Source organism: Clostridium gelidum (genome assembly GCF_019977655.1).
Taxonomy (GTDB): Bacteria; Bacillota; Clostridia; order Clostridiales; family Clostridiaceae; genus Clostridium; species Clostridium gelidum.
In genome coordinates this window covers 735,687-793,357 of record NZ_AP024849.1, presented here as the reverse complement: position 1 = coordinate 793,357, position 57,671 = coordinate 735,687, and the positions used below count along the sequence as shown (strand labels likewise).

The window sequence follows — 57,671 nt, the reverse complement described above, 5'->3', positions numbered from 1 at the left end:
AATCAGCTTGTTAAAGCTCGCGGGCTATACCGCCGGTAGGGATTCACGCCCTGCCCTGAAGATATATTATATTTTCTTTATTATATAACTTTATTATATAATTTGCAATATATTATTTTTCTAAATCAACCACAATGTCATCAAATAGAATTTCTCCATGTTCAGGATGATCTGCATCTACTGTATGCTTAATTTCAGTTTCGTTTCCATTCTCATCCATAGAAACTCCGCCTCCAGTATTAGATAAGTGCATTTTAGGAGTTACTATAAGCTTAGTAGCCTTTTCATCTAATTTCCCAAAAGTTTTACTCCAATACATTGTATTATCTTTATCATTTCCATGACCTCCATTACCTTCTCCTTTATAAATATTACCCAAGTCATCTTTAATCTCTATTTCTAGATCCATATTGAACCATTTTTTCTTCAACTCATCAGTTACAACCTGTGAATAATTAACTATACATGACATAGAGGTTTTTGTAATACTATCAATATTAGCTTTAGCCCCATCCTTTTCAGTTCCTTTATTTATGATTTGTTTGTCACTCGATATAGCTTTTAGATTAAAATCAAAGTCCCACTTCCCGCTTATTTTCACATCAGAATGATTTTCTTCTGTATCCATTATTTCTCTTATAATTAATTTACAGGACACTTCATCTTTTTCTTCATCTATTGTTCTATTTTCTTGACCAATATAAGTATTCTCTGCTACTTTTTTTGTTTCAGAACTACCAGTCATTCCTCCTCTATATCCTTTTATATTAAAATCCCCTCCTCCACATGTCATTGGATCTTCACCTAAATCTCTATCTGTTTTTATCTCATAGGTATAAGATATTGTTTTTCCATCAAATATTGCATCTTTTATAGTAATTGCAGTTCCATTACTTTCTTTAGTTACATTAATTTCATTTGCATTTTCCTTGTATTTATCATACAAACCAGTTCTACCATTATCTAAAAGTCTAAATATATCTCCAACTATGGGAATTTCTGCTGCATAAGCTGGATTTGTTATTCCAACTGCTCCTATACTTCCAATTACTACACAACATAAAGCTGCTGCAACCAAACTTTTTTTCTTCCATCCATTATTCTTCTTTATTGATTTTTTTAAAGATTTTTTCACATTTGCTTTTTCAAATTCCGAAACATCCATTGTCCCAATCTCACTTTCATCTATATCTACATCATTTAGCAATTCATAAATATCTTTCATATTACACTACCTCCAATTTCACTCTAGCTATTTCTTTACTAAGTTTTTTCTTTCCTCTGTAAATCCTGTTATCAATAGCTGCTCTACTAAGTGCAAATTTTTTAGCTATGTCATCAGACTTGACTCCTAAGAAAAATTTCATAGTAAATATATCTCTATCTAAAGGTTCAAGGGTGTTTATTAATTCTATTAATTCATTTCTATCTTCTGTATTAATAATTTCTTCTTCAACTAATTTATTTGTACTTATCTCTTTATCTTCCAAGGTAACGTCTGAATTCTTAATTTCTTTTCTGTAATAATCAATAGCTTTAAATTTAGCCACTTTATATATCCATTTCTTAAAATCCAGCTCTTCCCCATTAAATTTATTGCTGTTATTCCACACTGAAAGAAATACATCATTTACGCACTCATCAATAATCCCATCCCTTCCAAGTGGTGAAAGTACTTTATATACAGCTGATTTAACTATTCCCAAATAATTATCTACTACAAATTCTAATGCATCTTCTTTCCCTTTTTTTAGCCTACTAATATAATTTTTTTCGGTACACCTCATAAAATTTCTCCAATCTAATATTCTGTAAAAGCTCTTACACTTTATATAACGCAAATAAAAATATTTTCTCTCATATTGTTTTGCTTATGGATATTTAGGCATAATTAAAAAAATAACAAGCCCATATGCCTTATCTTTCATATTTTGAAATTTTTTCCTCATCCCATTTTCCCAAATAAGTTATAAAATAGCAAACTTAATAGCTTTTCTAATATGGTCATGGTGAAAAAGCTTTAGGTTTGCTTTTAGAACTATATGATTTACTTATAAAATTAATGTATAATTGTGGTAATAAGTAAAATATATTGAAGTTAAGTAATTTTATTTATGAAAGATCAAAATATAATTGTTAAGGAGTAAGTTATAATGAATGATAATTTTGATTATGAGAAAGAAAATCAGCCTATAGTGTGTAATGAAAATAGAATTGAAAAGTTTTTAGAAAATCAAAGAAGAGAAAAACAGGAGTTAAAATGCGAAAAAATATATAATTATATAAAGACATTTTTATGGTTATTCTCAATGTTTATAACTTATTCATATATAATAATTTTAAAAAAGTATTATAACTTCGAGGCTTACCCCAAACCTCCTTATTTTAGTGGACCTCCTATTGGAAATTCAACACTTTTTGAAACATATAAAAAATATTTTGAACCATATTTCGGAATTTTACAATATGCTACTTTCTCTATGATTAGAGTAATTCCTTCAAAAATAATATGCATTATATTCTCATCATTTGTTGGCTTAATTTTAATATTTCCAGCTAAAATAGTTTTAACTGAATGGCTTCAATCTTTTTATTATGTACCTAGTTTATATTGGCTATTTATAGTGTATTGTATATCCATATTATTATATTTCTTATTTGGAGTTTTCACTTTACTTTATGAAAATATGTATAAATACATGGTGAAAGTATCTTTTAGTAATTGGCTATTCCCTTGCATGCAAAGCCAATTAGATAATGACGGCAATAGGACAATAACTAAAAAAACTTATATTTTAGTTTTAGGATCCTTTTTGGTTTTATTTCTTTTAATCAATTTTTCATAAACTCACAGGAATATTCAAGTAATTTACTATTTTTTTCACATGAATTTATGAAAAGTAAATATATTGCAACTACTTTTTTACTTATATCCGCTCAGCCCGCATTTTTCAAGCAAATTCTAAAATTCTGAAATTCTAAAGTTTTAAAATTCTTTAGAATTTCAGAATTTTAGAATTTTTAATATATATTGCAAAATCATTATTAAAACTTATACAATACAGCATTAGGCACTTAAAAATAAATAACAAGTCCAAAGCTTACATAATGTATCTTACTTACAATTCAAAATACTCCTCCATCAATATATCAAGATTATTTTGTATTTCTAGTTTTTCATTATATAAAGCATTTAGCTTTTCATAATCAGTTGAAAACTTACTGATTTCCTGTTCTATAACCTTTAGCTGTTCCTCAAATTCTTCTATTTGTTTTTCTAATTTTGATTTCTTAAACTCATTGTTATTACCTTTTGTAGTTTTAGATGTTTTTTCTTTTTGTGTCTTTACTATTTTTTCTTTAGTTGCAGCTTCTATAATTAATGTTGCACTTTTTATCTGAACTGACTTTTCTTTATAATATTCATAATTACCACCATAAGAAGTCAATGATCCTTCTGCTAATTCTACAACTCTGCTTGCTATATTATTTATAAAATATCTATCATGAGATACAAACATAATTGTACCTTTGAATTCCTTTAAGAAGTCTTCTAATTCTTCTCTTGAATCAATATCTAAATGATTTGTTGGTTCGTCTAGAATCAATAAGTTCACTTCACTATACATTAACATAGCTAACTTTAATCTGCTTCTTTCACCACCCGAAAGAGTTCCAACCTTTTTAAATACCTGTTCACCAAAGAACATATATCTTGCAAGGTATTCTCTTGCCTTTCCATCGGTTATTACTATGTCTTCCCTAAAAGATTCTAGTATAGTTTTGCTCTCATCTTCAAAAACAATATTTTGTGGCAAATATCCAAGTTTTATAGAACTACCTAAATTTGCAGTTCCACTATCTGCCTCACTAAGTCCAAGTAAAATTTTAATCAATGTTGATTTCCCACATCCATTTGCTCCGAGAAGAGCTACACTTTCTTTATTTCTTATTAATAATTCAGCTTTATTTAAAAGAATCTTTTGGCCATAACTTTTACATAAATCCTTAATTATAACTACATTATCTCCAGACCTATTAGAAGTAGCTGAATTTATATTAATACTTTCCCTTTCTTCTACAGGTTTATCTATTCTCTTAACCTTATCTAAAAGTTTCTGCATACTTGCTGCTCTTCTAAAAAACTTGCCATTATCTCCTCTCATTCCCCAATCTCTAAGCTGAGCAATAGACTTTTCCATCTCTTTAATTTTTTTCTGCTGATCTAAAAAGACATCCATTTGAAGTTTAAGTTGTCTTTCTTTCTCATCTACAAAAGCTGTATAGTTTCCATAATAACTTTTTGATACCATATCCTCTATTTCTACTATCTTTGTAACTACATTGTCTAAAAAATATCTATCATGAGATACTATTATTACTATCCCTTTGTACTCTTTAAGATACGCTTCAAGCCATTCCATTGATTCTAAATCTAAATGATTAGAAGGTTCATCTAATAACAATATATCTGGATTTTGAAGTAATATCTTCCCAAGAATTATTGTGGTCTTTTCTCCACCACTTAACTCAGCGAATAATTTTCCCTTGAAAACATCATTAATCTTAAGCCCACTACAAACTTTACTTAATTTCTCCTCTTTTTCATAACCACCTAAACTCTCATAAAGGACTTGTACCTTTGAATACTTATTTAATACCCTATCCATATTAGCTTCATCAGCATTTGAAAGTTGCTTTTCTAATAGTTCTAATTCCTTATAGACATTATCAATATTTTCAAAGGCTAAATTTAATACATCAATGACCCTAAAGTCATCTGGATAAATTGGCATCTGTTCAAGATATCCTAAGGTTGCTCCTTTTTTAAAGGACAAATTACCACTTTCATAACCTTCACTACCTATAATTATTTTTAAGAGTGTACTTTTTCCACAACCATTACTTCCTACAATCCCAACTTTTTCACCTGTTTGAACCTCAAAAGTAATATCCTCTAAAACCTTAGTTGCACCATAATATTTTTGTAATTTATTTAAAGCCAATTCTATCATTTTTAATTCCTCCAACATTTTCTTTATTTTGATGTTTTCTAAGTTTTAACATTATAAACATCATTACTGGAACATATAACAATGCTATAATTCCAAAGGTTATTGAAAAGCCTATTTTTTCTGCAAGTAGTCCAAACAAAGGAAATACAAATATCATAAATGCACTAAAACATAAACTGTCAAAAGACAATATTGTTGCCCTATACTCTGATGGTATCCTTTTATTTATATAATCACTGAATATTATAAATCCTACTCCTCCTGAAATTGATATTACAAGAAAGAATACTATAGATAAATTCTTAATTAACGCTAATCCCATAAGTGAAAATAAATTTACTAAGGCTATGCCTATTAATGTTCCTTTCAATTTCAATAATTTTTCAATTCTATATGCATATTTTGAACTTATTGCATCAACAAGGCTACTTAATGTACATATTATGGCAATTGCAGTCTTTGAATAGCCCATATCCGAAAAATACTTTTGGCTGTAGAAATACACAGTCGTTTGGACACTTGCTACCAAAGCAGAGAATAGTATTAAATACAGCACCATTCTCCTTGCTTTAAGTACTTTTATACTTGTTACTAATTGATTTACTATTAAGTTTCCTTGTTGCTTTTCTTCTTCTTTATCTTTAGCTTTTTCTTTATGAATCGGTGGTTCACTAAAACTATAAGCTGCTATTAAAGCTCCTATTTGTAGAATAGTTCCGAGTATATATGCATATAAAAATTTTATATCTGCTAATATTCCTCCTAGCAAAACAGCTAACCCTTGCGCAATAGACATGACGAAGGCTAGGTTTCCCCATATTTTTTTATACTTTTCCTCTTCTCCTAATTCTTTTAAGCTATCATAAACTAATGCTTCAGCTGCTCCAGAATTTAAATTCATAGATGCAGCACTTAAACAAAAAGCAATTGCAAAGCCTAAAAAGCTATCTGATATTATCATAAGAATACAAGAAATTACACTTACAATTCTCCCTATAATTACACTAAACTTTTTTCCATACACATCTGCAATAACGCCTGTAGGTAATTCAAAAAGCACCCCTGTTATGTGATAAACCGATTCTAATAGTCCTATTTCAACTAAGGACATACCTCTAAAAGCTAGGTATAAAACCCATATTGCTGAAGTGATATTTAATTGTAATAGAAAATTATATACGTAACTGACTGATATATTTCGTTTTAATTTATTATTGATACTCATATTTTATTGCCTCCATATAATTTTGTATTTGTAATTTTTACAAACAAAAATAAGCCCCTTGCTAATCTTCTTTAATTTAAAATTAAAAAAATACAACAATAAAAGGCTTATGGAAGAGAGCATATCCTTAAGTTTTAATCTTATGACAAAAAACTTATTAGACCTATTCAAAAAATAACAAGCATACTGACTAGTTATTTTTTGAATATGCCAAAATTTAAATAAGTACACAATAAAAGGACTCAAAGCACAAAACCTTGAGTCCTAAAAAATCTTAACATATTAGTAACCTGAATTCATATACTTTGAATTCAACTAACAAAAAAAGATGTAGAATCATGGATTTATACTATAATCAGTACTTATTCTAAAAATGGACGCACTTCTCCCGTTAAAAGCTGACATTCCATTTTTTGCGTATGAACTACTAGATTCTAAAATCTTCTTACAAGTAACTCTAACTGTACCAACTATATTAGCCATAATCTATCCTCCTTTTCAAATAATTGTCTTAATTATATCTCAAGTATTGGTAATTATCAATATATTTTCTCTTATAATTAAAGATATCCTTTTCACTTCAAATTTCGTTAATATATCAAAATATTTGACAGTAGTCTGTACAAGTTTACACTGTATATATATAATTGATTAATAAATAAATAAATCATTGTAGATTTTTAAAAGGAGACAATTTAAAATGAAAGCTAATAAAGGAATAGGTACAAGATTATATCTGCTGATAGCATTGGTTATAGTATTCACACTTAGTATAATCAGCTTTTCAGGGATTACATTTAGAAATTCTAACGAAAAATATAAAGATAGGCTACAAGTAACTGCTGAATATATAAATTTAGTTGATGAAGCAAGACAAGCCCAAGTGGATTTCAAGAAACAAGTACAAGAGTGGAAAAATACCCTTTTAAGAGGTCGTGACACTGAATCCTTTAAAAAATATTATTCTCAATTCTCACAAGAAAATAACAATGTTCAAACACAGTTATCAAAACTCAAAGAAGATATGACAAAACTAGGTATTGATACTTCTTCAGTTGATTCATTGTTAAATGCTCACAAAGATCTTTATAATAAATATGGCAAAGCAATCCAAAGCTATGATCAAAACAATATAGAAAGTTATCGTATAGTAGATGGATTAGTAAACGGTATTGATAGAAAACCTACTGATGATATGGATGCGTTGGTAAAACAAATACAAGCTATAGCTACATCAGGAACTGAAAATATGATAAAGCAATCTGATATTGACGCTAATAATTTCACTAGGAATTTGATTTGCATTGCAGTTATTGGTATCATCTTAATTATTTTGTTCACTATCTTAATTATATTTACATATAAAGGAATTACAAGATTTATAGAACAATTTAAAACATTATTGGAGCAAGCAGAAAGTGGAGATCTTACGGTAAGTGGCAAAATATATAAAAAGGATGAGCTCGATGAGCTTACTGAAAAGTTCAATAAATTTATTTCTAAAGTTAGAAACTTGATTTCTGAGGCTAAAGAAGCAAGTAAAGCAGTAGCATCTTCTTCTAATGAAATAACAAAAACTTCTGATCAAATAGGTAGAAGCGCTGAAGAAATTTCATGTACTATTACTAATATAGCAGAAGGTGCTTCAGAGCAGGCTGAATTGGCTGACAAGAGTAATAATTCTGTTAAAGATGTTGTACAAGGTTTAAATCGTATAACAGAAAATACATTCCATATTAATGAACTTTCAAATAAAACAATTGGAACTGTAACTAATGGAACTAAAAATCTTAAGCAACAAATTGACAGAATGTCTAACACCAAGAATTCAGCTCAAAATGTTAGTGATGTAATTTCTCATCTATCAATAAAATCCAATGAAATTGGAAAAGTTGTAGAATTTATAAATGAGATTACAGACCAAATAAACCTCTTAGCCCTAAATGCATCAATAGAGGCAGCCAGAGCTGGTGATGCTGGCAGAGGCTTTACCGTAGTGGCTAAAGAAGTTGAAAATTTAGCAGTACTATCAAAAGACTCAACACAAAAGATAAGCAATCTTATATCGGATGTACAAGCTGATATTGAAAAAGCTGTCGTTGAAGTGACTACTACAAATGTTTCAATAGATGAACAAGCAACCTCACTTAAACTTACAGATGATTCATTTAACCTTATACAAAAATCTGTTTTTGAAGTAACAAATAAAATAAAAGAGGTTGTTATTGAAACAGAAGTAATTAATAAAAATGCAATAGCTGTAGAAAAATCCATAAAGAATATTGCAAACATAATAGAACAAAATGCTGCAAATACAGAAGAAGCTGCTTCCGCTACTGAGGAGCAAACAGCTTCTATTCAAGAAGTATCCTCATCAATGGTTATTCTTGCAGAGCTATCAAGCCATCTACAAAATTCAATATCTAAATTTAAAGTATAATTAAGGCACAATCAAATAAATAACAAGTACATCTGCCAGTCTATTTTCCATTATGCTGTGTCAGCAAAATGCCATAATAGGCCCGCTATGATAGCAATTTACTTCCTTGCCTAATGAAAAATATTCATGGCAGTTTTGAACTTGTTATTTATTTTCATGTGCCTAAAACTAATGACTGATTTTTATAGTGACTTTAAAAAATCAGTCATTAGTTTTTTTATGTGACTGCTTTTATTCCTACATAAAACTTTACACAACCATTTGACACATGTTCTTAATCTAATGTTATTTATTTTCATTTTTAATATATTGCTCAATATTATTTACTTTTCTCTTTAACTCATCTATTTCTCTTGAGGAATTTACTATCTTTCTAAAAAATCTGAGCATTTCTAAAAATACTATGAATGCTATTGCTACTATAATACCAACGGATATCCCTTGCACTATTATTCCCCCTTAGAATTTTCAAAATTCATGTTCTAATTTATTCTACATAATTGACCTTACTATTAATTTTTTGGAAACTCTTAAAACAGTTTCCGAAAAAATTTAGCTATTACCTCCGTTACTAACCCTACAATCTCCATAATTCTTCCAAAAAGCATTCCGATTATAATTATTATGATTACTCCTATTACACCTGCTATAGTTTCCATTTAATATCCTTCTTTACCTGTTATATTATTAACTCTCAACTTATTGCTCTTAAATTTAATTCCTCTACACTACATAACTATATTATATACATAACAAGAAAAACTTACCATATCACTTTTTATATGGTAAGTCATTTCTACTAATTATTTATCCAATTTTAGTAAAGTCCTCATTTACTTATGATACGGCTCACCGTCCATTATCCTAAACCTTATTTATTACTTAATTATTTCAAATGTCAGCGAAATTGTCTATTAATGATAGTAAAACTAGCAAAGGAGTGAAATTTTCCATAATAACCATCTTCCCCTTAATAAAAATTTTACACCTTTTAAGAAGATTGTTCATTAAATTATTACTTTTAGCATGCCTATGGTTAAAGTTAATATTACTGAAACTGTTATAATAATTATTATTCCTATTATATCCGTATTGCTACCAAATGGCTTCCATTGATTTTTTTTACGGCTCACGGAAATGAACCATGAAAGAACTAAAAAGGGCAATATATAAGATACAAGACTTAATAACTCCTTCCCTGTTTGTTTAATTATATTTTGTTGATACGTAATTACAACACTTGATATTATCCAAAAGACTATGCCAACTATTATCTTATGACCTATAAATTCCACCTTTTCAGAAACTGTATTATTCCATTTTTTATTCATTTCTTGCCTTCCTGTCACTAATTTATAAATTTAATATGAACGTAATAATTTTCACTTGTGACACACTTAAAAAAATATGTGCACTTATCTAATATATTAAATGTAATTTTGTTTTTCTATTATTATACAATTATGATATACATATTTTTTATCCTGACAATCGTACATTTGCTTCAGATCACGTATAGAAAGTTCTTCATAATTAAATATATTAGGTTTAATACTTTGCTTATCATCAAGCCATATTAACCAAAGTTCTAATTGATGTCCTTTACTAATATTTTCTTTTAGGTATTCTAATAATTGTTTTACTCTTAATTCCGAATACTCAAAATGTATTGAATAAATGAATGGTTTATGAGTATACCATTTCACATTTTTCTCAAAGTTAGTACCTTTTTTAATAACCAGTTCATCTACATCACTTTCTTTTTCAAAGAATATTATCTTATCATCTGGGTTCATTTTCTCCCAAGGCATAAATTTATGTGCTTCTACTCCTAATTTAATGGCTTCTTGCACAGTAATAATTCTTTCCTTTGAATTTTTTACTTCTGGTATTTCATAATCGGTTGCTATAAACGAATAAATACTCATATAATCACATCCTAAATATAATTTATGTTTGTACTAACTTAATTCATAATTAAATACTCGTGAGAATAAATTCATGTATAAATTATACCATTATTTTCTATACTATTCAGATTTTATTAGAGTACTAGTTTTTTGAATATGAACTTATTGACATTTGAAATTTAACAAGCCAAGAATTACCTATGCTTTATTTCCTTTTAATGATTTGCCAGTTTACAAAAAAACTTAACAAAGCTAGTACACATTAAATATACACATTAAAAAGAAGCAGCTATTCTGCTTCTAAGAAGATTTCGTCGCATCCTCGACTTGTTAATATGCCTAATACTTCAAATCTATCGACTGTCTTAATATTCTTTTAGTAAATTATATAATCTCTCAACTTCATTTGTAATTATACTATCTACTTTAAATTTCATAACCATTTTCATATGTTCTTCTTTATTTACAGTATAGGGATTAACTATTATTCCTGCTTCTTTTATTTCCTTCATATATTCTTTATTTAATATGCTTGGAAAACATGGATGATAGCATTGCACTGAAATAGCATTTAAATATTGAGGTACATTTGCAAGAGTTGAATCCGTTAAAGCACCAAGTCTTATTTCTTTATCTAACTTTCTTACCTTTATTAAGCTTAAGTGATTAAAACTCGAAATTATAATTTTTTCTTTTAAATTGTATTGATAAATCATAGCTAAAACTTTTTCTTCTAATCCTTCATAAGGAAATATACTGTTTTTTAATTCTAAATTTAATACTTCTAAATTTGAATCTGCTACAAGTTCTAAAAGTTCTTTTAACGTTGGTATTTCTTCTCCACTTTTAGTCCTAAATTTTTTAAGTTCAGCTAATGTATAATCCTTAACATATCCTTTACCATCAGTAGTCCTATCTAAAGTTTCATCATGAATTATAACTGGCACATTATCTTTAGATAATTGCACATCTGTCTCAATTCCATCAGCCTTATATTCAATTGTTTTTCTAAATGCAATCATTGTATTTTCATCAAATTTTCCACTATATCCTCTGTGAGCAATATTTAAAATTTTCAATTTAAACACATCCTCTTTATTTTATAATCTATATATTGTATATTCTAACATTAATGGTAAAGAGATAGAAGATACCTTTAAATATCTTCTATCTCTTTATTTTGAGTTTTAATATATCTCTATTTATTAGCTTTATTATACTTCTCTATTGCTGAATTTATTGATTTTTCACTAGCATCTATAGCTTCTTCTGGTGTTGATTTTCCTTGAAGCACAGCTTCTATGTTTGTTTCAATAGTTTGTCTTGCTTCTGGGAATACTCCAAGAAGTGCTCCTTTAGATTCAACTGATGATGCATGTAATTGGTCAATTGCTGTTTTAAATTGAGGTGTCTTTGCTAAATGATCTTTCATTTCTGGTAAATCATACGCTTTTGTAGTTACTGGGAAATATCCTGTTTGTTCATTCCAATAAACTTGTTGTTCTGGTGCTACCATGAATTTAATAAATTCAAAAGCTGCTTTTTGCTTTGCTTCATCATCTTTATTCATAATCCATAATGATGCACCACCTATTGAAACTCCACCTTTATCATCTTTATTTATTTTAGGTAAAAATGCTGTTCCAACTTCAAATTTTCCATTAACTCCACTTAATACAGTACTAAGTCCTGCTGTTGAATCAATAAACATTGCTGTTTTTCCTGCTATAAAAGCTTGTTGTGTATCTGCTGTTTTTTTACCAAAGTTACCAAGCAAGCCTTGATCGTAAAGATCTTTCCAAGCTTTCACTATCTTTAATCCGCCACCATTATTCTTAAAGTCTACACTTGTAGCGCCTGAATCTCTACCATTCCCATTGTTTGCAAATGGTTGTAATTGTTTTGCTAAAAATTGTTCAAAAAACCACCCATAAATAGCCATAGAGTATCCATATTGAGAAACAGTATTTCCATCTTTCTTAGTCAATTTTTCTGAATATGTTTTAATTTCATCAAAATCCGCTGGAGCCTTTTCTGGATCTAATCCTGCTGCCTTAAAGGCTGTCTTATTATAATACAAAATTGGTGTTGATGAATTAAATGGCATTGAATTTAATTTCTTATCAACTGTATAGTACGCTAAAAGATTAGGTTCTAATGCTGAATTATCAAATTTATCATCATCTATAAATTTTTGCATTGGAGTTGATAGCTTAGAATCTATCATCCATCTAGTTCCAAGATCATAAAGCTGCATTATATCTGGATAAGTGTTCTTATCTTTTGAGCTTTTTATCTTATTAATTGCATCATCATATTCCCCTTGATATTGCGCAGTAACTGTAATGTTATTCTTATTTTCCTTATTAAATTTGTCCACTAGGGTATTAATAGCCTCTCCGCCCTTTCCGCCCATTGAGTGCCAGAAAACGAGTTGTGTTTTTTCACTTGATTTTACATCTGCTTTGCTACTTGAACCGCTAGCCCCTGCACCACATCCTGCCAAAGCACTCATACATAAACAAGCTGTAACCATTAGTGATAAAATTCTTTTTTTCATAGAAACCTCCATCTTTTTTTAATTTATAATTCAAATTATATTTTTTCATTGTTCAGTATATATTTGAAGTCTCTCCCAAGAAATTTGTATCTTAGAAAATTCTTAAATAGCAAATTATTTATCCTTTTACTGCTCCTGAAGTAATTCCTTGTACAAGCTGCTTTTGTCCAATTATAAAGATTACTATAGAAGGTAAAATAATCATTATAACCCCTGCAAAAACTAGTCCTATATTTTGAGTTTCTGCAAATTGCAACATACTAATCCCAATTTGAACAGTTCTTTTTTCTGGTGCATTTGTTACAAGTAATGGCCACATGTACTGATTCCAAGTATTTAGAAAAGTATATACTCCTAAAGATGATATTACTGGTTTAGATATAGGAAGCAATACTTTAATAAAATATCTCCAATTACTGCACCCATCTAAAGTTGATGCTTCCTTCAATTCTTTAGGTACTGTTAAATAATATTGCCTGATTAAAAATATTCCCATTGCAGATACCAAAAATGGCACTATAAGCCCTGCATAAGTATCTGACCAACCAAGCTTAGCTATTGTTAGGTAATTGGCTATTATTGTTGATTCAGATGGAATCATCAAAGTAGATAAACATAGAATAAATAACATATTTTTACCTCTAAACTCGAAATAAGAAAAGGCATATGCTGCTAAACATGAAGTTATTATTTGTCCTATTGTAACGGCTAATGAAACAAATAAACTATTAAATATAAATCTGAAAATTGGAACTGTTTCTATTACCTGTTTGTAATTATCAAAATTAATATGTGCTGGTATAAATCTAGGAGGATACGAAAATATTTCATCTGAAGACATCAAGCTTACGCTAAGTCCATATAGTATTGGTGAGATTATGATAATCCCAAGTATAAGATTAAAGGCATATAATAGATATTTTTTTGCTTTATTCTCCATTATGAATAATGAACCCCCTTCTTTTCAAATTTTAGCTGAATTAATGTTATTATTAGAATTATAAAAAATAATATTATTGATTCAGCACATGCAGTTTCAAATCTATTATTGAAAAATGCTTCTCTATATATTTCATGAACTATTACATTTGTAGAATTAGCTGGTCCACCTTGAGTTAATAGTTTTATTTGTCCAAAAGATTGAAACGCATTAATCATATTTATAAATACAACAAAGAACAATGTTGGTGAAATTAATGGTAACGTTAATCTAAAGAATTTTCTTCCACTTCTGGCTCCATCAATTTGAGCACTTTCATTTAGTTCATCAGGAATATTCTTTAGTCCTGTTAAAATAAATATAAAATTAAGCCCGAGATTAAGCCATACAGTAACAAACGCTACGGAATACAAGGCTATTTTTTCATCTGTTAACCACCCAATTTGTGCTTTCAATATATAATTTATAATTCCAATAGATGGATGTAATAATAACATCCAAATTATTGCAGCGGCTGCTGAAGACACTGCCATAGGCATTGCAAACATAACTTCATATAGTTTACTTCCCTTAAGCTTTTTATTTGCAAGAACTGCAAGAAAAAGTCCAATAACTATTGCTGGTATGGCTGTTATCAAAACAAACTTTAAAGTCACAATAATACTGTTCATAAAGTCTGGAGATAAAAATAATTCTTTATAATTGTCAAACCCAACAAATTCCACAGCATCCCCATTAGCATTTGTTATATTGAAACTTAAGAAAATAGTTTTCATAAATGGAAAAAACATAAATATCCAAAAGCCTAATAGACAAGGGACTAAATAGAGATACGGCTCTATCTTATTTAATATACTTTTCATCATCATTCCTCCTAATAAATTCTAATTTCACTATCTTTATCAAAGAAATGTGACTTTTTAAAATTAAACCTAACTCTTATAACTTGTCCTTCTTTTCCTCTAAAAATTCCATTAACCTTACAAATCATATTGCTATTATTTATTTTAAAATGTATGTAAGTTTCTGAACCTAAAATTTCAACAAACTCTATTTCCGCAACTGCAACATCAGTTTTACCCACTAACCTTAATGCTTCATTATCCGGAAAATTATTATTTTCATCGTTATTTTCTTTCTCTTCTATATTAAAGCTCTCATTAAATTCTCTCTTCTCTTCTTCAACCACTTCAATATCCTCAGGTCTTATGCCAATTGTCACTTCACTCCTACAATACTTCTCTTCAAGAATAGTTCTTAATTCCTTATGCTTGATATCATATTTAAAATAATCATTTTCAATGTATAAATTATCATCAATTCTATCAACTGTCGCATTTAAGAAATTCATTTGTGGAGAACCAATAAAACTAGCTACAAATTTGTTACTTGGTTTTTCATATATTGTAACTGGATCTGCAACTTGTTGAATTTCGCCCTTATTCATTACAACAATTTTACTTCCCATGGTCATCGCTTCTGTTTGATCATGTGTTACATAAATGAACGTTGTCTTAAGTCTTTGATGAAGTTTAATTATTTCACTCCTCATAGACACTCTAAGTTTCGCATCTAAATTTGAAAGAGGTTCATCCATTAAAAACACTTTAGGCTCTCTAACAATTGCACGTCCAAGCGCAACCCTTTGTCTTTGCCCACCCGATAATTCCTTTGGTTTTCTATTTAATAAGTCTTGAAGTTCTAATGTTTTGGCTGTCTCCCGTATTTTATTATCTATTTCTTTCTTATTCATTTTTTTTATTCTAAGTGCAAATGCCATATTTTCATAAACCGAAAAATGTGGATATAAAGCATAGTTTTGAAAAACCATAGCTATATCCCTCTCCACTGGTTCAACTTTATTTACTAATCTTTCCCCAATATATAATTCACCTGATGTAATTTCTTCAAGTCCCGCAATCATTCTTAATGTTGTAGACTTGCCACATCCAGACGGTCCAACTAAAACCACAAAGTCTCCATCCTCAATATTTAAATTAATATCATTAGCAGCCTTATAATCATTGTCATACCTTTTATTTAAATGGTTCAAAATAACTTTTGCCATACATTTACCCGCTTTCCAAAATTAATTCAAATCAACACTTATACTAATTATATTTTTTCTTTATCCGACTTTTTAAATATAAACTTTGCGTATTAAATTGATATTGAATTTAAGTTAAACTATGTTAGATAAAAGTTAATTTTATACTAAATATAAAGAATTTCCTTGAATTTATTTTGGCACAAATACTATTGAAATATAATGCTGCTGTAACGCCTAAAAGAATAAAATTGCTCTTATCAATAGAAAATAATAGGGATAGTAGATAGCTTTGTGTAAAAACAAAACTATCTACTATCCCTATATTGATATACTTACTCTTTTATATAGATACCCACAACTGAAATTTTACTTATGCTTGGTATTATATTCAACATTTACTATACTTAGGAGCATATCCAAACAGAGAAATTGGATACATATTTGTGAAGTAGGCATTGAAAATAAGCTGCTGAAGCTTCTAAATGGAACAACCTTCCATTTAGAATGCTTCCAGCGAAATTTTCACAGTCCTACGGAATAAATATGTATTCAATTTCGGCGATGTATACGCCTAAGTATGATTTCCACTGTGGGTATCTATACACTGAATTTCATTACTTCTGTTTCTAAATTCATAGTACTTTCTTTAGATTTCTTGATTAATTCTGATACTTCATTAGACTGCGTCTTTATACTTATAGCACTTTCAGCATTTTCTGCTGTTTCTATTGCGCCTTCACTAGAAGCTTTTGCTAATTCTGAAATCACTTGAGTCATACTTTGTATAGATGATAGAAGCTCCTCTGTTGTTGCACTAAAATCAGTCATTAATCCATCTACATATTCTGAATCTTCACTATACTTGTTTCCTACATCCATAAACACTTCGTAATCTGCTGTTACTTCATTAGAAACAAAGTTTAATAAATCACTTGAACTGTCTGAAAGATTTCCAACAGCCCCCATAACTTCATTAGTTACTGATTGTATTTGGAGAATAGTATCTTTAGATTGTTCTGCAAGTTTTTTAATTTCCTCTGCTACAACTGAAAAACCTTTTCCAGCCTCCCCAGCTCTAGCTGCTTCAATAGCTGCATTTAGTGCAAGTAAATTTGTTTGAGATGTAATCTCCATAATTGATTCCGATAAAACACCAATATGTTCAACCACTTTTGCATCTTCTAAAGCCTTCTCTAGTCGTTTTCCTACTTCAACAATTATATTATTTGTTTTTTGTTTTGCTTCTATAACTTTTTCTTTAGTATTATCAGCTCTATCACTAATTTTTGTTGCTGCTTCTGAACCCTCTTGTGACTTTTGAGCAATAGTTCTAACTGCCATTTCAATTTCATGAGAACTAGCTGACATTTCCTCTGAAGAAGCTGCCGTTTCTTCCATACTTGCTGCAAGTGTCTCTGTGGTTTGAGAAATATGTTGTATATCTTTATCCAATACAAAAATATGTTTATCAACATCTTCAATAACTGTGTATATGGATTTTGATTCACTTTGTATTCTTTCAATTAAAGACTTAATTGATGATTTCATAATTTCCATCGATGTGGCAAGTTGACCAAAATCATCTTTTCTCTTAATATATTTTTCAGGTAATTTCACCGAGAAATCTCCTGTTGCAATTACTTTCATATGGTCAATAGCCGTATTTAGGCCTTTCACAATTCCTTTTGATATTACAAAAGTAGCTACAATTGATAAAATAAGATCTATCGCTAAAATAATTAGCATTAATATTTTAGTCTTATTGAAGTTCTCTGTTGTAATCTCATTTTGTGTAGCTATAATCTGGTCAATGTTATCTGTATAATTACCAGTTCCAACTACAAAATCGAAAGGTTCATAATACTTACTATATGCTCTCTTTGGAGACGCTTCTGTTGCTCCTTCTTTAGGGAACCAATATTCTGTATACCCCCCACCTTCTTGCATACCATTTTTAATAATATCTTTTATCATTTCATATCCATTAACATCTTTTGCATTTATACGGTTTGTCCCTTCTGTTTTGTTACCTAATAGAACTACATTTTGTCCTTCTTTTGTATCAATCCAAAAGTAACCTCCATCTTTATATCTTAAATCACGTACTAAATCTGCTGAAAGTTTTTTTGCCTCTTCTAAAGTATATTCTCCATTTTTATATTTCTTATCAATACTCTCAAGCAATGTAATCACACTATTTACCTGACTCTTAATGTATTCATCATAATCTTGACGAACAGTTTTTTCTAATACCTCTAATGAAACACGATTTGCCTCTGCTTGTTTTTGAATATTAACTACTGCAATTCCTGTAATTGCAATAAACATCAATAAAATTAATAAGAAAAGCTTTGTCCTTACTTTTAAATTATTTAACATGGAAACCACATCTCCTAACTAATACTTAATTTAATGAAAAACATAAAACTAAATATTATTACAATTTATCCTTTAATTATACTGCATTTGTAAAACGGTTACAAGATTCTGTTAAATTTACATTTTAATAAAACAAATTATTTAGTACAATATTGGTTATCCATGTAAAAAAACGCATAAATATAATTTATAATTCTTTCAGCCATAATTAAAAAGAAAGTGTTGCAAAATGATCTAAAAAATCATTTTACAACACTCATATTCTTTACTATAATGCATATTTAAATTATTTTATTTCCCTATAAGTTTGTCATTCCCTAATATATGTTCTGTTAACCATTCATTTAAAAAGTTTAACATTTTAACTAAACTCTCATCTTGATTTTGATCAAGATGTCTCATATCTACTTCCTCAAGAGCTTTAATAAACTTTTCATGTTCTATTTTTTGAGTGAAAAGTCTTTTGTAATTTATGCTTTCCATATATTCTTCTTCTGATTTAAAATGAAAAACTGTATAGTCTTTCAATTCTTCTACAATATGTACTATTTTGTCATACTTATCAAGAGTAAAATCATCTTTCAATAACATATATGCCTTATCAGCTAATTCAAAAAGTTTCTTATGTTGCTCATCAATTTGTTCTACTCCAATTTTATATTCTTCTTTCATTTCATACATAAATAAATCCTTCCTTCTCCACAATTTCTAAGCTTCTGTAGCCTTATTAGCTATTAATATACCATTTTTTTCTGATAAAGTCATTATAAAAATAGCCTTGCCTAATTTAAAAATTAAGTTTTTTTAATTTCTAGTTTTCATGTGCATCATAAGTAAATAAAAACACCTTATATTACAGATAATTTTTAAATTACCATTAATATAAGGTGAATTCTATTTTTCTAACTTTGGTAAAATTTCTTAATTCTATTTAGATGCTTTTAATACATAATACCAAGGTTTCATACCTCTTAATGTATAATCTCCTGACTTCCATTCCATAAACATATATTTAGTTCCATTGATTTCTTTTATTGTATATTGTGATGCTGTTTTATCTGCACTACTTATAATATATCCTTTTGTCCATGTAAGCCATGAAGCTAGAGTTTTTTCATCTGATGGCATTCCTTGCACATCAGGTTGTGCCATCTTTCCATCTTGAATAATTGTTATACTCTTAAGGTAATCGCCACCCTTCCACTGCTTTTCACCTGGTTTAAAATCATCAATTTCTTTAACAAAATCAACAGTCTCCCATTTTCCTACAGCTTCAGAGTCATTGAGAAATGGATAATCAATTTTATCTTGTATTTTACTTTCTATTGATGTTGTAGATGCATATACTTTTGCACCTATAAGAGATGCTCCCCCGCTTATAATTAGACATGCTGCTGCTAATGCATATAATCTTTTAGTACTTTTTTTGAAATCTTTAATCATTTTTCATTCTCCTATCTATTTTTATTTATTAATAATGTCTGCCTTTAATGACAGCCATGGCGCCCTTATAATTTTTATCTTCTTCGTTATGTTTTTATAATACAGTATATCTTTTAAGAAAGCTTTTCTAAAACCTTTCAAAAGTCTTAAATCTTTAATTTAATGAAAGCTAATTTTTATAAATCTGAAATTAGCACAAAAAAATAATAGATTAAGTATACACGCATACTAATCTATTATTTTTTGATTGTATCTTCGATTTAGGCACATTATTTATCTATGACTTTCCACTCGCATATTATAGAAAGTTCATCTTCTTCAAGTTTAGCTATTATATTTCCATTCATCTTCTCCATAAGGCTTTTAACTATAGATAATCCAAGCCCTACTCCCTGATCTTTTCTCACTTGATCTGCCATGTAGAATCTATCAAAAATATGTATTGCATCTTCTTTTCCTAAAGTTGTACAAACATTTGAAATTGTTAAAATTGCTTTGCCACTTACTTCTTCTAAGTCTATTTTAATATCTCTTTCTGCATATTTTAATGTATTAGTAAGTAAATTATCTACTATTCTCTCTAAGCTATCTTTATCTCCCATTATAAAAATTGGCTTATCTAAAATATTTATCTTTGGTTCAAAACCTTTGCTTTCAAAAGCTTCATAAAGCGATAAAACTTCATCACGTACTATATTAGTTAAATTTACTCTCGTCATGTCTAATTCATAATCTTCACTTTCTACTGAAGCTAGTTCAAAAAAATCATTTATAAGAATATTTAATTTGTTAGCCTTATTTTTAAGTATAGCTAATGCTTCTTCTTTATCTATCTCACCATTTTGAAGTAACTTTAAATATCCTATTATTGATGTAAGTGGTGTCCTTAAGTCATGTGACATATTAGCTATTCCTTGTTTTAATGTGTTTTCAAAGGCTACTTTTTCCTGTTCATTTCTTTTATAAAGTTCTAAGTATTCATTAATCTCATAAGCTAATTTTTCTATATCTTTATCAGCTATTTGAGTATTGATCTTTTTATTTGTTTTTCTATCTTTGAACTCTTTGATTTGAGCAGTAATATCTCGTATTTGTTTCTTATATGAATGTAATTTAATAAACACTATTATTGAAACTATAATTATAAAAATCATTAATATAATAACTAATAAATACATCTCATTCCTCCTAACTTATCTAGTTAAATTCTTATCTTAAACACAATCAAAAAATAATATATACACATATTAATCTATTTTTGATTGTTTCTTATTATCTAATATCCTTATGTTTTACATATAGCAAACTTCCTCCAATTGTTATGGCAAGAGTTACAACTACAGATATTACACTTATTATATTCTCTTCCCTAGATTGAAATATTCCTCTAGGTCTTAACCAAGGCAGGCTAGAAAGTATATAAAAAATATGTGAACCCATATTTTTATAAATAAATATTATACTTATCCAAAATATAATTGGTAACACTAATGTAATAAAGACGCTACTTGTTAATATAGCAACCATACCAATTATACTTATTGTGGCTATACTAAACAATATTAAGCTAACAATTACTGCACTTAGATACAATATGGAATTTAAATTTAAATTTTCATAAAATCCATGCTTCTTTGAAACATATATAACTAAAACTGCTGTATAAATTAATTCCAAAAACAAGGAAAATATTACAAACACTATTAACTTACTTAATATTACTTTACTTCTTGTATATCCATAACTAAAACTCTTACTTAAATTCCCAGTATTAACATCCTTGATTATAAACGTTCCTCCTAATAATGCAAATAGAAAACTCCCTACTGCAATGCGGTCATAAGCATATGATATAGACATTGCTCCATTTTTTCTAACATTATTATATATCAGGTTCGTTTCCCTATCCATTTCCCATAGTGTTATAAATAAAACTCCTACTATCATTGCCAAAAATATCATTCCAATAAAATATTTGCTTTTTCTTAGTTTATAAAATTCTCCTCTGATTAAATTACTCATTACTTCTCATCCTCCAACATATAAAGCAAATTAGCATTCATACTTCTTAACTAAACTTCTGTAGCATTGTATTAATTTGCCACCAACTTACATTATGTAGTTTTTTTGTTTCGTAATATCACTTGATATCCTCATATTTTATATATAGCAAACTTCCTCCAATTGTTATAATGAAAGTTACAATAGATGAAATTATGCATCTTATAATATCTGCTTCAGATGAAAATATATTTATAGCACGAATGCCAGTCATATATGGTAAATACAAAAATGCATGTGATATATATGGGTATGAGCTACATGCAAGTGAGAAAGTCATCAATAATATGATTGGTGAAACAAATGTACATAAATTATTTTTTGTTATTATCGCAATCATTGTAATTATAGATATAGTTGCTAAATTATACATTCCTCCAACGGAAATTACTCTTATTAAATATAAAATAGTATTAAAATTGAAAACTTCACAGAAACCATAATTATATGAAACATATATAACTAAAATCGTTGTATAAATTAGTTCTAATACTAAAGAAAATAACATGAATACTATTAATTTGCTTAATATTACTTCACTTCTTCTAAATCCATAACTATAACTTTTGCTTATACCACCATTCTTAAAATCATTAACAATAAATGCTACACTTAATATAGAAAAAAGAAAATTGCAAATCACAATCATTCCAATCGCTAATGAAATTGAATTTACTCCATTTATTCCACTGAACATTCTTCGCCCCTCATTCTCCCATTCACCTATTAACAAAAATCCAGCACATATTGCTAAAAATATCATTCCAATAAGACATTTACTTTTTCTTAATTTATAGAATTCTCCTCTAATTAAATTACTCATTATTTTCCTTCCTTAAATTTAATATATTTTTATCCACATATATTATAAGTAATCTGATACTTATGCACATAATTGTCCACTTTTCCTTTAGACACATGAAAATAAATAACAAATCCAAAACTGACATGAATATTTTTCATCAGGCAAGGAAGTAAAGTGCCATCATAGCTGGCCTATTATGGCATTTTGCTGACGCAGGATGATGGAAAATAGGCTGGCAGATGGACTTGTTATTTTTTTGATTGTGCCTCATTACTTAATATCTTCACGTTTTACATATAACAGACTTATTCCAATTGTTATGATAATGGTTAAAACTGATGAAACTATTCCAATTATGATATCTGAGATTGGCGCAAATCTAGCTATCGCCGCTTCACCAAAAACAAAAGGACATGCACATGCAACTATAATTGACATGTAATTTTGAAGAGCTAATATGGGACAACATAATAAAAATATGATTGGTGAAACAACTGTAACCAAATTATTCTTTGTAATTACTGCAATCATAGCAACTATAGATATTGTTGCTACATTATACAATGTTCCAATACCAATTATCCTAATCAAAGCTAATATATTCTCAATATTATAATCAAACCAATATGATTTATCAGCATAACAAACTAAAATCACTGTATAAATTAATTCTATAAACAAAGAAAATATTATAAACACTATCAACTTGCTTAATATAACTTTACTTCTCTTATATCCATACATAAAACTTTTACTTATATTATTTTTTAAATCCTTAGCAATAAATTCTCCTGCAAATAAGGAAAATATAAAACTTGTAAATATAATGCATGTAAATGGATAATATATTGAATACATTCCAGAGGCAACTTCAGAATTTGTTCCTGTTAACCTATGTATATTGTCATCATAGTAGCTCATCATAAAAAATGCAGCTACTAACGATAAGAAAATCATTCCAACAAAATACCTACTTTTTCTTAATTTATAAGATTCCCCTCTAATTAAATTACTCATTGTCAGCTCCTCCAACTAACTTAGTGAAGTAATCTTCTAGTGACTCACCCATCTGCATTACTTCTTTAACACCTATGTTATGTTTAGCTAGAGCTAGAGTAATTTTTTCCCCATCAAATTCATCATAAACTCTTAAAATATTATCTGGAAAAACTTCATAATCTTTTATTCCAAGTTCATTTTCTAAAATAATAGAAACATCTGATGAATCACTTATTTTTAAATGAAGATAACTTCTACATTTATCCGAAAATTCACCTGCAGTTATTTCTTCAATTAATTTCCCATCATTAATAAATCCATATCTATTACAAATCTGAGTAAGTTCAGATAATATATGACTTGATATAAAAATAGTTGTTCCTCTTTCTTTATTCAATTTAATTAAAAGTTCTCTTATTTCTTTTATTCCAATTGGATCTAATCCATTTATAGGCTCATCTAAAATCAAAAGTTCTGGATCGCTTAATAACGCCATAGCAATTCCTAATCTTTGTTTCATTCCTAGTGAGAAATTCTTAGTTTTCTTTTTTTTAATATCCCTAAGACCTACTAATCTTAATGTTTCATCAATACATTTAGTTCCTGGAATACCCCTTTGAATTTTTATAAGCTCAAGATTTTCCTTTGCAGTCATATTAAGATAAAGCGCTGGTGCTTCTATTAATGCACCTATTCTACTTCTTTCTTTTATAATGTCTTTCTCTTCACTACAACCAAATAATTCAACTTGTCCTTCATTCTGTATAACAAGTCCTGTAAGTACCCTTATCATAGTTGTTTTACCAGCACCATTTTTTCCTACAAATCCATATATGTCACCTTTTTTAATATTAATAGACAAATCATCTAACACCTTGTGCTTTTTATATATCTTTGTTATGTTACTAGCTTTAATTACATATTCACTCATTTTTACTCCCCCTCTTATAGATTACATTTTTATAATAAACTATGATCCATAAGAAAACTTTACTAAAGTCTTTCAAAAGTCTTAAATCGCTTGGGCTAAATTATTTTCTTAATTTATACCCCATTGCCCAAATGGTTTCTATATAATCTTCCTCATTATTATTGGCGCTTGATAGTTTATTTCTCAATCTACTCATATGTACATTTACAGTATTATCATCACCTAGAAATTCTTCTCCCCATATACTTTCAAAAATATTAGATTTACTGTATACCTTATTGGGATTAGTTAATAATAATTCTAATACTGAAAATTCTCTTGCTGTTAACGTAATTATAGTTTGTCCTACTTTTACTACTTTACTTTCTGTATTTAAATTAATATCTTTATAACTTAAAATATTATTTTTCTTCTCCTCATCTAGAGAAAATTCTAAATATCTTCTCAAATTACAATTAACTCTTGCAACTACTTCATCTGGATCAAAAGGCTTACAAATAAAATCGTCAGCCCCTTTTTCTAATAATTCCAGCTTAGTCTTTTTAGATGTTTTTGCACTTACTACAATTATTGGTACCTTTGTAATTTCTCTAACTTTTAATATAACTTCTTCTCCACTAATCCCTGGAATCATCAAATCTAATAAAATCATATCCCACTTTTCATTTTCCGCGCACATCAAAGCTTCTGTTCCTGAAAAAGCTGCTCTGGTTCTATATCCCTTATTTTTAATAATACTACAAAGTAATTTATTAATATCATTTTCATCTTCAACTACTAAAATCCTAGCTCTTTTATCCATACTTCCCCCCATTATAATCTCTATAAAACTATTTTATAATTTACAATTTATACTTATTCAACAACCTATAATTAATTGAAGTAAATTCATAGTTATCCTTTAATTTTGTTTTATGTGAAAATTATACTATATTATATAATCACAAACCTTAAATAAATATTAATTCAACTCTTAAATACATGAAAATTAATTTTTCTTAATTAATATCTTATAAATATATTGGAAAACTGCATATTATTTTTCATGAAAAAAAGGATTATAACACTTACTAAAGTGGATAGAATCCTTTTTTGCGTCTTCCCTATTCATATAATCACATACTTTTTATCTATCAAACCCAAGCTATAAATATTTCTTTTCCTTCAAACATTATCTTTCCATTCTTATATTCTTTATTTTTGTTGAAATTATATATGAGTAAATATCCCACCTTTAATTCTTGATTATCTAAATAATCACTTAATTGCTTTAATCCCTTTTGATGATATTCCTCTCCACGCCATATCTTAAGCTCAACTAAATATTTATTTTTAAGATAGGTAATTACTATATCTAGCCTTTTTTCTTCTGAAATTTGTACTTCTTTAAAGTCAAATCCTATACCATTTATAATTGGCTTTATGAATGCTAAAAATAATAATCTACCTTCTCTCTCTATAAATTTAGAATCTAAATTGCTGTATTCTTCTTTCATAAATTGTTGAAATCTTAAAAGAACTTTCTCAAAATCTAATCCTGTTTTGGTTATAAAATTGTCCTTGAAATTATAATTAGTCATATCAATTTTATTTTCAAGCTTTGAACTATAATAATTATATAATGTTTGTTCATAAATTCCATTAGCTATTCTAACTCTTCCGTCAATATTTCTAAAATATCCAAAAATAACTCCTAAATCTATAATAGGATTATGAATATTAAAAGTCTTATCTTCTCCATTTATCATTAACTCAAATATATAGCTTCCTAGTTCAGTATTATTTTCAATATTCTTTATCAAATCATCAAAAAGAGTATTTTTTTCTATTAATAATTTTTTAACTGCCTTTATAATATCCTCCTCATTCCAAAGTCTTTTATTTTCTCCTAGTAATATCTCTTCATCAATTATTTGACAAATCCTGCTTACTAAAAAAGGATATCCTGTTGTATAATAATAGAGTTTTTCTGAGATTTCTCTAATATTCATCTCTACATTTTCTAGTAGACAATAATCTTTTAACATGCTTTCAATTTCAACGCTTGAAAAACTCATATCCACATTAAAATTAACTGCTATATTCCAAGGGCTATTATATTTTTTTTCTTCATCTTGTCTAAGCTTAAGCTTTAAATTTTTAACATCATAAACTCCTGCTAATATAACACTATGAAAAGTAAAGTCCTTCCCTTGTGCTCTTAGTAAATACTTACTTCTAAGCATCCCCAAGAAATTTAAAAATAATTGATTATTTGAACTTTTATCAACTTCATCTATAAGTATAATAATTTCTTTTTCACTTTTTTCCACTATTTCAGTAATAGCATCAGATAAATCAAGAATATCTGTAGTTTCTTTCGCCAGCTCTAAAATAAATTCACTCATTTCTTTATGTGAAAATCTTATGGCTCTACTTAATATTTTTAAAAATTTATGGGCAAAGTTAATTTCATCCCTAAATATTTCATCGCCTATCCCTTCAAAACTAATACTGAAAACTAAGTACTCTTCTTTTAAATGTTCTTCTAACATATACATAGTCGTTGTCTTACCATATTGTCTAGGTCTGTTTATAACAAAATACTCTCCCTTATGAACCATATTTGAAATCTTATTAATTTTATCTCCAATATCAACCATATAGTGCATCTTAGGTATACAAACTCCTGTGGTATTAAATCTCTTGTTAATATTTACCAATCTCCTTTCAGTAAATAATTATTCCATCTACTAAATCTATACTTATTAAATATTATATCATAATTATATTTTTATAATCCCATTAAAATATTTTATGGATACTAAAAGAGGGAGTCCAACTTGAATTTGAACTACCTGTCAAAATACAAATTAAGAATGTTATGCAGAACTTATCTAAATTTAACATGAAAATTTCCTATAAAGTCATCATAAGTTGCTGAAAGTATATACTCTCCATCATTGTCTAATGATACTTGTTCAGAATAGTCTTTATTACTTTTAAAATTATGAATTACTTTTCCACTTGAATCAGTTAGTGTTAATTTTAAACTACCCTCTTTAACCGAAGAATTACAGTTAAACTTAATATTATCTCCTTTTTTAGCATTAAAAGTTGATTCAGAATTATTGCTATCCTTAGATGTAATGTTTTGGCTAACAGACCCTAAATAAGCAAAATCCGAAATATTTTTATATAAAAAACTTCCTATAACAAGTGCTGCAGCAATTACTGTAACTACGCTTAAAGTTTTTTTCATCTTAAATCATTCCCTTCTAGTTATACATACTGCACCATATCTTACTATGATGTGTTATTTGCCATCTATTTTTCAATTACTGATATATTTTATTGCATTATTTATAATTTGATCCACCTATAAACATTTCTTTTCTTAAACTTGTTCATCATAAAAGCTTATAATTTCATCCATTAATTCTATATTAATTTTATTCTCTTCCTTATTAACCATTTGATCAAAAAACTGAATTTCACTTTCAGGAATATTTTTCTTTGATCCATACTTATTAATAAGTTCTTTTCTACCATTACTTATCATACCTTCAAATTGTGAATCTATTATTACATCATGCCCACGTTCTGTTAGTGGCACAAATATATATATATCCTGCTAATACCTGTCCATTATTGGATTTAAACTTTATTTCAGTTCTTTCAAGATTTTCAAAACTGTTCATTTCATATTTAATATATTCTGTTTCAGATCTTTGTCCAAAATTCATTTCGTAGATAGCTATGGTAATTGTCATTGGAATTACAATAAATAATACTATAACTGAACTAATACCAATAACTATTTTTTTCTTTTTACTTAATTTTTTCATGTATACCTCTCCATCTTTGTATTATTTTACCACAATATTTTCGAACACTATCTTATTATAATCTTAATTAATTCTTAAAATTAAAAACAGCTCCCTACTTATAAATTTGTAGAAAGCTATTTTTAACTATACAGTTAGACCTGCACATTTTTGTTTTTAACTAAGTTTAAAATTTAAGATTGTTACGTAATATCTTTTCAACTAATTCAAGATAATCACCCTTATATAAAAAAGTCTTATTTGATAGCATAATTGCAAGTCCATGTACCATTGACCACATAGCAATTATATCTTGTGCATACTCTTCTTCTTTAACATTAAGACTTTGTAACAAGTCAACTGCACAATTTTTAAATATATTAAACGATCCATACTCCACACTTCTTATTTTATTTTCTTCTATAACTATTTCAGATTCACAATTCCCCCCAAAAGCAAATTTTAAATAATCTGGATTTTCGACCATGAACCAAACATATTTCTTTCCAAGTTCTATAATCCTTTCATAGGGCTTATTTTTGTACTTCTCCACTATTTCATTTAAAGAACTTTCAAAATTACTAAATACATATTCTGATATTGCAGTAATCAATTCTTCTTTACTTTTAAAATGCTTATATGGTGCTGCGTGACTTACATTACACATAGCTGCTACTTTTCTTATTGAAAACTTTTCTGCCCCTTCTTCATTAAATAACTTTAATCCCATATTTATTAGACTTTCTCTCAAATCACCATGATGATACTTATCAGTTTGCATGTAAAAACCTCTTTTCTAAAAATCTAAGTTCTAAAAAAGCATATTCAGCTAAATTTACTCTGTACTCTTAGCAATTGCAAATAAGCTAACCTTACAAATTATGAATTTTATTATTTAAAACTTCTATATTAAAAATATAATATCATAGTATGTTGACGCTGTAAACTTAAGGTGTTATTGTATTATTAAGTTGACAGTGTAAACATATATTTATTATAAATTTTAATTTATTTCTATAAATGAAAAAGGAGATTTCTTATGTTATTAGTTCATGACTTAAAAAAAGAATATTCCTCTAAAATAATACCCTTATTACCACTTAATTCTAAAATATTGTCAAAAGAAATAGATAATATTAAAGGATGTTTAGGTTGCTTTAATTGTTGGACAAAGACTCCTGGGAGATGCATTATAGAAGATTCTTATACTGAAATGCCTAGATACATTCTAGAAAGTGGTACTTTTATAATTATTACTGAAATAAAATACGGTTGCTACACTTCTTATATAAAAAATGTCATTGATAGATCCATAGGCTTTTTATTGCCATTTTTCCAAATGATTAATGGTGAACTTCATCACCTTCCCCGCTATAACAACAAATCGCTTAAATTTGTAGTCATAGGATACGGTGAAAATATTACTCCTAATGAAGAACAAACTTTTAAAGATTTAATTAAAGGAAATGCTATTAATATGTGCATGCCTAACTATGAAACTTATGTAATTAAAGATATATCACAAGCTGAAAAAATATTACAAAATTTATAAGACTATAGGAGGTTTTATTTCATGATTAATTTATGTGTAATAAATGGAAGTCCAAGGAAACAAAATAGCGGTTCTACTTATCTTATAAGTGAATTAAATAAATTACTAGATAATAATGTTGAAACAAAAGAATATTATATAAGCAATCTAATGAAAGATAAAACTCTACTAGAAGAAATTATATCTTATGATAAAATCATTTTTACTTCACCTTTATATGCAGATTGTTTTCCAAGTGCCATGCTTGAATTCATGGCTGTTTTTGAAAATTTTATTAAAGAGAAAAATAATATAAAAATGGATATGTATTGTCTTGTTAATTGTGGTTTTTTAGAAGGTACTCAAAATAAAATTGCACTTAATATCATGAAAATTTATTGCATGCGATTAGACTTCAATTGGCGCTTTGGAGTTGGCATAGGTGGTGGAGAATTTATGACCGGTTCAAAGGAAATGCCCCTAAATTCTCGTATAAAAAAACCCGTGTATAATGCTTTCTTAGCTCTAAAAGAAGATATCGAAAATAACTCTGATGGTCAGGTAGATAATATACTTACTAATGCAAAGATACCTAAATTTATATTTAAATTTGCTGCAAATATTGGATGGAAATCTATGGCTAAGAAAGATAACTTAAAAGTTAAAGACCTTTATAAACAAATATATTAATTATTATAAAAAATATATATGGCCAATCCCACATATATTTTTTATAAAGTTGAGTTAATTGTAATTTTTGCAGAAAGCACCTTTACATAAATTAATTATATTGATTTAACATCTCTAGTAGTTTTATCTACACAATACCAACTGCTATTAGTTTCATAACCATCTTTATCATCATAGCAATGAATAAGATAATGATCTTCTTCATTAGATTCTACTTTAATTACTTGCGGAATATCTTTATAATTATTTGAAAAATAATTCTTAACTACTTGAACAGCTTGTTCTTCTGTAAAAAAATCAACTGTTTCTTTAGTTGCAATATTAGTTAGTATTCCATTCTTTATTTCATATATATTTCCTGTTGATGTATGATAATAGTATTGTTTAGGTACATTCTCATTTTTACTCATGAAACATACAAACATATTATCATCAATGTCCTTAGTCCATTTATATTCTACCTCTTCATTTGTATATTGTTTTATTTTAGCTTCAATACTACTTAATTCTACTGGATAAGTAGAGATTGTTTTAGAATCATACATATCTCCATAAAAACTTAAATAATACCATTTACTATATTGCTTATCATAACACCAGCCAATTTTCATTATTCCAGTTATAGAATCAAGATAATACCACTTTCCATTTATCTGCTGCCACCCTTTTTCATATCCATAATCCCCCAAGTATTTCCACTCACAGTTTTCATGTTCCCATTCTGCATAAGCATTCTTAGTAAATCCTGAGCCTACTAGGATAATCACAATTAAAAAAATAGAAAAATTTTTATTTATTTTATTCATATCATTAAGCCTTTCTTTATTTTTATAAAATTTTATACATAAGTTTGTTAAATTCATAAAACCTAATTAACAAGAAATAGACTAGCCATGCTGACTTACTTTTTTTGATTATGCCTAAGTTTATTCAATACCTGCAACCGTTACATTTAATAATTTAACGACTTTAGGTCCTTCAAAATTATTATGCTTTTCAATTTCTTTATTTTTAAATTATGAAGTTTTAATTTGAGCTAATACAAATATTATTAACAAGTTACAACTTCCATTCTCATTGTGCAACCTACCTGTATAATTATATATTATTATACAGATTTATGTATAATTTTTACCTATAGTTATATATAACCTTTAGTATCTATTCTATAATTGTCCATGCAAACCTCAATCTTAACCATTGCTCCACCCTTTTCATTATTTTTCACTTCAATATTTCCATTAAATTTATTTACCAAAACATTAACTATATAAAGACCTAAACCAGAGTGCCCCTTTTCCTTTGATCTTGATTCATCACCTTGATAGAATTTTTCAAAAACATTTGCAATATCTTTTTTAGAAAATCCACACCCTGTATCTGAAATAAAAAAAGTCATCTTTTCTTCTGATATATTAAAATCAAAACTTATATTTCCTCCTTTTGGAGTAAATCTTATACTATTAGAAATTAAATTATCTAATATTTCAGATAAAGCATAACAATCTATTTTAATTAAATTATTTTCAGTTCTTTCATCTTTAATTGTATATTGGAAATTTATTTTTTTATTTTCCGCCAATGTAATATAATCAAGATTTTTTTCATTTATATACTTAATTATATTGCACTTTTCCAATTGAAGATTAAAATCCGGTTTTTCAATTTTAGTTAGAATATTCATTTTTTCTATAAGCCTAGTCATTCTATCTGCATTTTTATCTATTAAGCCAAGATATCTATATACTTTATCTTCATCTAATTTTTTACTATCAATCAAACCTTCAACATGCCCCTTTATTATAGTAATTGGTGTCTTTAAATCATGAGCAATAGCACCTACCATTTCTTTTCTTTGCTGTTCCATTTCCCATTGCTGCTTCAATGACTTTTTAAGTTCTACCCTCATTTCTTCAAAAGACCTGCAGAGCATTCCTAATTCATCGTTACTACTATAATCTATTTTAAATTCCAAGTCCTTATTTTTTATTTTTTCAGCTCCTTGCATTAACTGATTTAGTGGTACTTTTAATCTATTATTGAGGCTAACTGAAAAAATCACAGTAAATATTGTAATATATACAAGTGGAGATATAAATATAAAACCTTCAAACACCCTAACCAGCCAATTAAATTTAGGATTTTTTGCACTAGTTTCTAAACAATACTTTAGGATAACCATTCCTTCAGTCTTATTATTACTTATAACTGGTATATTTGCTATTATTGTAGGCGATTGACTTTTTTCAATTCCTGGTACTGCTTTTAATTCAACTGGAGTCTTAACAATTAATTTATCAAAATGGCCATATAAAAATTCTCCATCTGAATCTACAACTTGATACTCTATCCCATTAATAGGGATTATACTTTCAAATTCATTTTGATAATCCTTGCTTAAAATTTTAACATTGTTTTCATTTATATATTTTTCAATGTCTTGAATACTTGCTTCATAATAATTTGCTGGCAATATTAGATGATTGTAAGTTAGTATCAAGTCTGTAAATATGCCAAATAAAGTAAAAAATATGCTAAGTCCTAATACAGCTAATATAGAAATAATAAATTGTTTCTTAAAAGTGACGTTTTTCATTTATATCCTACTTTCATACTTTATACATAAACTATTTAAGCTACTTGTACTATAATGAGTATTAGATTTATATTATCATTGTGTAACTTGATAGTTTGGTTCAGAATTAGAGGTTTTATCTATAAATATTAATCCATCATAACACTCATCTAAAATATCATTCTTATAACTTTGATCATCTCCATTGAAATTTGCATCTACATATCTACATATTTGTGAAGAAGACATTATCTCTTTTATATACTCATTTTTCTCAGAAGATTTAAAATCCAAGAAATATATTGGTTTAACTTTGGATAAATAATATGGAATTGACTCTTCTTTAGCTGCATTAAGTATACATTTTTCAGAAATTCTTGCTTCTTCTTTCCCTGTATTTATACTCTTATCAACTGCTGTAACAGTTCCTTCATTAAATTGAAATCCAATAATATATAATTTATCCTTATAAATATCATATAAATTCGAACCCATTTCCTTAATATTATCCGCCGTATCATTATCGCCATAACTTGAGTGATCTATAGCCTTACTTACATGTGAATTATGTGCCCAAACCATAAGTTTTGAGTCTTCTCCCTCAAAATCTGAGATCCATTTTATATTTTCAGCCATATATTTTGCTCTTTTAGTTGCTTGTTGATAATAGCTTTGGTCACCGTTAAGCATATCATAAGCTTGATATATAACTTTTAAATTTTGCTTATATATTTCATATTCTTCCTTAGAAGATTTATTGATATATTCATCTTTATGATTTTCAAAGGAAGCGATAATGTCCTTAATTTCATCTCCTGGCACCTTTGCGCTGCTATCATCAAATATTTTAGGATTTTCAAATGTTGAAAGTACACCATCTATTTTAATTTCATAAGATCCATCAACCTTTTTTAAATACTCTTTAACCTTTGATGCTGCGGTGCTGGATGACTGCATATCAAAACCATAAAATTTGACTTTCTTAAGATGAGTTTTGTTATATTCTCTCATCCATTCTACCATATCTACTACTTCCTTTGTATCCCAGGTCCAAAATCCCATTCCTTTTACTACTTGCTTTGCATCACCATTTCCATTTATGACATAGTCATTTACTGCCATACAGTCACTCATGCATGCTTCAATTCCAAACACATTATATCCCATTTCATTAACAAGAAATTCAAGCATTCTATGTTTCATTTGAAAGAATTCCTTTGTTCCATGAGTAGCTTCACCCATTGCTACAACTTTTTTATCCTTTAATATATCTTTTAAAGGCATTAAATCTTCAAAGCCATTTCCTGCCTTTACAGTTTTTATTTCTATTATCTCACTCTTTATAGCTTCTACTTCTTTGTTTTTTTTATATTTTTCATGCTGATAATTTATTATAAAAACACCTAAAATTAGAACTAGAGTGCAAACTATTATAATTATTATTTTTTTCATTTATACTTGTCCTCCTAATAGTTAAATATCTAATTAAAATAGTCTTTCTTAGACCACAACAACATTCCTATAAGTAAGAACCCTATTATTCCAGCTGCTACAATAAAATGTTGACTTATTGGTTCTGCATTACCTAAAGTATAAAATGCATATTTACAATTTCGCACCAAAAATTTGAAGTAACTTGTAAAGCCTCCCAATCCTATAATTAACGAAATTACAGCTAAAATTGAAATCACAGAATTAGGTATTATTACAGCAATAACTGTTGACATACTTACAATAAACATTGCTATGAAAAATTGTATCAAAAAGAACTTTGCAATATACAATAAAGCTACTATAGTACTAAAGTCATAGTCTATATTATAAAATTGTACAGTTGAAACTTTAGGCATAAATATGAATCCAAAAATTATGCTAATTATAAATACTATGACCATTAACATAAACATTGTTAAACTTAAAGCTATCCATTTAGATAATATATATTGATATTTTTCATATGGTCTTATCATATACATTCTAAAAGCTCCTATTAATCGCTCATAATTTATCGAATCAATAACTACAATCGGTAAAACTAAATAAAATAATATTGAACTTCCTTCACCAAAAGCAAAGGGCGAAAAATTTAATGAATTTAATATTACATTATAATTCACATGATCATAAGATCCATAATATTTAAACTCCCATATGCATCCAAAAAATGCATCAATTATTACTAACATTAATAATATCTTTGTTTTTTTATTTATCCATATTCTTTGAAATTCTGATGCTATTAGTTTTTTCATCTTTCTTCCTCCTCTTAAATATAGCAGTCTTTGTCATTAAATAAGATGAATGCTATTAATGAAAATACTACAATATACAATGCTATTACAAATATTATTAATCCTACATCCTCTGGCTTTTGGGCTAATAAATTAAATATTCCATGATGTTGAATTGATATCAACGATGAAAAATCTATTATTCCAAGCATTTTATTTGATACAATTGAATAAATACTAGGATAAATTGAGGATGCTATTATGAATGTAAGACTTCCCGAAGCAGCTCCTGTAGCAGTCTTACAGTTTATACATATAACCATAATAACCGCTATCATTGCTACAAGCGTTATGAATGCTATAAAGTAATATTTAAAATTATATAAAACACTTTCACTAATTGTAAAAGGATGTGTATACATTCTAAACTTAATACTTTCATGTTTGAAAAATATAAATCCAAGAATAGTGCTTAATGTAAAATTAATTGTTAAAAATACAAATACCGCACTTATAATTGTTAAAAATTTTGCTTTAATTATATCTAAAAATGATACAGCTCTTATCATAACCATTCTTAATTCACCAGTTCTGTATTCACTATTTACAGACATAATTACAAGCAAAAGAATTATAATATCAAAAAATATAATAATCTGCTCTCTAAGCACCATACTTGGGAAATTTAGAAAGTTTACATAACTAGTATTACTAGAATCTAACTTTAGATTTTGATTAAGATGATACTTAACAAATAACAGTAGTATTATAGGTATTGCTGCCAAACAAAGCCAAGTGGATTTTCTCTTCCACATTCTCTCCCACTCACTGAAAAATAACTGTTTCATTTCTTCTTCACCCCATTATTATTTTTATTAACAAAATTATAATTTTTATCAAAAACATTACCATTCCTCATAGCACCCTTTAACATCCACTTATGACATTTATAAATGCATCTTCTAATCTACCGCTATCTCCTGTTTTTTCTAACAATTCCTCCTTGCTTCCTTGCCATATAATCTTTCCTTTATTTATAGCTATAAATCTATTACAAATTTGTTGAAGTTCATCTAAAAGATGACTTGATATAAAGAAAGTTATATTTTGATCTTTTCTAAGTTTTATAATAAGCTGCCTTAAGTCTCTCATTCCTATAGGATCAAGTCCATTAGCAGGTTCATCTAAAATAACTATTTCAGGATTATTTAAAAGTGCCTGAGCAATACCTAATCTTTGCTTCATTCCTAAAGAATAAGTTTTAACCTTATCATCCCCTCTATCCTCCATATCAACTATTTTTAATACTTCTTCAACCTTGTTTCTTTGTTCTTCTTTTGGCATATCAGGATTTAACATTGCTAAGTTTCTTAAATTCTGCCTACCTGTCATATATGGAAAAAATATTGGTTCCTCGACAATTGCTCCAATTTTCATAAGTGCAGCCTTTCTATCTGCTTTAACATTTATTCCTGCAATATTTACTTCCCCTGATGTAGCTGAAATTAAATTTGTTATCACTCTTATCAATGTAGTTTTTCCGGCACCATTAGGTCCTACAAAACCACATATATCTCCTTCATAAACCTCCAAAGAAACATCATTTAATATGTTTCTTTTTCCTATTTTTTTAGTAACATTTTTCACTTCAATCTTCATATTTAACATCGTAAATTCCTCCTATTTTTAGTAAACTCAAACTGCATAGCCTTAATGAAACAAAATTAGTGATAATTCATGACCGATTTTATCCTCTCTGCTCCTTTTTATTTTAAAATGTAATTTTAAAGATTTCATAAAGTTTTCAAAAAAAAATCTCCCTACAGTCGAGTATAAATGTTATCTAAAGCCAGTTCCGCAAGCTGTTTGCATATAAAAATGAAATCTGCTATGCTGAGTTGCATTAATATACCTATTTAAATTCCATAGTGAGTGTTTTAAAAAAATGTTGTTAAGATTAGTAATATCAGATAGCAAATATTTTAGATAATTCACATTATGTATAAGCCTTTTTAAATATTTATGACAAATATATTTTTAGTTCCTCACAACCAATCTGCTTTTAACTCATCATGTGCAAAGATGATTTTAGTTTTTCATGTGCAAATCTGCTCTTAGCTGATTCTATGCAAAAATAATTTTAATCCATCATGTACTAGTCTGCCCTTAACTCATTGCATGCAAAAATAATTTTAATCCATTATGTACAAGTCTGCTCTTAACTCATTGCATGCAAAAAATAATTTTAATCCATCATGTACTAGTCTGCTCTTAACTCATTTCATGCAAAAATAATTTTAATCCATTATGTACAAGTCTGTTCCTAGCTCGCCATATGCAAGGATTTTTACTACTTCATGTACAAGGCTGATTTTAGATTTTTATATACAAGCATATTATTTAATATTCTATGCTCCTATTTCTTTTATTCTTATGAATCTGCTTCCCAAAGACAAATAAGATATTATATCAATATAATTAAAAACTTTATCTAAATAAAATAGAATATAAAATGAAAGATATTCCTCCAAATACTTAGTCGCAATTCCTTTAAAAGGAGCAAACCATTCCATTATGTTTGCCATAATATATCCTATCCTATCATCCGCTTTCACTTCTTTAATCATTTTTTTATTATGCGCTTTTGCTTTCACGCAAATATATCTATCATTGTATGCAACAATATATGACCCTTTTTGAATTTTAGAATATATTTTTTCATCAAAGGTATTCCAATTCCAGCAATCTCTAAATGCTGGCATGACAAGCATTTAGTCTTCATCCCCTTTTGCTGCTACAATCCAAATATTACTTCTTCTAGTTGTTAGTATATTTCTGCATCCTTTAAAATTCTCTATTACTATAGTTTTATTAATATGTACATTTCCTTCTAATTCTTTGGGTACACTATCTAATTTTAATCCATGCAAAATTTTATGCCTCCAATAAAATGCTGTTGTTATACTTATCTTTAATTTTTTTGCACAAAACCTTAAGGATTTCTTTTGTATCATTAGTTCAACAAATTCTATCCATATATTTATATCCTTCTTTGAATAACTCCATAGTGAATTTGTAGTATTTGAAAAAGTTTTCCTGCAATCTTTACATTTATATCTTTGTATTCCCTTATATGATCCATGCTTAATATATTTTTTTCCCCCACAAGATGGACAACACTCAATATTTCTATTTTTATAAATGTAGCTTTTCAACAAACTATTTATATTCTCTTTTAATTTCTTTGAATTTACATTTTTTTGTATCAAAAAGGTCACTTCTTCCTCTAATTCTTAATTTTCATTAATTTACAGATAACAATTAACATTTTTGATACAAATCTACTTTGTATTTTAATATATATTTTAATCTGTATATGAATTTATCTTGTTAATTGCAATATGAATATAAAATATGTACATACTTTCTTTTTAATCAGATACTTATATTACATGTATATACATGCTTCCTTTTTAATCCTTGACATATCATGCAATTTCTAAACATATTAACAACATTTATTTTAAATACCCACTATGGAAATAAATATTAATATAGGTAGGCTACTTACTGATTATCGGTACTAGTGTTTTGCAACTTTTATCAATATAATTTTCTATAAACAAAGAAGAAAATCTGTTTCTCAGACTATGTTATTCTTCTTATTTTCTTAGTAATAATTTTTATTAACAATTTATTCTTATTTGAAATTGATTCACTACCATGTATTATTGTACTTTCAAAAGTTATACCCTCAAGGGGCACAATGTCCACAGATTTTCCCAAGCTATAATTTCCTCGTATAAAATAAAAAAAGCTTGTATCTTTTTTTAAAGACACAAACTTTTTTAAATTACTTTTCCCACTTATATCCTACTCCCCACACAGTAGAAATATATTCTCTATTTTTATCATATTTTTTCAATTTATACCGTATTTTCTTTACATGTTCAGCAACTGCTGCTGAGTCTCCTTCTGCATCATAGCCCCATATTTTTTCATATATCTGCTCTTTTGAAAATACTTGTCCACAATTTATTGCTAGAAATTCCATTATATCAAATTCCTTTTTAGTTAATGGTATACTTTCTCCTTTACAATAACTTGTCCTTCCCCTTAAATCTATATTTAAATCTCCAAAATATAAATTAACTTTATTTTCATTATTATAACTTCTTTTTTCTCTTCTTAAATGTGCACCTATCCTCGCTTTTAATTGTCTTAAACTAAAAGGCTTAGAAATATAATCATCTCCACCTGCTCCGAGTCCACTAATTATATCCACATCTTCTCCTTTTGCAGTCAAGAAAATGATAGGACAATCCACTTGATCTCTTATTTCTCTACATACTTCATATCCATTTTTATTTGGAATCATAACATCCAATAATATTAAATCCGGATGAAACTTTACCTTTTCAATAGCTTCTTCTCCATTATAAGCAGTAAAAACTTCATAATCGTCCTCTTCTAATGAATCCTTTAAAAATGAAATTATATCTTCTTCGTCGTCTACAATTAATATCTTTTGATTCAATATTTATCACCCTTATCCATATATACTATATTTTACTGAAAATTCTAAAATTCATGGCGATACTGTATTAATTCTTTCGACTAACTCAGCATCTAGATCTAATTGTTTATGATTATACCATACCTCTGTTCCATCTAGAATGTAACCTCTATTAATAAATTCCTTGATGATGCAAAATATGCATTCCATCTTTTACTTGTCATTTTATTTCATGCGCATTATTTCCCTGTTTTTTTAATTCTATAGTTTGCAAATGACACTTCATTTAATTTTTCAATAGTTTTTATTCTAAGCGTTTTAATATTTTCAAATGTTTTGAATAATGCGATATTTATTAAAATAATTTTATTTTTTATAACAAAAGACCTATACTAAATTTAGCATAGAGGTTCCTCAAACAATCAGAATTATTAAAATATTTTTCATTGTTCAATAACTCATTTCTTTTTAATATTTATGCACTATTAGAAATTTAAATAAAGAAAAAAGCTAGTTAGAATGCTAGCAAACTAGTGAATATTAATATATAATCAAATAAGACAAATAAAAAAACAGCCAAAGATGTACATAAGCTCACAAACTTAAGATTAAAGATTAAAGAGGAATTATTATGTTTAAAAAGTGGGATATAATTATAATAGTTGTGTTAATATGTTTATCCTTTATTCCTGAACTTATTTTCGGAGTAATGATGGGTAAAAATTATAATGGAACTTATGCTGAAGTAACTTTAGATGGTAAACCTTATAAGAAAATACTCTTATCTGAGCATAGAGGTGAAGAGCAGATAGATGTTAAAACAAAGTATGGATATAATATAATTGAAATTAAGGATGATTCTATTGGAATAATAGATTCGGATTGCAGAGATAAAATTTGTGTAAAATCTGGCTTTATATCAAAACCAGGTCAAATTTCAGTTTGTCTTCCACATAAATTAATGATTGAAATTAAGAGCAATGATACTGAAAAAAATATTGATGTTATTCCACTACACTGAGGTGAATAAAATGAGCAAAACATTTAGAATAGTTTTTATAGGCCTTTTAGTCGCACAAGCTTTGGCTCTTTATACCATTGAAAGTATGATTCCAGTCCCATTTATTGCACCTGGTGCAAAGCTTGGACTAGCAAATTTAATTACTGTTATAGCATTATACACGCTAAATAGTAAAAAAGACGTCTTTTTAGTAATAATACTAAGACTTTTGCTATCAACTATGTTTGGTGGAAACCTATCCACCTTCATGTATGGTGTTGCTGGTGCAATCCTTAGTTATTTGGCAATGATATTAGTAAAAACCCTTGGAAAAGATAAAGTCAGTATAATAGGTGTCAGTGCTTCTGGAGCTTTATTTCATAATGTAGGTCAATTATTCGTTGCTTCGGCTATGGTTCAAAATATAGCAATCATGCTTTACTTACCGATTTTATCAATAGCAGGTGTTGGTACTGGAATCTTTATTGGTATAGGTGCTAACTTTATAGTTAACCATATGTCTAAACTACCTTACTTTAGGAATTTTAATATAAGTGAATAGCATCCTCATAACACATTTTCAATATATTTATTTGATTGTATCTTAATAAATTATCTTAAAGTATGTTATTGGGATGTTAATTTTAATGAATGCTCTAATAAGACTATTGACAATAATAAAAACTTATAATATCATATATTATACTAAATAGGTATACTTTAAGGAGTAATATATATGAATATCAATCAAGAATCTGATTATGCACTTAGACTAGTACTTATATTATCTAAAGAAGGCTTAGATAACAAATTGGATGCCAAATTTTTATCAGAAGAAACAAATATTCCTCTTAGGTTTTTATTAAAGTTAACTAGGAAACTTATCCAAGCAGGTATTGTTAAATCATTTAGAGGAATTAATGGTGGTTATGCTATTGCAAAGGAACCTAAAAATATAACTTTAAAAGATGTGGTTGAAGCTATACAAGGTCCTATTATACTAACTAGATGTATTTATGATAAGCAAGCCTGCAGCGCTAATAAAATCGGACATTGCGCTATACATAATGCTTTGGGTAATATTCAAAATACTCTAGTTGATGAATTAGAAAAAGTAAATTTTGAGAACCTTAAAAATCAACCTTGGTAATTATACTTATGTGGATATCCGCCGAAATTGAATACATATTTATAACCACAAGGGTCACAATGTTCCAGCGGACTTAAGAAAATTTTACTGCTTTATATTCACTTAAGTAATGGTAAATGTTAAATATAATACCAAGCATAAGTAAAACCTTAAAGTTGGTATCTATATATACACATAAATTGGGGACTAGCTCACAAATTTTATCCATGAGCTAGTCCCTAATTTATGTGTATTATAAAATCACTTCATTGATTCAATAATGCTTTCAGCAATGGCATCCATTAAATCACCATCTTCTTCCTTCATACTAGAATTCACTGATATCTCATTATCTAAAATAGTCATATCTTTCATTTCATCTAAAAGTCCGCGCATCAATTTGCCAGATTGAGGGGCCCATGAACCATTTTCAATAAGAGCAAAAGTACGTTTTTGAAGATTTAATGCTTTCATATCCATTATATAATCAAGCATTGGTGGATAAATCTTTAAATTGTAAGTTACAGATGCAAGAACCACATGACTATATTTGAAAGTCTCAGAAATTAAATAGGATACATGAGTCTTAGAAACATCATACATAACTACATTTGTCATTCCCTTTTCTACTAACCTTGTTGCTAAATCACTAGCAGCAGCCTCTGTATTTCCATACATTGTTCCATAAACTATCATTACGCCCTTTTCTTCTGGTTCATAACGACTCCACTTATCATATTTGTCTAAAAGATATCCAAAATCATTACGCCATACTGGTCCATGTAGTGGACAGATAAACTTAATTTGAAGACCTCCAGCTTTCTTTAAAAGAGCTTGAACATGAGGACCATACTTACCTACAATGTTTGTATAATATCTTCTAGCATCATCAATCCAATCTCTATCAAAGTTTACTTCATCATTAAATAGCTTGCCATCCAAAGCTCCAAATGAACCAAAGGCATCAGCAGCAAATAGTACACCATTAGTAGTATCAAATGTCACCATAGCCTCTGGCCAATGTACCATTGGTGCAGCCACAAAAGCAACATTATGTTTTCCAAAGGACATAGTGTCCCCTTCTTTAACCTGAATTATATTTTTTTCAATGTCAAAACCAAACTGATGCATAAACATGAATGCTTTTTCAGTACATATAACTTTTACCTTTGGATAACGAAGAATAATCTCTTCAATACACGCTGCATGATCTGGCTCCATATGGTTAATTACCATATAATCTAAAGTCCTATTTCCTAGAACTCCTTTAATATTTTCAAGGAATTGACGGCAAATTGACCAATCCACAGTATCAAAAAGCACTGTCTTTTCATCTAAAAGTAAATAAGAATTATATGAAACACCTCGTTCAATAGGGTGAACATTTTCAAAAAGAGCAAGGCGATGGTCATTTCCACCAACCCAATAAAGATCCTCAGTTATTTTTCTAACACAATACATAGAATTTACTCCTCCTTCACACTTAAAATATATCATTATGTTTGTTTAGGCATAATCAAAAAGTAACAAATCAGCATACTGGTATATTTCTTGTTATTTTCTTTAATATACCTTATTTAAAAAATCAGACTTCTATAAACATATCTTTTTCTTCACTACATTCAGGGCAAGTCCACTCTTCTGGTATATTTTCAAATAGTGTACCTGGAGCTACTTCGCCTTCAGTATCACCTACACCAGGGTCGTATTCATAACCACATCCGTTACAAACATAATGTTTCCAAGACGGAACAACTTTCTTAGGAATAGCTCTCTTTATTTTTTTCATTGGTGGAGCTTCCTTCTTTGGTTCTCCATTATCTAAAGCAGCAGTAAGTAGCGGTAATATTTCCTTTAAGTCTCCAACTATTCCATAGTCTGCATTCTTAAAAATTTTCGCATTAGGATTAATATTTATAGCTACAATTGTAGAAGCATCTTTTATACCCTTCAAATGCTGACCTGCCCCTGAAATACCACATGCAATATAAAGGTTTCCAACAAACTTTTGACCAGACATACCCACATAACGATTTAATGGTACATATTTAAGGGTTTCAGCTACTGGACGAGAAGAACCTACAGTTGCGCCAGCCTGAGCTGCTAGGTCTTCTATAAGTTGCATATTTTCTTTTTCTCCTATACCTAGACCTGCACTAACTACCCTTTCAGCCTTACTGATAGGTGTATTAACAGGAATTGCAACTGTGAAATCATAGCCATCTGTCTTAAGTGCTTCCACAAGAGCATTAACTTTTTCCTCAGAAGTTCCTTCCTTAAAAATCATGTTCTTACGATATCCTGTAGCAGGTTCCTTCTTAGCTGCTTTACCTGTTTCCTCATTTTTCGGCATCTTGCCAATTATGTGAGCAGCAATAACAACACGTTGAATCTCATTAGTTCCTTCATATATTGTACAAATCTTAGCATCTCTATAAGCACGCTCAACTTCCATTCCTTTCAAATATCCGCTTCCACCAAATATTTGAAGAGCATCATTAACGATTTCAAGGCATACGTCAGAAGCATATTGTTTTGCCATAGCAGCTTCCATGCTGTAAGACTCATGATTTTCCTTAAGTTCTGCCGCACTATAAATAAGCAATCTAGCAGCTCTAAGTTTTGTTGCCATATCAGCTAACTTAAAAGATATAATTTGCTGCTGACAAATAGGTTTTCCAAATTGAATTCTTTCTTTTGAATACTCAAGTGCATTTTCATAAGCACCTTGTGCTATACCAAGGGCTTGGGCTGCAATACCAATACGTCCACCATCTAAAGTTGACATAGCAATCTTGAAACCATCCCCATCTTTACCCAATAAATTTTCTTTAGGGACTTTTACATTATTAAAAATCAATTCTGCAGTTGCAGAAGAACGAATTCCCATCTTATCATAATGTTTGCCAAAGCTAAAGCCTTCAGAACCTTTCTCAACAATAAATGCACTTATACCACGAACACCTATATTCGGTGTAGTAACTGCAAATACAATGTAAATATCAGCTTCACCACCATTAGTTATAAATATTTTTTCTCCATTTAAGATATAATAATCGCCATCTAAAACAGCAGTAGTTTCTGTTCCTCCTGCATCACTACCAGCGTTTTCCTCAGTGAGGCCAAATGCTCCAAGCTTATCTCCCTTTGCAAGTGGAATTAAGTATTTTTGTTTCTGCTCTTCAGTTCCATAGGCAGCAATTGGATATGTCCCAAGTGATGTATGAGCAGAAAGGATTACTCCTGTACCTCCATCCACTCGTGATAATTCCTCAACGGCAATTGCATAGCTGATTATATCCATGCCTGCTCCACCATATTTTTTAGGAAATGGAATTCCCATAATCCCCATGTCAGCTAATTTCTTAATTGCTTCTTCTGGGAACTTGCTTTCTTGATCCAACATAAATGCTATAGGTTTAACTTCCTCATTAGCAAACTCTCTGATTTTTGTTCTCAAATTTTCATGTTGTTCCGTAGTCTTAAAAAACATAAATACACCTCCCTTTAATTATACGGTTTCATAAATGTCGTTCAGTGAAATATGTACGGCTAGAACATTAAACTTTCACAAGTAAAATTCTTAAAGTTCAAGTAACTCTTCTACTTTTTTAACTTTTTAAGCCATCTAGTCAACATGTTTTTTCACATTACAGTATTTTGAAATGTTTTTATTAAATGTATACCTCCACCGTATAGTTTTATTGTATACCTTTACGGTATACTTTTCAACTTTACCTTCAACTTTTTTTAGCTATATCAGCCCGTGAGAACCTGTTGCATGTTAAATTATATGCTCATACTCCATTTATATTTAATTATCTTCCAAATACTCCATACATTAACTTATATTATAAAACTACAATATAATAAAACCGTCTATATTATTAGCAAACATTCAAAAATCAAATTTTAAGATTCATAAATTATAATGAGGTGTTTCAAAATGATTGAAGAATCATTTTGAAACACCTCATTATTCTAATCTACTTAAATTATTATAAAGTTATACATCTTTATTTTACAAATTTAAACTCTTTATTCAAATCTATAATCCTATCTTTAAACCCATCTGATGTATAAACCTTATGATCTGATGTTGTAATTTCACAAGATATTCCCTTTAAGCTATCTATTAACTTTAAACCCTTATCTGGTCCTAATGTAAAAACTGTTGTTGTTAGAAGATCAGATAACATGCCATTATCAGTAGTGTTACCATCTATTACTATAGTATCACTCATAACTCCATTATCTACTGGATATCCAGTTTTGGGATCTAAAATATGATGATATCTTTTGTTATCCTTGATAAAATATCTCTCATAATCACCAGATGTAGATAAAGACTCATTAGATAATTTAATTATTCCCATGTATTCATTAGGGTCTTCACTTCTAGGATGTTTAATTCCAACAGACCATTCTTTATTATCTTTATTTTTGCCCAGTGCGTAAATAGAACTTGAACCTAAATTAATAAGTCCATTTTCAATATTGTACTTTTTATAAATTTTTAATACTTCATCAGCAGCAAAGCCTTTAGCAATACCACCTAAATCTAGAGCCATTCCCTCTTTTTGAAGCATGATGCTACTATCATTTTCATTAATACTAATTTTATCATACCCCACCAATGGTAATTTAGCTTTAATTTCTTCATCGGAAGGTAATCTTTCATTATCAGTACCAATACCCCATAAATCTATTATTGGTCCTAAAGTAATATCCCATGCTCCATCACTTAATTTTGAATATTTAATTGAAGTTTCTATCATCTTAAAAATTTCAGGGTGAACTTTTACATAACTCTTCCCTGAAGCATTATTAATTTTATAGATATCACTAGTTTCTATGTTAGTGCTTGCCATTTCATTAATTTCATCTAACTTTTTAAAACTCTCTTCAACTGCTTCTTTTGAATTTGCACCAGAAGCACTTAATGTCACTGCTGTATCCATTACAATATTGCTTTTTTCGTAATATTGGTTCTTCTGACTAGCACATGAAGTACAAATTAAAGCCATTGAGATACAAGCTATTGATGCACATATAATCTTCTTCATATGTTCACTCCAATCTAATATAAATTGTAAAATGGTCAAAAAATAAATCCAAAAGATTCTCACCCGGTAATATAGTAACAACGTTACTTTATGCACAATCAAATAAATAACAAGTTCATGTGCCTTAATTACTTAGGGCGAGTAGCCCTTAGATTTATTTTTTACTTATACCTAACTAGTTACCTTTAAAGTTTCTACCTTTTCATGTTCTTTTGATTCAATAGCTATTTTTATAGCTTTAGTTGGACACTTCGCTACACATGTTGCTTCACTACATTTTTCAGCACATATAGCATTGTTTACTACTGCAAGATTGTCCTTAATATCAATTGCACCATAACTACAATTTTTTGCACAAATACCACAACCTATACAAGCAGCACTGCAAAGCTTTCTTGCAACAGCTCCTTTATCCTTAGAATTACAGCCTACTTTTACAGTTGCATTTGATGGTATGATTTGTATAACATGTTTAGGACATGCTGTTTCACATGCTCCGCATCCAGTACATTTTTTCATATCAACAATTGGTAATCCCTCGTCGCCCATAGTCATAGCACCAAAATTACAAACATTTACACAATTTCCAAATCCAACACACCCATTTTTACATCCTTTAGGTCCACCTTGAATTAAACTTGCAGCAGCACAATCATGTACTCCCTCATAGTTATAACTTAAAGTTGCTTTACTAATTGATCCGTTGCATCTAACATGAGCTACTCTTGGTTCTACCTGCTCTGCAACTTTTCCTGTAATCTCTGCTACCAATTTTGCAACAGCATCTTTACCTGGTACACATAAATTTGGAGGAACATCTGGATTTAAAACTACAGATTCAGCATAATTAGCACAACCTGCAAAACCACAGGCACCGCACTGTCCTTTAGGAAGAATTTCGTCAACCTCATGAATAAGCGGATTTACTTCCATTGAAAACTTTTTATTTGCGATAGCAAGAATAATCCCAAAAACTATCCCAACTACCCCCATTACCACAATAACCATTATAGCAGTATTCATAAATTTTATTCATCTCCTTAATAAGCTTAGTCATTTCTTCAATGTACAATCTAAATGCACAATTGACAATTGTGGATGATATTCCTTCCGAATATCTTTAAGTTTTTATGGTGTTTCACGCTTTCTTTATCTGCGAATATTTTCAAAAACGTTTTAATTTTATTCCTTAATTGTCAATTGTCCTTTGTTAATTGTTAATTGATCATATCATTCCTGAAAATCCAAAGAATGCTAATGATAACATACCAGCTAAAATAAATGCTATTCCTGTTCCTTCTAGTGCCTTTGGCACATCTGCATTTACTAATTTTTCTCTTAGACTTGCCATAAGCATAAGTGCAAGTGCAAATCCCATACCCGATCCAATTGCAAAAACTACACTCATACCAAATGTATAATTAGATTCTACACTTAAAAGTGGAACAGATAATACTATACAATTTGTTGCTATTAAAACAAGGTAAATACCCCACATACTATATAAAGCAGGAGCTTGTTTTTTTATTATTAACTCCAACAATTGTACAAAACTTGCTATAAGTACTACAAAAACAATTGTTGTTAAAAATGTCAAACCATATGGTAGAAGTACAAAATGATATACTACCCATGCTAGCATTGAACTAAGCGTTATAACAGAGGTAACTGCCATACCCATTCCTACAGATGCATTTAGACTTTTAGAAACTCCAAAGAATATACATAAGCCTAAAAATTTTGTTAAAACAAAGTTATTTACAACTACTGAACCTATAAACAGCGTTAAATATTCTTTCATTATGATTCACTCCCTTTTAATCTCTTGTCGTCTTTACGCTTCATATAAATTTTAATGGCTCCCATCATATAGCCAATTAATATAAATGCACCAGGTGGCAAAATCATAATTAAAGCTGGATTATACCCAGATCCAAATACTGAAATTCCTAAAATTGTTCCATTACCAATAATTTCTCTTATTGCAGATATTGCAAGCATAGCTATTGTAAATCCACAACCCATGCCAAGCCCATCGAGCATAGATGGAATAACCTTATTCTTTGAAGCAAATACTTCAGCTCTTGCTAGTATTATTGCAAATACTACTACTAATGATAAATATACTCCAAGTTCTTTATATAAAGCTGGGGCAATAGCTTGCAATACAAGCTGTACAACTGTTACTATAGTTGCAATTGATGTTATATAAACAGGCACTCTAACCTTTTGATTTACCCACTTACGTGTTATTGAGACTACTGCATTATTAGCTGTAATAACAAATAATACTGTTAATCCCATAGCTAGTCCATTTATAACTGAAGTTGTAACAGCTAGTGCTGGACAAAGACTTAAAGCCAATATAAATATTGGATTTTCATCAACTAAACCTTTAGAGAAAATTTTCCATAATTCTTTCATATTATTTACCTCCTGTAAACTGTACTACTTCTTCTACTGCATTTTTAACAGCAAGTGTTACAGCTTTAGATGAAATAGTTGCTCCTGTCATAGCTTGAATATTTTCTTTATTAGAAGCATCCTTTGTTACAGTCAAAGCTTCTGCTTGCTTACCTTTAAATTGACCTTTAAAAGGTTCTTCTGCCGCTTTCGATCCAAGACCAGGTGTCTCATTACTTGTAAGTATACTATAATCAAGTACTTTTCCATCTTTATCAACAGCTACAAGCATTTTAATTGCTCCACCGTATCCCTTACTTTCGCCAGGTATTACATAAGCAATTACTTTTCCATCTTTTTCAGCAGTAAACCATTCTTCTTTACCTGATACTTCTTTAAAAGTATCTGCATCTTTGACTAATGATTTCATCGATTGTTGTTTCATCATTTCATTTTTTTCTACTGCAATAGGTGCTGTAATAAAATATACTATTGCTATTATTACTCCTGAAATTAAGCAAGCTCCTATTAAGTTTATTGCTACCTTATAAATAGACTCTTCTTTCTTAACAACTACTTCTGACATTTTACTACCCCCTTGATCCAAAACTCTTTGGTTTTACGAAACGATCAATTAATGGTGTCACAGCATTCATTAACAAAAGTGAATAACAAACGCCTTCTGGATAACCACCTTTTAATCTAATTAATACAGTTATTGCACCAGCTCCAACTGCAAAAATTATTTGACCTTTTGTAGTAATTGGAATAGTTACCATATCTGTTGCCATGAAGAATGCTCCGAGTATTAAACCTCCAGCCATCATGTGAAAGAATGGATCACCAGTAAATAAACCTGCAGGTCCAAAAATCCAAGTAAGTATTCCTACTGTTCCAATCATACAAACAGGAACTTGCCAATTAATATAGCCTTTATATATAAGATATATTCCTCCAATAAGAAGTAATACTGTAGAAGTTTCACCTAAACTTCCGTTTCTTGTACCAAGGAACATATTCTTATACATTTCTGCATTGCTTCCAAAGGTATTAATTAAAGCTTCATAACCTTGTTGTTTTAATATATTTAATGGTGTTGCACTAGTAACTACATCTACTGAAGTTGTCATTTTTGTCCAAGTAGTCATCGCAACTGGCCAAGATACCATTAACGCTGCTCTTCCAATATGAGCAGGATTAAAAATATTAAAACCAAGTCCACCCATTGAGTGTTTAGCTATAACTATAGCTATAACTGAACCAATTGCTACCATATAAGGTGGTAACGTTGGTGGAAGAGACATTGATAACAAAAGACCCGTTATAAATGCACTTCCATCAAATGCTGTAATCTTTTTTTCACTAAACTTTTGTAGTAAATACTCACATACAACTGCTGAAATTATTCCTACTAACATATTTATTAATGCAGGAAAACCAAAATAAAATGCTGAAAAGACAGCTGCGGGTGCCAAAGCTATATTTACATTCCACATTATCTTTGAAATTGATTCATTACATCTAATATGTGGCGATGCTGAAACAGTAAATTTTTTATCCTGTACTTGAATTTCCTTTGGCTTAATGTTTTGTAATTTACTTTCTTGAATTACATTAGTTTCTGAACTCATTTTATCCCTTCCCTCCCTATTTCTTTGCCGATTGTGCAAGATTTTGTGCTTTCGAATATTTTATATATTGTACAATATTACGTTTTGCAGGACATGTATACACACAACTTCCACATTCTATACAATTAAATAAACCATATTCTTCTTTAGCTTCTTTAAATTTATTACGTTCACCTAATATACTTAACATACTTGGTACTAATCCCATAGGACATGCTTTGACACATCTACCGCATCTAATACAAGGAGACTCTTCTCCGGAATTTACCACATCTGAGCTTAAAGCCAATATACCAGATGTTCCTTTAATTACAGGTACATCTAATGTAAATTGAGCCATGCCCATCATAGGTCCTCCAGAAATTATTTTTTCAGGAGTTTTACTAAATCCTCCGCAATAATCCATTACATAGTCATAGCTAGTCCCTATTCTCAATAATAAATTTTTAGGTTCCTTAATTGAATCTCCAGAAACAGTGGTAACCCTTTCTATTAACGGAATCCCACTAACTACAGCATCACAAATTGCAACTGCAGTACCAACATTTTGTACTACAACACCAACATCCATAGGTAATCCACCAGCTGGAACTTCACGATCTGTCAGTACTTTTATTAACATTTTTTCTGCACCTTGAGGATACTTTGTAGGTAGTGCTACAACTTCAATATTGGTTCCTTTAAAGGCATCTTTCATAACCTTTACAGCCTCTGGCTTATTATCCTCTATTCCTATAAAACATTTACTAACTCCAAGAACTTTCATAGCAATTTTAACACCTGTAACTATACGATTAGCATATTCAAGCATCATCCTATAATCTGCTGTTAGATAAGGTTCACATTCAGCTGCATTAATAATTAAAACATCTACTTCCTTGTTTGGAGAAAGTTTGATATGTGTTGGGAACGTAGCTCCTCCCATTCCAACTGCTCCTGCTCCTTTGATAATATCAAGAATTTCTTTTGTCTCTAGTTTATCCCATTCACGATGTAACGGAATGCCTGGAGCCCATTCATCTAAACCATCATTTTTAATAACAATTGATAAACAACTAACTCTAGACGCATGTGGCATTTCTGCAATCTTAATAACTTCTCCAGAAATTGATGCATGCACTGGACTATGCATAAAAGCATCACTTTCAGCTATAACTTGTCCCTTCTTAACTATGTCGCCAACCTTAACTAATGGTGTACAAGGAGCTCCTATATGCTGACTCATAGGAATAACTACCTCCGAAGGTAAAGGTGGCATTTCAATAACTTTGTCCATAGTGTATACTTTACTATCTTTAGGATGAATTCCTCCTAGAAAACGCTTTAACATTAACAATCACCTCTTCATTATGTTTTTAAAATATTTACGATAAAATACTAATAATTTCTGGTTTTGACTTTTCACTTGCAGTTGCAGCTCTATCAAATAACTTTACAAATATCATTGATAATAAAAAAGCAGTTATTCCACCTATAATTCGAGAACTGTTTATATTAGATCCAATGTATGTTCCTATAAACCCTCCCAATATTGCACCCATAAATGCAATAATTAGTGGCAAAACAAAAACAATAAAGGCCCCTTTTAAAACGTCAACTTCTTTCATTTCAAATGTCACCCTATCTCCAACTTTGGCCCCTATTTTATTATTTGCACTTATAATTACACTATCGCTGCCTGGACAACCTCCACAATTACTACAGTCACTATGTCTTCCAACTTTAATTTTGGTAATATTATCAATTACCTCAATTACAAGACCTTGTTCTGTTTTCATTTTTATCAGACCCCTTAAAACTATTATTAAATTATTACGTTTATTTCAATAGACTCATGTCGTAATTTAGTATTTCAGTATTATTATAAGCCTTGATTTCAAATTTTTAAAGAATAGCTATTTTTTTAACAATCTTAATTCGCCAAAATTAGCTATTTTAAAATGATTTTACATTAGGCATTGTTACATATATGATTCATGCTTAGTTTTATATTATACAGTAAGTGTTGTGTTGTCTTAATTCACAAGAAAGCTCACTAATAAATTATTTTTACTTTCTTCTATTTTAAGGAATTTTGGACATTCTTCTAATTTTTTATTTATATAATGTAATTCAAGCAATAATTACCTATCTAGTGAATTAAATAACACACCTTATACTCTATCTTTTTTGTATGAAATTTTCTATTATTTGCTTAGGCACAATCAAAAAAATAACAAGTCCATTTGCCATAAATATTCTTATATGCAGCATGGCTGCTTTTCTTTAATGTGCCTTATTATGTTTTTCTTAACCTAAAAGTAGTGATTAACTCTATTTAAAATAAAATTAATCACTACTATTTGAAATTCTAATTTATTATAATTTTTTTACGTTCTTGATAACTTCAGCACAATATTCTTTTACGCCTTCAGCCCCATTACTTTTATATACTTTATTTAAATCACTGCCAATACCACTACAGTCTGCTCCAGCTTGTATCCATTCATTTATATTATCTTTGTTTACTCCACCTGTAGGCATTATACTAATATCTGGGAAGATTGATTTTGCTGCTCCTATTAATCCTTTTCCAACAACATTTCCTGGGAATATCTTTATAAATCTTAATCCCATTTTATAAACTTTGTTTATTTCTGACATTGTCATAAGTCCTGGAATCATTAATGCTTTTCTTTGAATTGCATATGCTAGCACATCTTCATCAAGACAAGGAGATACAATAAAATCAGCATTATTCTTAATACATTCGTCTACAGCGTCTTTAGTTAAAACTGTTCCTGCTCCAACACATGCACCTTTATATTCGCCCTTTAATTCTTTTATAAGTTTTGGTGCATTTGGCACACTCATAGTTACTTCTATAATCTTCATTCCACCTTCAATAGCTGCTATACTAATTTCTTTTGCTTCTTCATATGTCTTAGTTCTAATAACAGCTACTGCTTTTTCTTCTTTTAAAGTATTATAAATTTCTTCAAACATCTTTTACACCTCATTTATTATTTTAACGCTCTATTTTTTTTGATTGTCCTAAGTGAACTAAAACCTCATCATAATAAGGAAGTCCTTCGTTATCACCTTCGACACCTACTACTAAAGATCCAACCGCATTTGCAAATCTTATAGTATTTTCTAATGTTTCACCTTTAAGTAATGCTGTTAAAAATCCTGCTGCGAATCCATCTCCTGCACCTACTGTATCAACTAAAGCTTTCGGTTTAATACCTTCTACATCATAAACATTTTCTCCATCTGAACCTATTGCCCCTTTTGCTCCTTTTTTAACAATAACCTTTCCTATTCCATAACCGTGGAAAGTTTTTATTGCTTTTTCTATATTAGTTTCTTCTAATAATATTTCTATTTCTTCATCACCTATTAAAAGAATATCCACATAAGGTAAAAGTTTGTCTATGTAAGTTTTTGCTTCTTCCTTACTCCACATTTTTAATCTAATATTTGGGTCAAATGATATTATTAAATTATTTTTCTTTGCGAGTTTTACTGCTTCTAATATTACTTCTCTATTATTCATATTAATTGAAGGAAAAACTCCTGTAATATGAAGTATTTTTGCATTTTTAAAATATTCTTCATTTAACTCTTTAGCATTCATTGTGCTAGTTGGAGACTTTTCTCTATAATAAAATGATCTACTAGATCCATCAGATAAAACTTCTCTAAAATATACTGAAGTTGGATATCCATCTACAAGTTTAACTTCTGAAATATCAATACCCTCTCCGCGTACAGTTTTTAATATATATTTTCCAAAGTCGTCATTACCAAGTCTGCTTATCCAACCTGATTTCAATCCTAATCTTGCACAACCTATTGCAACATTTAATTCTGCTCCACCTGTTTTTCTTTCAAAAGTATTACAAAATATTATTGGCCCTTTTTGCTTTGGACACATTGCAATCATTGCATCTCCTATAGTAATTACATCCATGAATAATACACCACTTTCAACTTATATTTTTATTTTTAGCATTATCAAGTATGTAGAGATAGAATTAGAATTTACACTTGATAAGGCTATTCTTGATTTTTAGGGTTAATATTACATATAATCAAGGAATATTATATATCTGTTTCTAGGTCCGCTTTAGTTCCGCATTGTGGAACGTTGTTTCATTGTATAATGTTATTTTAATATTTCCACTCCTAATTGTCAATAATACTACAATAAAAACTTATAATTTTTTTATTTGTTAAAATCTATATTAAATATTACAATGTAGTATAAAGAAAATAATTATGCATGGAGGATTTAATATGTCTGAGGATTCAAATAATATTAATTTAGTTCAGTCTGTAGAACGTGCACTAGACATACTTGATTGTTTAGCAGAATATCCAAAAGGTTGTGGAATTGGAGAATTATCAAAAACTTTAGGATTAAGTAAAAGCACTATACATAGAATTATCACAACTTTAAAATATAAAAAATATGTTACCCAAAACAAAGACAATGATAAATATCAACTTGATATAAAAGTACTTAATCTATCCACGTCTATGATAAACAGTATGGATTTAATAAGTATTTCTAGACCTTACATACATGACTTTGCAAATAAAGTTGATGAAGTCATACATCTTTGTATTCCTGATGAATCATATTCTAATATAATATATGTAGATAAAGTATCAGCTGAAAATCCTAGTAGAAACATAACAATGTCTTCAAGCATAGGTAAAAAAGCACCAATTTACTGTACTGCTTCTGGTAAGTTATTATTATCTCAATATCCTGATGATAAAATAAGAGAATTGTTAAAAGATACTGAATTTGTTAAATACGCCGAAAACACTATAACTGATATTAATGTACTTATAGATGAAATTCATGATATAAGAAAGAATTTATATTCACTCGATAATATTGAATGTGATACTGGCGTTATATGCATAGCTGTTCCTATTTTTGATAGAACTAATAAAATTATTGCAGCTACTAGTCTTTCATCTGTAACTCTTTTTAATACTATGGATGATTTATTAAAATATAAAACTGAATTCATGAATATTGCTAAAAATATTAGTAAGTTAATGGGGTATTTACCTTCTTAATATTTTATTACATCACACCTAAAAATATCTGCTTGAATATACTGAACATAACCGTAAAATATATTAATGAAAATATTATTATAAAACTTACTATCTCTTTTTAAATTACAATAATAATTTAAAATAGACACTATCAATACTATTAAATTTTATATTTATTTTTAGCCCTATCAAGTATATAGCGATAGAATTAAAATTTCTACTTGATAAGGCTATGATTAATTTTTTTTATTAATATCTATATAAGTTTCAATAATGATTTTACAATTAGGAATTCTAAAACTCTAATATTCTAAAGAACTTTAGAATTTTAGAATTTGCTTGTAAAATGCGGGTTAAGAGATATGTGAAAATTTTATTGCAACATATATATATAATTAAATAATATTATATATCGTTAATGTTATCATTAATTTAAATTACAAACTGATTATAATTTTATTATTCTACTATACTTCTAATATAAGATTCTATTTCTTTACATTTGCAATTATTAAAGAAATACTCTTTGAATTTTTCTCCACTTACAGCACCCTTTAATAAATCTTGATCTATTTCTTTTAAAATTGTTACCATATCTTTATGAGTTACTTTTTTAACTTCATCTAATATCTTTTTATTTCTTTGTTCTGGTATAACTCTGTCTTTTGGATACCCTTGTCCACTTTCACCTTGGAATAACTTTTCAAAAATGTATTCTAAGTTTAATTCAGCTCCCCATCCAAATCCTTTTGCAAAAGGCAATGCAATTGCATTTCCATCATTAATTTGTGCAAACATATAAGCATCTGAAGGATCTACTATATGACCACATAATACTCCTGGGAATGAATTAGCTGCAAGCATTGCACCTTCTCCTGTTCCACATCCAGTTATCACATAATCAGCTGCTCCTGAATTTAAAAGAATAGCTGCTAAAATACCATTTTGAACATATGTTAATACTGCTGGGTCTTCTGCACTATACATTCCATAATTGAATACTTCATGTCCCTTTGGTTCTACTATCTTTTTTAATGATGCGTATATCATTTCATTTTTTGCCGCTTGGCTATTTTCATTTATTAAAGCAATTTTCATTTTTGTTTTCCTCCTAATTATTAGTTTTTCTTTTACTGTTATTTTATTATTTTAATTATTATTGTGGTTGTTTTCCAATGTAAGCTAAAATTCCACCATCTACATATAAAATATGTCCATTAACAAAATCTGATGCATCCGATGCTAAGAATACAGCTGGTCCTGCTAAATCTTCT

Annotated in this window: 60 protein-coding genes and 1 riboswitch (2 of these 61 cut by a window edge); of the genes, 8 read left to right on the top strand and 52 right to left on the bottom strand. The window is 28.7% G+C overall.

Annotated features, from left to right (window positions below):
• A riboswitch (FMN riboswitch) is annotated at positions 1-67 on the bottom strand (it extends 49 nt beyond the left edge of the window).
• 45 nt (positions 68-112) lie between these two features.
• Both psyc5s11_RS03795 and psyc5s11_RS03790 read right to left on the bottom strand, forming a co-directional pair.
• Complete coding sequence (locus tag psyc5s11_RS03795) at positions 113-1,225, bottom strand: DUF4179 domain-containing protein (protein WP_224036312.1); 1,113 nt, start codon at positions 1,223-1,225, stop codon at positions 113-115.
• 1 nt (position 1,226) lies between these two features.
• Positions 1,227-1,787, bottom strand: a complete 561-nt coding sequence (locus psyc5s11_RS03790; RefSeq protein ID WP_224036311.1) for a sigma-70 family RNA polymerase sigma factor — start codon at positions 1,785-1,787, stop codon at positions 1,227-1,229.
• Positions 1,788-2,153: 366 nt separating this feature from the next.
• Here psyc5s11_RS03790 and psyc5s11_RS03785 point away from each other — a divergent pair, with 366 nt between their 5' ends.
• The gene (locus tag psyc5s11_RS03785) at positions 2,154-2,846 is read left to right on the top strand and encodes a hypothetical protein (RefSeq protein ID WP_224036310.1); all 693 of its coding nucleotides are present in this window, start codon (positions 2,154-2,156) and stop codon (positions 2,844-2,846) included.
• 273 nt (positions 2,847-3,119) lie between these two features.
• On the opposite strand, the gene abc-f is transcribed toward psyc5s11_RS03785, so the two are convergent.
• The 3 genes from abc-f to psyc5s11_RS03770 form a co-directional block, all read right to left on the bottom strand.
• Positions 3,120-5,015: a ribosomal protection-like ABC-F family protein gene (gene abc-f / locus psyc5s11_RS03780; protein ID WP_224036309.1), complete on the bottom strand. Its 1,896-nt coding sequence runs from the start codon at positions 5,013-5,015 to the stop codon at positions 3,120-3,122.
• Positions 4,993-6,240: an MFS transporter gene (locus psyc5s11_RS03775; RefSeq protein ID WP_224036308.1), complete on the bottom strand. Its 1,248-nt coding sequence runs from the start codon at positions 6,238-6,240 to the stop codon at positions 4,993-4,995. Before psyc5s11_RS03775 ends, abc-f begins: the two co-directional genes overlap by 23 nt.
• 336 nt (positions 6,241-6,576) lie before the next feature.
• Positions 6,577-6,723, bottom strand: a complete 147-nt coding sequence (locus psyc5s11_RS03770) for a hypothetical protein (protein WP_224036307.1) — start codon at positions 6,721-6,723, stop codon at positions 6,577-6,579.
• Between the two features lie 217 nt (positions 6,724-6,940).
• Between psyc5s11_RS03770 and psyc5s11_RS03765 the strand changes: the two genes are divergently transcribed.
• Complete coding sequence (locus psyc5s11_RS03765) at positions 6,941-8,680, top strand: methyl-accepting chemotaxis protein (RefSeq protein ID WP_224036306.1); 1,740 nt, start codon at positions 6,941-6,943, stop codon at positions 8,678-8,680.
• Positions 8,681-8,965: 285 nt separating this feature from the next.
• Here the strand turns inward: psyc5s11_RS03765 and psyc5s11_RS03760 are convergent, their stop codons facing one another.
• The 23 genes from psyc5s11_RS03760 to psyc5s11_RS03655 all read right to left on the bottom strand — a co-directional run bounded on the left by psyc5s11_RS03760 (position 8,966) and on the right by psyc5s11_RS03655 (position 29,345).
• Positions 8,966-9,127, bottom strand: coding sequence for a hypothetical protein (locus psyc5s11_RS03760; protein ID WP_224036305.1), 162 nt, complete (start codon positions 9,125-9,127; stop codon positions 8,966-8,968).
• Positions 9,128-9,210: 83 nt separating this feature from the next.
• Positions 9,211-9,339 carry a hypothetical protein gene (locus psyc5s11_RS27800; RefSeq protein ID WP_258712425.1) on the bottom strand — a complete coding sequence of 43 codons (129 nt, stop codon included), beginning with the start codon at positions 9,337-9,339 and terminating at the stop codon, positions 9,211-9,213.
• Positions 9,340-9,687: 348 nt separating this feature from the next.
• Positions 9,688-10,011, bottom strand: coding sequence for a hypothetical protein (locus psyc5s11_RS03755; RefSeq protein ID WP_224036304.1), 324 nt, complete (start codon positions 10,009-10,011; stop codon positions 9,688-9,690).
• A 96-nt stretch (positions 10,012-10,107) separates the two neighbouring features.
• Complete coding sequence (locus psyc5s11_RS03750; protein WP_224036303.1) at positions 10,108-10,608, bottom strand: hypothetical protein; 501 nt, start codon at positions 10,606-10,608, stop codon at positions 10,108-10,110.
• Between the two features lie 347 nt (positions 10,609-10,955).
• The gene (locus tag psyc5s11_RS03745) at positions 10,956-11,669 is read right to left on the bottom strand and encodes a glycerophosphodiester phosphodiesterase (protein WP_224036302.1); all 714 of its coding nucleotides are present in this window, start codon (positions 11,667-11,669) and stop codon (positions 10,956-10,958) included.
• A gap of 119 nt (positions 11,670-11,788) precedes the next feature.
• Positions 11,789-13,150 (bottom strand): ABC transporter substrate-binding protein, encoded by a 1,362-nt coding sequence (locus tag psyc5s11_RS03740; RefSeq protein ID WP_224036301.1) that lies wholly within the window; start codon positions 13,148-13,150, stop codon positions 11,789-11,791.
• Between the two features lie 118 nt (positions 13,151-13,268).
• Positions 13,269-14,090, bottom strand: a complete 822-nt coding sequence (locus tag psyc5s11_RS03735) for a carbohydrate ABC transporter permease (RefSeq protein WP_224036300.1) — start codon at positions 14,088-14,090, stop codon at positions 13,269-13,271.
• Positions 14,090-14,953: a carbohydrate ABC transporter permease gene (locus tag psyc5s11_RS03730; RefSeq protein WP_224036299.1), complete on the bottom strand. Its 864-nt coding sequence runs from the start codon at positions 14,951-14,953 to the stop codon at positions 14,090-14,092. The genes psyc5s11_RS03735 and psyc5s11_RS03730 overlap by 1 nt, the downstream gene beginning before the upstream one ends.
• 11 nt (positions 14,954-14,964) lie before the next feature.
• Positions 14,965-16,158, bottom strand: a complete 1,194-nt coding sequence (locus tag psyc5s11_RS03725; RefSeq protein WP_224036298.1) for an ABC transporter ATP-binding protein — start codon at positions 16,156-16,158, stop codon at positions 14,965-14,967.
• 579 nt (positions 16,159-16,737) lie between these two features.
• On the bottom strand, positions 16,738-18,519 hold the full coding sequence (locus psyc5s11_RS03720) for a methyl-accepting chemotaxis protein (protein WP_224036297.1): 1,782 nt from the start codon (positions 18,517-18,519) through the stop codon (positions 16,738-16,740).
• Between the two features lie 291 nt (positions 18,520-18,810).
• Positions 18,811-19,200: a bacteriohemerythrin gene (locus psyc5s11_RS03715; protein ID WP_224036296.1), complete on the bottom strand. Its 390-nt coding sequence runs from the start codon at positions 19,198-19,200 to the stop codon at positions 18,811-18,813.
• 246 nt (positions 19,201-19,446) lie between these two features.
• Complete coding sequence (locus psyc5s11_RS03710; protein ID WP_224036295.1) at positions 19,447-19,962, bottom strand: hypothetical protein; 516 nt, start codon at positions 19,960-19,962, stop codon at positions 19,447-19,449.
• Positions 19,963-20,231: 269 nt separating this feature from the next.
• Positions 20,232-21,140, bottom strand: coding sequence for a sensor histidine kinase (locus psyc5s11_RS03705; RefSeq protein ID WP_224036294.1), 909 nt, complete (start codon positions 21,138-21,140; stop codon positions 20,232-20,234).
• A gap of 94 nt (positions 21,141-21,234) precedes the next feature.
• Positions 21,235-21,984 (bottom strand): ABC transporter permease, encoded by a 750-nt coding sequence (locus psyc5s11_RS03700; protein WP_224036293.1) that lies wholly within the window; start codon positions 21,982-21,984, stop codon positions 21,235-21,237.
• Positions 21,985-22,102: 118 nt separating this feature from the next.
• Complete coding sequence (locus psyc5s11_RS03695) at positions 22,103-22,846, bottom strand: ABC transporter permease (protein ID WP_224036292.1); 744 nt, start codon at positions 22,844-22,846, stop codon at positions 22,103-22,105.
• Positions 22,847-23,098: 252 nt separating this feature from the next.
• The gene (locus tag psyc5s11_RS03690) at positions 23,099-23,845 is read right to left on the bottom strand and encodes an ABC transporter permease (RefSeq protein WP_224036291.1); all 747 of its coding nucleotides are present in this window, start codon (positions 23,843-23,845) and stop codon (positions 23,099-23,101) included.
• Positions 23,838-24,758, bottom strand: a complete 921-nt coding sequence (locus tag psyc5s11_RS03685) for an ABC transporter ATP-binding protein (RefSeq protein ID WP_224036290.1) — start codon at positions 24,756-24,758, stop codon at positions 23,838-23,840. Before psyc5s11_RS03685 ends, psyc5s11_RS03690 begins: the two co-directional genes overlap by 8 nt.
• Positions 24,759-24,858: 100 nt before the next feature.
• On the bottom strand, positions 24,859-25,560 hold the full coding sequence (locus tag psyc5s11_RS03680) for a response regulator transcription factor (RefSeq protein ID WP_224036289.1): 702 nt from the start codon (positions 25,558-25,560) through the stop codon (positions 24,859-24,861).
• A 331-nt stretch (positions 25,561-25,891) separates the two neighbouring features.
• On the bottom strand, positions 25,892-27,451 hold the full coding sequence (locus psyc5s11_RS03675; RefSeq protein ID WP_224038117.1) for an AAA family ATPase: 1,560 nt from the start codon (positions 27,449-27,451) through the stop codon (positions 25,892-25,894).
• A gap of 179 nt (positions 27,452-27,630) precedes the next feature.
• A complete protein-coding gene (locus psyc5s11_RS03670) occupies positions 27,631-27,999 on the bottom strand; it encodes a hypothetical protein (protein ID WP_224036288.1) in 369 nt (122 codons plus the stop codon).
• Positions 28,000-28,134: 135 nt separating this feature from the next.
• On the bottom strand, positions 28,135-28,353 hold the full coding sequence (locus psyc5s11_RS03665) for a hypothetical protein (RefSeq protein ID WP_224036287.1): 219 nt from the start codon (positions 28,351-28,353) through the stop codon (positions 28,135-28,137).
• Positions 28,328-28,585 carry a hypothetical protein gene (locus psyc5s11_RS03660; protein ID WP_224036286.1) on the bottom strand — a complete coding sequence of 86 codons (258 nt, stop codon included), beginning with the start codon at positions 28,583-28,585 and terminating at the stop codon, positions 28,328-28,330. The genes psyc5s11_RS03665 and psyc5s11_RS03660 overlap by 26 nt, the downstream gene beginning before the upstream one ends.
• A gap of 166 nt (positions 28,586-28,751) precedes the next feature.
• The gene (locus psyc5s11_RS03655) at positions 28,752-29,345 is read right to left on the bottom strand and encodes a TetR/AcrR family transcriptional regulator (RefSeq protein ID WP_224036285.1); all 594 of its coding nucleotides are present in this window, start codon (positions 29,343-29,345) and stop codon (positions 28,752-28,754) included.
• Between the two features lie 258 nt (positions 29,346-29,603).
• On the opposite strand from psyc5s11_RS03655, the gene psyc5s11_RS03650 reads away from it, so the two are divergent.
• Together psyc5s11_RS03650 and psyc5s11_RS03645 are read left to right on the top strand one after the other, a co-directional pair.
• Positions 29,604-30,116, top strand: a complete 513-nt coding sequence (locus psyc5s11_RS03650; RefSeq protein WP_224036284.1) for a flavodoxin family protein — start codon at positions 29,604-29,606, stop codon at positions 30,114-30,116.
• A gap of 21 nt (positions 30,117-30,137) precedes the next feature.
• Complete coding sequence (locus psyc5s11_RS03645; RefSeq protein WP_224036283.1) at positions 30,138-30,785, top strand: flavodoxin; 648 nt, start codon at positions 30,138-30,140, stop codon at positions 30,783-30,785.
• A gap of 95 nt (positions 30,786-30,880) precedes the next feature.
• On the opposite strand, the gene psyc5s11_RS28035 is transcribed toward psyc5s11_RS03645, so the two are convergent.
• From psyc5s11_RS28035 to psyc5s11_RS03595, 10 genes are all read right to left on the bottom strand, one after another.
• Positions 30,881-31,648 carry a cell wall-binding protein gene (locus psyc5s11_RS28035; RefSeq protein WP_311196407.1) on the bottom strand — a complete coding sequence of 256 codons (768 nt, stop codon included), beginning with the start codon at positions 31,646-31,648 and terminating at the stop codon, positions 30,881-30,883.
• A gap of 278 nt (positions 31,649-31,926) precedes the next feature.
• Complete coding sequence (locus tag psyc5s11_RS03635) at positions 31,927-33,381, bottom strand: HAMP domain-containing sensor histidine kinase (protein WP_224036282.1); 1,455 nt, start codon at positions 33,379-33,381, stop codon at positions 31,927-31,929.
• Positions 33,382-33,456: 75 nt separating this feature from the next.
• Positions 33,457-34,812, bottom strand: coding sequence for an erythromycin esterase family protein (locus psyc5s11_RS03630; RefSeq protein WP_224036281.1), 1,356 nt, complete (start codon positions 34,810-34,812; stop codon positions 33,457-33,459).
• A 29-nt stretch (positions 34,813-34,841) separates the two neighbouring features.
• Positions 34,842-35,612, bottom strand: coding sequence for an ABC transporter permease (locus psyc5s11_RS03625; RefSeq protein ID WP_224036280.1), 771 nt, complete (start codon positions 35,610-35,612; stop codon positions 34,842-34,844).
• A 14-nt stretch (positions 35,613-35,626) separates the two neighbouring features.
• The gene (locus psyc5s11_RS03620) at positions 35,627-36,439 is read right to left on the bottom strand and encodes an ABC transporter permease (RefSeq protein ID WP_224036279.1); all 813 of its coding nucleotides are present in this window, start codon (positions 36,437-36,439) and stop codon (positions 35,627-35,629) included.
• Between the two features lie 79 nt (positions 36,440-36,518).
• Positions 36,519-37,259: an ABC transporter ATP-binding protein gene (locus psyc5s11_RS03615; RefSeq protein ID WP_224036278.1), complete on the bottom strand. Its 741-nt coding sequence runs from the start codon at positions 37,257-37,259 to the stop codon at positions 36,519-36,521.
• Between the two features lie 740 nt (positions 37,260-37,999).
• Entirely contained in the window at positions 38,000-38,362 is a 363-nt protein-coding gene (locus tag psyc5s11_RS03610) for a hypothetical protein (protein ID WP_224036277.1), read from the bottom strand.
• Entirely contained in the window at positions 38,363-38,860 is a 498-nt protein-coding gene (locus psyc5s11_RS03605; RefSeq protein WP_224036276.1) for an IS1/IS1595 family N-terminal zinc-binding domain-containing protein, read from the bottom strand.
• A 584-nt stretch (positions 38,861-39,444) separates the two neighbouring features.
• The gene (locus psyc5s11_RS03600) at positions 39,445-40,128 is read right to left on the bottom strand and encodes a response regulator transcription factor (protein WP_224036275.1); all 684 of its coding nucleotides are present in this window, start codon (positions 40,126-40,128) and stop codon (positions 39,445-39,447) included.
• Positions 40,129-40,179: 51 nt separating this feature from the next.
• The gene (locus tag psyc5s11_RS03595; protein ID WP_224036274.1) at positions 40,180-40,317 is read right to left on the bottom strand and encodes a hypothetical protein; all 138 of its coding nucleotides are present in this window, start codon (positions 40,315-40,317) and stop codon (positions 40,180-40,182) included.
• A gap of 421 nt (positions 40,318-40,738) precedes the next feature.
• Between psyc5s11_RS03595 and psyc5s11_RS03590 the strand changes: the two genes are divergently transcribed.
• The 3 genes from psyc5s11_RS03590 (at position 40,739) to psyc5s11_RS03580 (ending at position 42,257) form a co-directional block, all read left to right on the top strand.
• A complete protein-coding gene (locus psyc5s11_RS03590; RefSeq protein WP_224036273.1) occupies positions 40,739-41,128 on the top strand; it encodes a NusG domain II-containing protein in 390 nt (129 codons plus the stop codon).
• A 10-nt stretch (positions 41,129-41,138) separates the two neighbouring features.
• The gene (locus tag psyc5s11_RS03585) at positions 41,139-41,669 is read left to right on the top strand and encodes a Gx transporter family protein (protein WP_224036272.1); all 531 of its coding nucleotides are present in this window, start codon (positions 41,139-41,141) and stop codon (positions 41,667-41,669) included.
• A 174-nt stretch (positions 41,670-41,843) separates the two neighbouring features.
• A complete protein-coding gene (locus psyc5s11_RS03580) occupies positions 41,844-42,257 on the top strand; it encodes an RrF2 family transcriptional regulator (protein ID WP_224036271.1) in 414 nt (137 codons plus the stop codon).
• A gap of 240 nt (positions 42,258-42,497) precedes the next feature.
• Here the strand turns inward: psyc5s11_RS03580 and psyc5s11_RS03575 are convergent, their stop codons facing one another.
• From psyc5s11_RS03575 to psyc5s11_RS03520, 12 genes are all read right to left on the bottom strand, one after another.
• Entirely contained in the window at positions 42,498-43,697 is a 1,200-nt protein-coding gene (locus psyc5s11_RS03575; protein ID WP_224036270.1) for an FprA family A-type flavoprotein, read from the bottom strand.
• 124 nt (positions 43,698-43,821) lie between these two features.
• Entirely contained in the window at positions 43,822-45,729 is a 1,908-nt protein-coding gene (locus psyc5s11_RS03570; protein WP_224036269.1) for an acyl-CoA dehydrogenase family protein, read from the bottom strand.
• A 523-nt stretch (positions 45,730-46,252) separates the two neighbouring features.
• Complete coding sequence (locus psyc5s11_RS03565) at positions 46,253-47,302, bottom strand: FAD:protein FMN transferase (protein WP_224036268.1); 1,050 nt, start codon at positions 47,300-47,302, stop codon at positions 46,253-46,255.
• 171 nt (positions 47,303-47,473) lie between these two features.
• On the bottom strand, positions 47,474-48,325 hold the full coding sequence (gene rnfB / locus psyc5s11_RS03560; RefSeq protein ID WP_224036267.1) for an RnfABCDGE type electron transport complex subunit B: 852 nt from the start codon (positions 48,323-48,325) through the stop codon (positions 47,474-47,476).
• A 202-nt stretch (positions 48,326-48,527) separates the two neighbouring features.
• The gene (locus tag psyc5s11_RS03555) at positions 48,528-49,103 is read right to left on the bottom strand and encodes an electron transport complex protein RnfA (RefSeq protein ID WP_224036266.1); all 576 of its coding nucleotides are present in this window, start codon (positions 49,101-49,103) and stop codon (positions 48,528-48,530) included.
• Positions 49,103-49,726, bottom strand: a complete 624-nt coding sequence (gene rsxE / locus psyc5s11_RS03550; protein ID WP_224036265.1) for an electron transport complex subunit RsxE — start codon at positions 49,724-49,726, stop codon at positions 49,103-49,105. Before rsxE ends, psyc5s11_RS03555 begins: the two co-directional genes overlap by 1 nt.
• A 1-nt stretch (position 49,727) precedes the next feature.
• On the bottom strand, positions 49,728-50,291 hold the full coding sequence (locus psyc5s11_RS03545; protein ID WP_224036264.1) for an RnfABCDGE type electron transport complex subunit G: 564 nt from the start codon (positions 50,289-50,291) through the stop codon (positions 49,728-49,730).
• Positions 50,292-50,295: 4 nt separating this feature from the next.
• On the bottom strand, positions 50,296-51,336 hold the full coding sequence (locus tag psyc5s11_RS03540; RefSeq protein WP_224036263.1) for an RnfABCDGE type electron transport complex subunit D: 1,041 nt from the start codon (positions 51,334-51,336) through the stop codon (positions 50,296-50,298).
• A 16-nt stretch (positions 51,337-51,352) separates the two neighbouring features.
• Positions 51,353-52,666, bottom strand: coding sequence for an electron transport complex subunit RsxC (gene rsxC / locus psyc5s11_RS03535; protein WP_224036262.1), 1,314 nt, complete (start codon positions 52,664-52,666; stop codon positions 51,353-51,355).
• 34 nt (positions 52,667-52,700) lie between these two features.
• On the bottom strand, positions 52,701-53,114 hold the full coding sequence (locus psyc5s11_RS03530; protein ID WP_224036261.1) for a SoxR reducing system RseC family protein: 414 nt from the start codon (positions 53,112-53,114) through the stop codon (positions 52,701-52,703).
• Between the two features lie 580 nt (positions 53,115-53,694).
• The gene (locus psyc5s11_RS03525) at positions 53,695-54,321 is read right to left on the bottom strand and encodes a bifunctional 4-hydroxy-2-oxoglutarate aldolase/2-dehydro-3-deoxy-phosphogluconate aldolase (protein WP_224036260.1); all 627 of its coding nucleotides are present in this window, start codon (positions 54,319-54,321) and stop codon (positions 53,695-53,697) included.
• A 22-nt stretch (positions 54,322-54,343) separates the two neighbouring features.
• Positions 54,344-55,291 (bottom strand): sugar kinase, encoded by a 948-nt coding sequence (locus psyc5s11_RS03520; protein WP_224036259.1) that lies wholly within the window; start codon positions 55,289-55,291, stop codon positions 54,344-54,346.
• A 326-nt stretch (positions 55,292-55,617) separates the two neighbouring features.
• Here psyc5s11_RS03520 and psyc5s11_RS03515 point away from each other — a divergent pair, with 326 nt between their 5' ends.
• The gene (locus tag psyc5s11_RS03515) at positions 55,618-56,415 is read left to right on the top strand and encodes an IclR family transcriptional regulator (protein ID WP_224036258.1); all 798 of its coding nucleotides are present in this window, start codon (positions 55,618-55,620) and stop codon (positions 56,413-56,415) included.
• A 441-nt stretch (positions 56,416-56,856) separates the two neighbouring features.
• Here psyc5s11_RS03515 and psyc5s11_RS03510 read toward each other — a convergent pair whose 3' ends face one another.
• The gene (locus psyc5s11_RS03510; RefSeq protein WP_224036257.1) at positions 56,857-57,495 is read right to left on the bottom strand and encodes an RpiB/LacA/LacB family sugar-phosphate isomerase; all 639 of its coding nucleotides are present in this window, start codon (positions 57,493-57,495) and stop codon (positions 56,857-56,859) included.
• 58 nt (positions 57,496-57,553) lie between these two features.
• A protein-coding gene (locus tag psyc5s11_RS03505) for a gluconate 5-dehydrogenase (RefSeq protein ID WP_224036256.1) crosses the window boundary here: on the bottom strand, positions 57,554-57,671 show its 3' end. The gene runs 671 nt beyond the window's last position; only the last 118 of its 789 coding nucleotides appear in the window; its start codon lies beyond the right edge, outside the window; its stop codon occupies positions 57,554-57,556.

Bases quoted from the DNA above. Each gene is read 5' to 3' on its own strand.
- psyc5s11_RS03660 (WP_224036286.1), bottom strand. From the start codon at position 28,585: ATGAAAAAATTAAGTAAAAAGAAAAAAATAGTTATTGGTATTAGTTCA.
- psyc5s11_RS03615 (WP_224036278.1), bottom strand. From the start codon at position 37,259: ATGTTAAATATGAAGATTGAAGTGAAAAATGTTACTAAAAAAATAGGA.
- psyc5s11_RS03520 (WP_224036259.1), bottom strand. From the start codon at position 55,291: ATGGATGTAATTACTATAGGAGATGCAATGATTGCAATGTGTCCAAAG.
- psyc5s11_RS03765 (WP_224036306.1), top strand. From the start codon at position 6,941: ATGAAAGCTAATAAAGGAATAGGTACAAGATTATATCTGCTGATAGCA.
- psyc5s11_RS03620 (WP_224036279.1), bottom strand. From the start codon at position 36,439: ATGAAACAGTTATTTTTCAGTGAGTGGGAGAGAATGTGGAAGAGAAAA.
- psyc5s11_RS03720 (WP_224036297.1), bottom strand. From the start codon at position 18,519: ATGTTAAATAATTTAAAAGTAAGGACAAAGCTTTTCTTATTAATTTTA.
- psyc5s11_RS03515 (WP_224036258.1), top strand. From the start codon at position 55,618: ATGTCTGAGGATTCAAATAATATTAATTTAGTTCAGTCTGTAGAACGT.
- psyc5s11_RS03545 (WP_224036264.1), bottom strand. From the start codon at position 50,291: ATGTCAGAAGTAGTTGTTAAGAAAGAAGAGTCTATTTATAAGGTAGCA.
- psyc5s11_RS03555 (WP_224036266.1), bottom strand. From the start codon at position 49,103: ATGAAAGAATATTTAACGCTGTTTATAGGTTCAGTAGTTGTAAATAAC.
- psyc5s11_RS03725 (WP_224036298.1), bottom strand. From the start codon at position 16,158: ATGGCAAAAGTTATTTTGAACCATTTAAATAAAAGGTATGACAATGAT.
- abc-f (WP_224036309.1), bottom strand. From the start codon at position 5,015: ATGATAGAATTGGCTTTAAATAAATTACAAAAATATTATGGTGCAACT.
- psyc5s11_RS03785 (WP_224036310.1), top strand. From the start codon at position 2,154: ATGAATGATAATTTTGATTATGAGAAAGAAAATCAGCCTATAGTGTGT.
- psyc5s11_RS03705 (WP_224036294.1), bottom strand. From the start codon at position 21,140: ATGTATTTATTAGTTATTATATTAATGATTTTTATAATTATAGTTTCA.
- psyc5s11_RS03700 (WP_224036293.1), bottom strand. From the start codon at position 21,984: ATGAGTAATTTAATCAGAGGAGAATTTTATAAACTAAGAAAAAGCAAA.
- psyc5s11_RS03750 (WP_224036303.1), bottom strand. From the start codon at position 10,608: ATGAGTATTTATTCGTTTATAGCAACCGATTATGAAATACCAGAAGTA.
- psyc5s11_RS03575 (WP_224036270.1), bottom strand. From the start codon at position 43,697: ATGTATTGTGTTAGAAAAATAACTGAGGATCTTTATTGGGTTGGTGGA.
- psyc5s11_RS03650 (WP_224036284.1), top strand. From the start codon at position 29,604: ATGTTATTAGTTCATGACTTAAAAAAAGAATATTCCTCTAAAATAATA.
- psyc5s11_RS03715 (WP_224036296.1), bottom strand. From the start codon at position 19,200: ATGTATGAAATGAAAGAAGAATATAAAATTGGAGTAGAACAAATTGAT.
- psyc5s11_RS03685 (WP_224036290.1), bottom strand. From the start codon at position 24,758: ATGAGTGAATATGTAATTAAAGCTAGTAACATAACAAAGATATATAAA.
- psyc5s11_RS03730 (WP_224036299.1), bottom strand. From the start codon at position 14,953: ATGAAAAGTATATTAAATAAGATAGAGCCGTATCTCTATTTAGTCCCT.
- psyc5s11_RS03585 (WP_224036272.1), top strand. From the start codon at position 41,139: ATGAGCAAAACATTTAGAATAGTTTTTATAGGCCTTTTAGTCGCACAA.
- psyc5s11_RS03795 (WP_224036312.1), bottom strand. From the start codon at position 1,225: ATGAAAGATATTTATGAATTGCTAAATGATGTAGATATAGATGAAAGT.
- psyc5s11_RS03525 (WP_224036260.1), bottom strand. From the start codon at position 54,321: ATGTTTGAAGAAATTTATAATACTTTAAAAGAAGAAAAAGCAGTAGCT.
- psyc5s11_RS03530 (WP_224036261.1), bottom strand. From the start codon at position 53,114: ATGAAAACAGAACAAGGTCTTGTAATTGAGGTAATTGATAATATTACC.
- psyc5s11_RS03670 (WP_224036288.1), bottom strand. From the start codon at position 27,999: ATGAAAAAAACTTTAAGCGTAGTTACAGTAATTGCTGCAGCACTTGTT.
- psyc5s11_RS03590 (WP_224036273.1), top strand. From the start codon at position 40,739: ATGTTTAAAAAGTGGGATATAATTATAATAGTTGTGTTAATATGTTTA.
- psyc5s11_RS03595 (WP_224036274.1), bottom strand. From the start codon at position 40,317: ATGGAATGCATATTTTGCATCATCAAGGAATTTATTAATAGAGGTTAC.
- psyc5s11_RS03625 (WP_224036280.1), bottom strand. From the start codon at position 35,612: ATGAAAAAACTAATAGCATCAGAATTTCAAAGAATATGGATAAATAAA.
- psyc5s11_RS03775 (WP_224036308.1), bottom strand. From the start codon at position 6,240: ATGAGTATCAATAATAAATTAAAACGAAATATATCAGTCAGTTACGTA.
- psyc5s11_RS03790 (WP_224036311.1), bottom strand. From the start codon at position 1,787: ATGAGGTGTACCGAAAAAAATTATATTAGTAGGCTAAAAAAAGGGAAA.
- psyc5s11_RS03580 (WP_224036271.1), top strand. From the start codon at position 41,844: ATGAATATCAATCAAGAATCTGATTATGCACTTAGACTAGTACTTATA.
- psyc5s11_RS03540 (WP_224036263.1), bottom strand. From the start codon at position 51,336: ATGAGTTCAGAAACTAATGTAATTCAAGAAAGTAAATTACAAAACATT.
- psyc5s11_RS03755 (WP_224036304.1), bottom strand. From the start codon at position 10,011: ATGAATAAAAAATGGAATAATACAGTTTCTGAAAAGGTGGAATTTATA.
- psyc5s11_RS28035 (WP_311196407.1), bottom strand. From the start codon at position 31,648: ATGAATTTAACAAACTTATGTATAAAATTTTATAAAAATAAAGAAAGG.
- psyc5s11_RS03655 (WP_224036285.1), bottom strand. From the start codon at position 29,345: ATGCAAACTGATAAGTATCATCATGGTGATTTGAGAGAAAGTCTAATA.
- psyc5s11_RS03610 (WP_224036277.1), bottom strand. From the start codon at position 38,362: ATGCTTGTCATGCCAGCATTTAGAGATTGCTGGAATTGGAATACCTTT.
- psyc5s11_RS03565 (WP_224036268.1), bottom strand. From the start codon at position 47,302: ATGAAGAAGATTATATGTGCATCAATAGCTTGTATCTCAATGGCTTTA.
- psyc5s11_RS03570 (WP_224036269.1), bottom strand. From the start codon at position 45,729: ATGTTTTTTAAGACTACGGAACAACATGAAAATTTGAGAACAAAAATC.
- psyc5s11_RS03695 (WP_224036292.1), bottom strand. From the start codon at position 22,846: ATGAGTAATTTAATTAGAGGAGAATTCTATAAATTAAGAAAAAGTAAA.
- psyc5s11_RS03735 (WP_224036300.1), bottom strand. From the start codon at position 14,090: ATGGAGAATAAAGCAAAAAAATATCTATTATATGCCTTTAATCTTATA.
- psyc5s11_RS03510 (WP_224036257.1), bottom strand. From the start codon at position 57,495: ATGAAAATTGCTTTAATAAATGAAAATAGCCAAGCGGCAAAAAATGAA.
- psyc5s11_RS27800 (WP_258712425.1), bottom strand. From the start codon at position 9,339: ATGGAAACTATAGCAGGTGTAATAGGAGTAATCATAATAATTATAATC.
- psyc5s11_RS03710 (WP_224036295.1), bottom strand. From the start codon at position 19,962: ATGATTAAAGATTTCAAAAAAAGTACTAAAAGATTATATGCATTAGCA.
- psyc5s11_RS03680 (WP_224036289.1), bottom strand. From the start codon at position 25,560: ATGGATAAAAGAGCTAGGATTTTAGTAGTTGAAGATGAAAATGATATT.
- psyc5s11_RS03635 (WP_224036282.1), bottom strand. From the start codon at position 33,381: ATGAAAAACGTCACTTTTAAGAAACAATTTATTATTTCTATATTAGCT.
- psyc5s11_RS03740 (WP_224036301.1), bottom strand. From the start codon at position 13,150: ATGAAAAAAAGAATTTTATCACTAATGGTTACAGCTTGTTTATGTATG.
- rsxC (WP_224036262.1), bottom strand. From the start codon at position 52,666: ATGTTAAAGCGTTTTCTAGGAGGAATTCATCCTAAAGATAGTAAAGTA.
- rsxE (WP_224036265.1), bottom strand. From the start codon at position 49,726: ATGAAAGAATTATGGAAAATTTTCTCTAAAGGTTTAGTTGATGAAAAT.
- psyc5s11_RS03690 (WP_224036291.1), bottom strand. From the start codon at position 23,845: ATGAGTAATTTAATTAGAGGGGAATCTTATAAATTAAGAAAAAGTAGG.
- psyc5s11_RS03770 (WP_224036307.1), bottom strand. From the start codon at position 6,723: ATGGCTAATATAGTTGGTACAGTTAGAGTTACTTGTAAGAAGATTTTA.
- rnfB (WP_224036267.1), bottom strand. From the start codon at position 48,325: ATGAATACTGCTATAATGGTTATTGTGGTAATGGGGGTAGTTGGGATA.
- psyc5s11_RS03645 (WP_224036283.1), top strand. From the start codon at position 30,138: ATGATTAATTTATGTGTAATAAATGGAAGTCCAAGGAAACAAAATAGC.
- psyc5s11_RS03630 (WP_224036281.1), bottom strand. From the start codon at position 34,812: ATGAAAAAAATAATAATTATAATAGTTTGCACTCTAGTTCTAATTTTA.